The sequence below is a fragment of the Roseixanthobacter liquoris genome, from assembly GCF_043195135.2.
Taxonomy (GTDB): Bacteria; Pseudomonadota; Alphaproteobacteria; order Rhizobiales; family Xanthobacteraceae; genus NCEH01.
On record NZ_CM195537.1, the window covers coordinates 1,727,938 to 1,785,409 of the forward strand.

A 57,472-nucleotide genomic window follows, 5' to 3' on the forward strand; every position below is an offset into this window, starting at 1 on the left:
GGCGTCAAGGCGCTCTATTCCGACGCCAACATGCTCAATGCCGAGGAGATCGGCGGCATGGTGAAGCTCGCCGAGACCGAATTCGGCGCCTGCGACATCCTGGTCAACAATGCCGGCATCCAGCACGTGGCGCCGATCGAGGAATTCCCGATCGAGACCTGGAACACGATCATCGCGATCAATCTCACCGCCGCCTTCATCGCCACCCGCGCCGCCATCCCCGGCATGAAGGCGAAGAAGTGGGGCCGCATCATCAATACCGCGTCGGCCCACGCGCTGGTCGGCTCGCCCTTCAAGTCGGCCTATGTGGCGGCCAAGCACGGCATCGCCGGCCTGACCAAGGTCACCGCGCTGGAAACCGCCACCTTCGGCATCACCTGCAACGCCATCTGCCCGGGCTATGTGTGGACCCCGCTGGTGGAGAAGCAGATCCCCGATACCGCCAAGGCGCGCGGCATGACGGAAGAGCAGGTGAAGCGCGACGTGCTGCTCGCCGCCCAGCCCACCAAGGAATTCGTGACCGTGGAAGAAGTCGCCGCGCTCGCCGTGTTCCTTGCGTCCGACAATGCCCGCTCCATCACCGGCTCCATGCAGCAGATCGACGGCGGCTGGGTCGCCGAGTGATCGCGCCGCCGCCGGGGGCCGCACGATGAGCTTGCGCGGCGGTTCCAAGGTCGCCGGGTCCAAGGCCGCCGGGTCCAAGGTCGGCGGGCCCGACGCATCCGACACCCTGCCTCCGGGGGAAACACCCCCCGGCGGCACGGCTGGCGGGGCCGAGGGCGCGAAGGACGAGGGCGCAAAAGCCAAGGGCACCAAGGCCAAGGGCGCGGGCAAGGCGGGGGCGAAATCCTCCGCCAAGGGCGCGGGGGCGAAGCCCTCTGGCGTCAAGCAGATCTCCCTCGCGCTCCAGGGGGGCGGCGCCCATGGCGCCTTCACCTGGGGTGTGGTGGATCGCCTGCTCCAGGAAGACCGGCTGGTCATCTCCGGCATTTCCGGCACCAGCGCCGGGGCGATGAACGCGGTGGTGCTCGCTTCCGGCCTCGCCAAGGGCGACCGCGAGCAGGCGCGCGGCGCGCTGACCCAGTTCTGGCGCGACGTCTCCCGCGACGGGCGCATGTCGCCGATCCAGCGCTCGGCGTTCGACCGGCTGATGGGCAACTGGTCGCTGGCCAAGAATCCGGCCTATCTCGCCATGGAAGTCGCGAGCCGGTTCTTTTCTCCTTATGATTTCAACCCGCTGAACATCAATCCGCTGCGCGAAATCATCGACGACCATGTGGATTTCGAGGCGATCCGCGCCTCGGACGTGAAGGTGTTCATCTCCGCCACCAATGTGCACACCGGGCGCGCGCGCATCTTCGGCCATACGGAGATGACCGCCGACGCGGTGATGGCCTCGGCCTGCCTGCCGTTCCTGTTCCAGGCGGTGGAAATCGACGGCGTGCCCTATTGGGACGGCGGCTACATGGGCAATCCGCCGCTGTTTCCGCTCTATGAGAAGGTGGACGCGGACGACATCGTTCTGGTGCAGATCAATCCCGTGGTGCGCGAGCAGACGCCCCGCACCGCGGCGGAAATCCAGAACCGCATCAACGAGATCACCTTCAACGCCTCGCTGCTCGCCCAATTGCGCGCCATCGACCACGCCACCCAATTGATCGAGCAGGGGCTGTTGACGCGCTGGACGCTGGGCGGGTCGGGCTACCGGCGGGTGCGGCTGCACCGCATCGGCTCCGATCAATTGGTGGATTTCGACCTCTCCTCCAAGCTCAACGCCGAATGGGCGTTCCTGCAGCACCTGCGGGACGTGGGGCGCCAGGCGGCGGAGGATTTTCTCGCCGCCCATTTCGACGACCTCGGCAAGCGCTCCACCCTGGACCTGCGGCTGGAACTGGCGGATTAGGACGATTGCCGCGCTACGCGGCGCGGCTTCCCGCCCTCAGCCGGGATCGCGGAACCGGTTGGTGATGGGATAGCGGCGGTCGCGGCCGAAATTGCGCACCGTGACCTTCACGCCCGGCGCGGCCTGCCGGCGCTTGTATTCGGCAAGGTTCAGCATGCGGTCCACGCGCTTCACCAGCGCCTCCTCGAACCCTTCCGCGACCAATTGCGCCACCGAGGTTTCCGATTCCACCAGCCGCGCGAGGATGGCGTCGAGCACCTCGTAGGGCGGCAGCGAATCCTGGTCCTTCTGGTTTTCCCGCAGTTCGGCGGTGGGCGGCTTGTCGATCAGGCGCGGGGCGATCACCTCGCCGTCCGGGCCGAGCGCGCCCACCGGCTTCCAGCGGTTGCGCAGGTGGGACAGGCGGAACACCTCGGTCTTGTACAGATCCTTGATGGGATTGTAGCCGCCGTTCATGTCGCCATAGAGCGTGGCGTAGCCGGTGGACATTTCCGACTTGTTGCCCGTGGTCACCACCATGGGGCCGAATTTGTTGGAGATCGACATCAGCAGCGTGCCGCGCACGCGCGACTGGAGGTTCTCCTCCGTCACATCCTTCTCGCGGCCGGCGAACAGGGGCGCGAGCACGCCTTCCAGCGCCTCCACCGCCGGGGCGATGGGCACGATGTCGTAGCGGATGCCGAGCTTTTCAGCCACCTCGGCCGCATCGGCGAAGCTGTCGGCCGAGGTGTAGCGGTAGGGCAGCATGATGCAATGGACCTTGTCCGGCCCGAGCGCATCCACCGCCATGGCGGCGCAGATGGCGCTGTCCACGCCGCCCGAGAGGCCCAGCACCACGCCGGGAAAGCCGTTCTTGGTCACATAATCCCGCAGCCCGAGCACGCAGGCGGCGTAATCCGCCTCGTCGCCCTCGATCCGGTCGGCGCGCGGCGCCTCGGTGCAGCGCCAGCCATTGGCGAAGCGCTCCCACACCGTGAGGCGCACCCGTTCCTGGAAGCCGGGAAACTGCATGGCCAGCGTGCGGTCGGCATTGAGCGCGAACGAGGCGCCGTCGAACACCAATTCGTCCTGCCCGCCCACCTGGTTCACATAGAGCAGCGGCAGCCCGCTCTCCACCACGCGCGCGACGGCGATGTTGGCGCGCTCGTCATAGACCGAGCGGCGATAGGGCGAGCCGTTGGGCACGATGAGGATTTCCGCGCCGGTCTCGGCGAGGCATTCCACCACGTCCGGGCCCCAGATGTCCTCGCACACCGGCACGCCGAGCCGCACGCCCTTGAATGGGATCGGGCCGGGCAGGGGGCCGGGCACGAACACGCGCTTCTCGTCGAACACGCCGTAATTGGGCAAATCCACCTTGTAGCGGATCGCGGCGATGCGCCCGCCCTCCAGCAGCAGCACGGCATTGTGGAGCCGGCCATTGTCCACCCAGGGCGCGCCCACCAGCAGCGCGGGCCCCTCGGCGCTTTCGGCGGCGAGCGCCTCGATTGCCTGGCGGCAGGCCTGCTGGAATGCCGGCTTCAGCACCAGATCCTCGGGCGGATAGCCGCACAGGAACAATTCGCTGAACACCACGAGGTCGGCGCCCTGCGCCTTGGCCTCGTCGCGCACCGCGCGGATGCGCGCGGCATTGCCCGCGACATCGCCGACCACGGGATTGAGCTGGGCGGCCGCGATCAGCAGCCGGTCTGCGGGGGCGGAGGAAGCAGGTTCGATCATGGCATCGCAGGTTTAGCCGCCGGCGCGCGCGGGCGGAAGGGGTGAAGCTTCACGAGGCGGGGGGAAAGCCGTGCGTCTGCCGCAACCCCTCGGCGAGCGCGATGCCCGCGGACACGGCCACATTGAGCGAGCGCAGGCCGGGACGCAGGGGAATGAGCAGGCGCGCATCGGCGCTCTCGTGCACCTCGTGCGGCACGCCGGCCGACTCGCGCCCGAACAGCAATATATCTTGTGGGGAGAATGCGAACTCAACGTAAGGCATTGCGCCGCGCGTAGTGAAAAGCACCAGCCGCCGGCCCTCCGCGCGCCGCCAGTCCTCGAACGCCGCGAAGGAATCGTGCCGCACAAAATCCGCATGCTCGACATAATCCAGGCCCGCCCTTCGGAAGGCGGCGGCGCTGATGGGAAAGCCCGCGGGCTCGATGAAATGCACGGGAATACCGAGGCAGGCGCCGGTGCGCAGGCAGGTTCCCGCGTTCTGCGCGATATCCGGGCAATAAAGGGCGAGGATCATGTCGGCGCAGTCTCCGCGGTGCAAATATGGCTATATCGTGCCAGTGTTCGGGCAGAAGCAGGACCGCGTGCCGCATGGCGGTGATCTGGACAAGGGCAAAAGAGGGTGCAATTAGAGGCACTCGAAGGTGGCTCTTTGCGTAAGCGGAGCTGTCACATTCGACCTCGCGTCGCGCGCGGCCCGGTTCGGGATTCCCGTGCAACGATTATCCCGCAGGAACTGCGCACCGCGATGGTCTGATCGGACAGACGAGTGAGGACAAGCGCCGTGGCACATACGGAGACGTCGGGAACCAACCGCCGGGACTTCCTTTATATCGCGACCGGCGCTGTCGGCGCGGTGGGCGTCGCCGGCATGATCTGGCCGTTCGTCTCCCAGCTGCAGCCGGATGCGTCCGTGCTCGCGCTCTCCACCACCGAGGTGGACCTGTCGCCGATCCAGGAAGGCCAGATCGTGACCTTCATGTGGCGCGGCAAGCCGATCTTCGTATTCAACCGGCTCGCGAAGGACGTGGAACTCGCCCGCGCCGTGCCGCTCAACCAGCTGATCGACCCGCAGCCCGACCAGGACCGCGTGAAGGCCGGCCACGACAAATGGCTCGTGGTGATCGGCATCTGCACCCATCTCGGCTGCGTCCCGCTCGGCCACCAGGGCAATTATGACGGCTGGTTCTGCCCCTGCCACGGCTCGCAATATGATTCCTCGGGCCGCGTGCGCGTCGGGCCGGCGCCGCTGAATCTGGCGGTGCCGCCGTACAATTTCGTTTCTGACTCCAAGATCGTGATTGGCTGACGCGCGGTCGTCGCCCGCTCAAAAAAGGTTGGACCCATGGAAGGACATTCCACCTACCAGCCCCAGGGAAAGATCGCGCGCTGGTTCGAGAGCCGGTTGCCGATCATGGGGCTCCTGCATTCTTCGGCGGTGTCGTATCCGACCCCGAAGAATCTGAACTATTGGTACACGTTCGGCGCCATCCTCACGATGATGCTGGGGGTGCAGATCCTGTCCGGCGTCGTGCTGGCGATGCACTACACGGCCTATGCGCCGATCTCCTTCGCCCGCGTCGAGCACATCATGCGCGACGTGAGCTTCGGCTGGCTGCTGCGATACATCCACGCCAACGGCGCCTCGATGTTCTTCATCGCGGTCTATATCCACATCTTCCGCGGCCTCTATTACGGCTCCTACAAGGCGCCGCGCGAGGTGCTGTGGATCCTCGGCGTGATCATCTACCTGCTGATGATGGCCACCGCCTTCATGGGCTATGTGCTGCCCTGGGGCCAGATGTCCTATTGGGGCGCCACCGTCATCACCAACCTGTTCTCGGCCATCCCGGTGGTCGGCACGGTGATCGTGGAATGGCTGTGGGGCGGCTATTCGGTCGGCGACCCGACCCTCAACCGCTTCTTCGCGCTGCATTATCTGCTGCCCTTCATGATCGCGGGCGTCGTCATCCTGCACATCTGGGCGCTGCACCACGTGGGGCAGAACAATCCCGACGGCGTGGAAGTGAAGAGCGTCGCCAAGGACACCGTGCCTTTCACCCCGTACGCGACGGTGAAGGACATCTTCGGCATGGTGGTGTTCCTGCTGTTCTTCTCCTACTTCATCTTCTACATCCCGAACTACATGGGCCATCCGGACAATTACATTCCGGCCAACCCGCTCTCCACCCCCGCGCACATCGTGCCGGAATGGTACTTCCTGCCCTTCTACGCGATCCTGCGCTCGATCCCGGACAAGCTCGGCGGCGTGCTCGCCATGTTCAGCGCCATCGCGGTGCTGGCCTTCCTGCCCTGGCTTGACACCTCCAAGGTGCGCTCGGCCCGCTATCGTCCCCTCTACCGCCAGTTCTTCTGGATCTTCGCGGTGGTGGCGGTGGGCCTCGGCTATCTCGGCTCGCAGCCTGCGGAAGGCGGTTTCGTCATCGCCTCGCGCATCCTGACGGCCTATTACTTCATTCACTTCCTCATCATCCTGCCTCTGCTCGGCCTGTTCGAGCGCCCGAAGCCGCTGCCGGCCTCCATCGCGGACGCCGTCCTGGCGCGCAATGGCGCCACGGTGGTTGCGGGCGCGGCCGCCCCGCAGACCAAGGGCTGAGCGAGCACGCGGAGAGAGAGATGATCAAGCGCAGTATCCTCTTCGGTGCCGTCGCGGCGGCCCTCCTGCTCGGTGCGCCGGCACGGGCCGCCGAAGGCGGGCACGACGACCTTCCCCACCGGGAATCCTGGTCGTTCGCCGGCCCCTTCGGCAGTTTCGACCAGGGGCAGCTCCAGCGTGGCTTCAAGGTGTTCCGCGAAGTCTGCGCCAGCTGCCACTCGGCCAATTTCTTCTATTTCCGCAACCTGGCCCAGCCCGGCGGCCCCGGCTTCAGCGAGGCCCAGGCCAAGGCGGTGGCGAGCGAATATCAGATCACCGACGGGCCGAACGACCAGGGCGAGATGTTCCAGCGCCCCGGCCGCCTCTCGGACCATTGGCCGGCGCCGTTCCCGAACGATCCGGCCGCCCGCGTCGCCAATGGCGGCGCCCTGCCGCCGGACTTCTCGGTGCTCGCCAAGGCGCGCGCCAGCCACGTCGGCTTCCCGGGCTTCATCCTGGACGCCTTCACCCAGTATCAGGAAGGCGGCGTTGACTATATCCACGCGCTGCTGAACGGCTATGTGGACCCGCCGGAAGGCATGAAGGTGCAGCCGGGCCTGCACTACAACAAATATTTCCCCGGCCACCAGATCGCCATGCCGAAGCCGCTCAGCGACGGACAGGTGGAATACACCGACGGCACGCCCGCGACGCTGGACAATTATTCCCGCGACGTGTCGGCTTTCATGATGTGGATGGCCGAGCCCCATCTCGACGCGCGCAAGCGCATCGGCTTCCAGGTCATGATCTTCCTGATCGTGCTGTCCGGCCTGCTGTATTTCACCAAGAAGAAGGTCTGGAAGGACGTGGCGCACTGAGCGCCGGTTCCGTGCCAGGAGATCCGAAGGGCCCCTTGCGGGGCCCTTTTCTTTTCGCGGGTCGGTTCGGTCCGGGCGGTTCGGTTCGGTCTTGGCGGATCGGTTCGGCCTTGGCGGGTCGGTACGGTCCTGGCGGGGCCCTCCGGCGCCGCGCGGTCGCGCCGAGATCACGGCGCCGGGTCGCCTGCTCATGGATTGGGCTGCCCATATGATGGGCGGTTTTCAGGCCGGGCGCCCGCCCGGCGGCCGGTGGACGGGGGAAGCGGCGGCGCGGCAAGTTCGCCGAAATTCATCGCGTGAACTTCATCCGAAATCGCGCTGTCGTCCGCCGGACAGGCGCGGAGAAGCGTCACGAAACCGCATTTCGTCCGCGCTAAGCCATTGTTTCACGTGAAACATTTTGTCCCGCGCCGGGCCGGGACGCGCTGTTCCGGCGTCCTTTTTTTCACGCCTGGGCGCTGAACACCCGGTAGCGGCGCGGCACCAGCCCGACCTGAGAGCCGATCTCCAGCCCCTCGCCAAACGGCACCGCCGCTTCCACGACCACATGCCCGCTCGGCACCGCGATCTGGATATCGGCCCGGCGGATCGGCCCGAACGTGCGCACGGCCAGCACCTTGCCGAAGAACGGCGCCTGCGCGGGATCGGCGAGATCCACCTCGTGCGGCCGGGCCAGCACCCGCGCCGGACCCTCGCCGGCCCCCTGGGACTCGAGGGCGATGGCGCGCTCGCCGAGAAACAGCCTGCCGCCCCGCACATCCGCCGGCAGGGACAGGCTTTCGCCAATAAAATCATGAACGAAGGCGGTGGCCGGGGCCTCATAGACCTCGCCCGGCGTGCCGATCTGCTCGATCTTCCCCTTGCCCATCACCACCACCCGGTCGGCGAGTTCCAGCGCCTCCTCCTGGTCGTGGGTGACGAGCACGGAGGTGACCGGAAGCTCCTCGTGCAGATGCCGCAGCCAGCGGCGCAATTCCTTGCGGACCTTGGCGTCCAGCGCCCCGAACGGCTCATCCAGCAGCAGCGTGCGGGGCGAGATGGCGAGCGCGCGCGCGAGCGCCACCCTCTGGCGCTGGCCGCCGGAGAGCTGGGCGGGATAGCGGTCCGCCAGCCAGTCGATCTGCACCAGGGCAAGCAATTCGCTCACCTTGGCGCGGATGGCGGCGTCGGGAAGCTTGTCGGCCCCCTTGCGCACCCGCAGCCCGAACGCGACATTCTCGAACACGCTCATATGGCGGAACAAGGCATAGTGCTGGAACACGAAGCCCACATTGCGCTCGCCCACCGAGCGGTTGAGCGCGTCCGCGCCATCGAAGCGGATTTCCCCGCTGTCGGGCCATTCCAGCCCGGCGATGATGCGCAGCAGCGTCGTCTTGCCCGAGCCGGAGGGTCCGAGCAGCGCCACCAGCTCGCCGGTGGGAATGTGCAGGTTCACATGGTCCAGCGCCGTGAAGGCCTTGTAGGTCTTGGTGATATTGACGACGTCGATGCTCATCGGGGGTCCTCTTCCGCGAGCCGGCTTTCCAATATGGTCTTGGCGATCAGCGTGACCAGGGCCAGCAGGGCGAGCAGCGAGGCGACCGCGAACGAGGCGCCGAACTGATACTCGTTGTACAAGATCTCGATGTGCAGCGGCATGGTGTTGGTGAGCCCGCGCACATGGCCGGACACCACCGACACCGCCCCGAACTCGCCCATGGCGCGGGCGTTGCAGAGCAGCACGCCGTAGAGCAGCGCCCATTTCACATTGGGCAGCGTGACGCGAAAGAAGGTGGAGAGGCCCGAGGCGCCGAGCGAGATGGCCGCCTCCTCCTCCGCCGTACCCTGCTCCTGCATCAGCGGAATCAATTCGCGCGCCACGAACGGGAAGGTGACGAAGATGGTGGCGAGCACGATGCCCGGCAGCGCGAAGATGATCTTCACGTCCCAGGCCTGGAGATAGGCCGCGAACAGGCCCTGGCTGCCGAACAGCAGCACATAGATCAGGCCCGCCACCACGGGGGAAACCGAGAACGGCAGGTCGATCAGGGTGATCAGCAAGCTCTTGCCGGTGAAGTCGAATTTCGCAATGGCCCAGGAGGCCACGAGGCCGAAGATCACGTTCGCCGTCACCGAGATCGCCGCCACCAGAAGGGTCAGGCGGATGGCGGCGAGCGCATCGGGATCGCTCAGCGCCGCCACATAGGCCGCAAAGCCACGCTTGAACGCCTCCACGAACACCAGCAGCAGGGGCAAGCCGATGAACAGGCCGAGAAAGGCCAGGGCGATCAGGGTGAGGGCGATACGCACCGCCGCGGGCTCGGTGCGGGCCGGGCGGTGGCCGTTCTGGGCGCGCGCCTGCTTCGCCAGCGTGGGCGGCCCGTCGGAGGCGAGCGGCTGGGCCAGGGCGGCCGGCTCCAGGAGGCTCAATGTTCCCTCCCGCCGCGCGATTCCGCCCAATGCTGCAAGCGGTTGATGATGAACAGAAGGACGAACGAGGCGAGCAGCATCACGCTGGCGATGGCGGTGGCATCGGCATAGCGGAACTCCTCCAGCCGGATCACGATCAGCAGCGGGGCGATTTCCGAGACGCCCGGCAGATTGCCGGCGATGAAGATGACGGAGCCGTATTCCCCGACCGCGCGGGCGAACGCCATGGCGAAGCCGGTCAGCAAAGCCGGCCAGATGCTGGGCAGGACCACCCGCCAGATGGTCTGCGACCGCGTCGCGCCGAGGCTGGCGGCGGCATCCTCCAGCTCGGCGTCGAGATCGGCCAGCACCGGTTGCACCGTTCGCACCACGAACGGCAGCCCGATGAAGACCAGGGCGACGAGAATGCCCAGCGGGGTGAAGGAGACCTTTATGCCCAAGGGCGCCAACAGGCTGCCGATCCAACCGTTTTCGGCATAGAGCGTGGTCAGCGCGATGCCGGCCACCGCCGTGGGCAAGGCGAAGGGGATGTCGATGACGGCATCCACCACCCGCTTGAAGGGAAAATCATAGCGCACCAGCACCCACACCACGAGACCGCCGAACACGAGATTGATGGCGGCGGCGGCCAGCGACAGGCCAAACGAAATCTGCAACGCATGCAGCGTGCGCGCATTGCTCATGATGACGACGAGCCGGTCGAAGCTCAGTTCGCTGGTCTTGAGGAACAAGGCGGACAGCGGCAGCAGCACGATCAGGCACAGCCACGTCAGCGTGAGCCCGAAGCCCGGAATGACGCTGGGCTTGCGGAAAGTGAGCCGTGATGCGGTGGCAGTGGCCATCGTGGTCTTTCGGTCAGGTCCCTGGTGCCCCCGATCCTGATCCCAAGCGGACGCCGGGGAAAGGGGGGAGGAGAAGGCGGAACCGGCCCGCGCGCCACAACGGCCGCGGGCCGGTTGCTCCCACCCCCGAGGTCAGGGGCGGGAGATAATCGGTCCAGATCAATTGCTGTAGATCTGGTCGAAGACGCCGCCGTCGGAGAAGTGCGTCTTCTGCGCCTTCGCCCAGCCGCCGAACACCTGGTCGATGGTGAACAGCTCGACGGCGGCGAACTTGCCCTTATACTTGGCCGCGACAGCGGGATCGCGGGGGCGATAATAGTTCTTCGCCGCGAGTTCCTGGCCTTCCGGCGAATAGAGATACTTCAGATAGTCCTCGGCGACCTTGCGGGTGCCGCGCTTGTCCACGACTTTGTCCACCACCGCGACCGGCGGCTCCGCCAGGATGGAGAGCGAGGGGGTGATGATGTCGAACTTGTCCGGCCCCAGTTCGTTGATGGAGAGATAGGCTTCGTTCTCCCAGGCGATCAGCACGTCGCCGATACCGCGCTCGACGAAGGTGACCGTGGACCCGCGCGCGCCGGTATCCAGCACCGGGGCGTTCTTGAACAGGGCCGCGACGAACTCCTTGGCCTTAGCCTCATCGCCGCCATTGTGCTTGAGGGCATAGCCCCAGGCCGCGAGATAATTCCAGCGCGCGCCGCCCGAGGTCTTCGGGTTCGGCGTCACCACCTTGATGCCGGGCTTGATCAGGTCGTTCCAATCCTTGATGCCCTTGGGATTGCCCTTGCGCACCAGGAAAACGATGGTCGAGGTGTAGGGCGCCGCATTGTCCGGCAGCCGCTTCTGCCAATCGGCGGCGATCAGGCCGCGCTCGGCGATGGCGTCGATGTCATACGCCAGGGCGAGGGTGACGACGTCGGCTTCCAGGCCGTCGATCACCGAGCGGGCCTGCTTGCCGGAGCCGCCGTGCGACTGGCGCACCGTCAGCGTGTCGCCGGGATTGTCCTTGGCCAGCTTGGCCGCGAACGCCTTGTTGAATTCCACATAGAATTCGCGCGTCGGGTCGTAGGAGACGTTCAGCAGCGTCACCTCGGCAGCCAGGGCCGGCCCGGCGGCGAGGGAAACGGCCAAGGTGGCCGCCGCGGCAAGGCGGGGAAATGAGAAGCGAGCGGACATGGTTCCTCCGGCTGGCACATCCCCGCCACGCCGGAAAGCATGGCAGCCGGGACGGGGGATCGTTCGGATTTAAGAACGATGTCACCGCTTCGTCGGTCGGTCAATATTTTACTACATAAAATCGATAGAAATTTATACTACAGCCCTAGGCCGTCCTTCTGAGGTGGATTCCGCACTCGGTCTTGGCCGCGCCCCGCCAGCGGCCGGCGCGCGCATCCTCCCCCGGCGCGACGCGGCTGGTGCAGGGCATGCAGCCGACGGAGGCGAAGCCGAACGTCTTCAGCGGATGCTCGGGGAGGCCATGGGCATGGATCCAGCCGGCGATCTCCGCGGGGCCGAGCGCCGCGAGCGGGTTGAACTTGATGTGCCGACCGTCCGCTTCCACCACCGGGATGCGCAGGCGGGTTGCCGCCTGATAGCGCTTGCGCCCGTTGAGCCAGGCATCGAAGGGCGCGAGCGCGCGTGCCAGCGGCTCCACCTTGCGCAGGGCGCAGCAGGCGTCCGTATCCGACGCCCAGAGGTCATCCGCCGCGTCCCGCGCCATGCGCGCCGCCGGGTCGGGATGGGAGGTCAGAACCTGCGTCAGGCCCAGGCGGTCGATGAGCTGGTCGCGATAGGCCAGCGTCTCGGGGAAGAGGTGGCCGGTATCCAGGAAGACCACCGGCATGTGGCGATCGACCTGAGCGACCATGTGAAGCAACACCACCGATTCCGCACCGAACGATGAGACGGTGGCGACGCGGCCGGCGAATGCCTCCTGCGCGGCGGCGATGATCGCCAGCGGGTCGGCATCCTCCAGCCGGGTGTCCAGGAGGGCCGCCCGGCGCGCGAGGGTGGCTTCGGGTTCCGGCAGCGGTGATTGCGTGTTCATGGCAGATCCTCAGCCCTGCCGCGCGGCGGCAAGGCGGGCCCGCAAGGCGGTGGGACGTCCATCGGCTGTGGGCTGGTAGAAAACGGAATAGGTTTTCAGCGCTTCTTCCAGGGCGCCCGCGTCGCCGGGCTTGGAAATCTCGAACGCATTGAAGCCGCAGCGCACCATCATCAGCAGCTGGTCGCGCAGCACATTGCCGGCGGCGCGCAGTTCGCCGGCAAAGCCGAGCCGCTCGCGCAGCAGCCGCGCCTGGGTATAGGCGCGGCCATCGCGGAACTTCGGAAAAGTCAGCACGATCAAGGCGATCTGGTGCAGGTGCGGTTCGAGCGCGCGCACATCGGCGTCGTTCGGGACGAGGACACCCACGGGCGCGTTCCGGCCGGCGAGCGTCTCGCGCTCGGCAAGGAAGCGGGCGAGCGGAATCAGCACCGGGCCGGACGGCAGCGGCGCGTCCTCCTCGACGCGGACATAGGGATCGGCGACGGCGACGCCATTCTTAACCAGCGACATAGGCGCGCTCCTTGAAGGGCTCGATGCCGAGGCGCTGAACCACGGAGATGAAGCTCTCGGATTTGTCGTGGCGCAGCGCGAGATAGGTATCGACGATGCGTTCCACCACATCGACCACCTCGGTCTCGGAGACCGCGGGTCCCAGCAGCTCGCCCAGGCGCGCCTTGTGATTGGCCTTTCCGCCCAAGGTGATCTGGTAGAATTCCTGGTCCTTCTTCTCCACCCCGAGAATGCCGATATGCCCCACATGGTGGTGGCCGCAGGCGTTGATGCAGCCGGAGATGTTGATGTGCATGCGTCCCACGTCGGCGATGCGGTCATTGTCCGCGAACCGCTCGGTGATGCGCTGGGCCAGCGGGATCGAGCGGGTGTTGGCGAGCGCGCAATAATCCAGGCCCGGGCAGGCGATGATATCGGTCACCAGGCCGACATTGGGGGTCGCGAGTCCCTGGGCGGAAAGCTGCTGCCACAAGGCGTAGAGGTCCTTCTGCCGCACGTGGGGCAGGGTCAGGTTCTGCTCGTGGGCGACGCGGATCTCGCCATAGCCGTAACGCTCTGAAAGATCAGCGATGGCGTCCATCTGCTCGGCGGTGGCATCGCCCGGCGGCTTGCCGACGGGCTTGAGCGAGATGGTGACGATGGCATGGCCCGCCACCCTGTGGACATTGACCGAATTCGCGTGCCAGCGGGCAAATTCGCGGTCCTTCGCCAGGGATTCGGCGAGTTCCGGCGACTGTTCGGGCAGACTTTCGAAATCCGGGGTCTGGAAATGATCGCGGATGGTGTCGATGGCCGCCTCGTCGAGGGCGAGGGCGCCGTCCTTGATCTGCGCCCACTCCTCTTCCACGCGGCGGGTGAATTCCTCGGTACCGATTTCGTGCACCTGGATCTTGATGCGCGCCTTGTAGATATTGTCGCGCCGCCCGCCGGAATTATAGGTGCGCAGGATCGCTTCCAGATAGGAGAGCAGGTCGCGCTTGGGCAGGAACTCGCGGATCGTCTTGCCGATGAAGGGGGTGCGGCCGAGCCCGCCGCCGACGATCACCTCGAAGCCGGTTTCCCCGTCCTTCTTGTGCAGGCGCAGGCCGATGTCGTGCACGCGGATGGCGGCGCGGTCGTGCTTGGCGGCGGTGATGGCGATCTTGAACTTGCGCGGCAGATAGGTGAATTCGGGATGCAGCGTCGACCACTGGCGGATGATCTCCGCATAGAGGCGCGGGTCCTCGATTTCCTCCGGGGTGGCGCCGGCCCATTGGTCGGTGGTGGTGTTGCGGATGCAATTGCCCGAGGTCTGGAGCCCGTGCATGCCGGCCTTGGCGAGGTCGTCCATGGCGTCCGGCAGTTCGGACAGCTTGATCCAGTTGAACTGGATGTTCTGCCGGGTGGTGAAATGCCCGTAGCCCTTGTCGTAGCGGCGCGCCACATGGGCCAGCGCGCGCATCTGCGGGGCCGAAAGGGTGCCGTAGGGAATCGCAATCCGCAGCATATAGGCGTGCAATTGGAGGTAGACGCCATTCATCAGCCGCAGCGGCTTGAACTCTTCCTCGTTCAGCTCGCCGCTGAGGCGACGCTCGACCTGGTCGCGGAACTCGCGGACCCGCTCCTGGAGGAAAGTACGGTCGAACTCATCATAGACATACATCGTGTGGATCCGGTGCGGTGCGCTCAGGCGGCGCGGTCCTGGGAGACTGTGGGGCCGTAGACGCGGATGCGCTCGCGCAGGTTGACCGGCGCGGGCTTCCCGTCCGCACCGATCGCCGCGGCGGCGGCGTAGGCGCCCACCGCGCGGTTCTCATCGCCATGGGCCGTGTTCAGCAGGGCCAGGGCCTGCTCGGACGTGGTGGCCACCGCCGCGTCGGCGATCCGCTCGGACCACTCATGGGTCGGCGTCAGCCAGACGGAGACACCATCCGAAAGGCGGTTGGCGGTGACGACCGTCGGGCCGTGGATCTTCAGCTTCTGCTGTAGCGGGGAGGTCATGGTCCCTGTCCGGTCGTCCTTGGCGATGCGCGGGAGTGCGCGGAAATACAACGAATAACCGTATAATAATGAGTTTATCGCTTGATCACGTTGTAAAATAGGTCTGTTCACGGCGCAATCAAGAATTCTCACATTGCATCCATGTGAGAATGATCGATTTTACGATATCATGATTTCGTGCGTGATGCAGCGCAGCACGGCCTGCTTCAGGCGCGGGCGGCGGCCCGCTTGGCGCGGGTCGCGCACGGCATGGGGGATGGCGCCGCCGCGGTGGCGGTCTCGGTGCCGGCCGCTTCCTGGGCCTGCGTCGCGGCGGCCTTTGCCGCCTCCCGGGCGCCCTCGCGCATCAGCAGGTCCAGCAGGCCGGGAAACCTCTGGTCCAGCTCGGTGCGGCGCAGGTTGCTCAGGCGGCCGTTGCCGCGATCCACCTGGAAGATCAGCCCGGCCTCGCGCAGCACGCGAAAGTGATGGGTGCGGGTCGCCTTCGCCACCGGCATGCCGAACGTGCCGCACGCGCGCGGCGTCTCGCCCTCCTCCTGGAGAAGGGTGAGGATCACCTTGCGCCGCAACGGATCCGCCAGGGCTGCAAAGATCTTGCCCAGTTCCATGTCTTCGGGGGCGGGATGGCCTTCGGCGTCGGGCACGCTTTCTCCTTCACTCGGACCTTTGCTCGGACCCTCGCGCCCTGCGGACCTTTCGGGGCGTTGGGGCGCTGCAAGCTTGCGGACCTGCGACGGGTCCGGCCGGGCGGCGCACCGGCCCGCGACACTCGGTCGTCCCATCGTAGGTACGACTTGCATCGTACCTAAACCCGGTCTAGGTACGATGCGAAGCGTACCTCATATGAGGCGCGGAGCAAAGGGCATGAACATGACGCAAGCGCGTGAGGTCAAGATCGCCGCGTTCGGGCCGGCGGATGTGATGGTCGTCGAGACGCGGGACCTCCCGGCGCCCGGCCCCAGCGAAGTGCAGGTGCGCCAGAGCGCCGTCGGCTTCAATTATATCGACGTCTATCAGCGCAGCGGCTTCTATCCGATCCCCTTGCCCACGGGCCTCGGCCACGAGGCCGCCGGCACGGTGGAGGCGGTCGGGGCCGCGGTCACGGACTTCAAGGTCGGCGACCATGTGGCCTATATGAATGCCGGCCTCGGCGCCTATGCCGACCTGCGCAACGTGCCCGCCGACCGGCTGGTGAAGATCCCCCGCGGCATCAGCGACGAGCAGGCGGCGGCGGTGCTCTTCAAGGGCGTCACGGCGCAATATCTGGTCAAGAAGACCTATGCCGTGCAGCCGGGCGACGTGGTGCTGATCCACGCGGCCGCCGGCGGGGTGGGGCAGATCCTCGCCAATTGGACCAAGGCGCTCGGCGCCTTTGTGGTGGGCACCGCCGGTTCCCCGGAAAAGGTCGCCACGGCGATCGCGGCCGGCTGCGACGTGGCGGTGGATTATTCCAAGCCCGACTGGGTGGAGAAGGTGCTGGAGGCGACCGGCGGCCGCAAGGCGCGCGTGGTCTATGATTCGGTCGGCAAGGACACCCTGCTGAAGTCGCTGGACCTGACGGCCCCGTTCGGCCTCGTCGTCTCCTATGGCGCCGCCTCGGGCAAGGCGCCGGCCATCGAGCCGGAATTGCTGGGCAAGAAGGGCTGCCTGTTCCTGACCCGTCCCTCGGTATTCCCCCACAATGCCGATGCGGCGAGCTTCCGGGCGAATGCGGCGGATCTCTTCGATGCGGTCGCAAAGGGTGCGGTGAAGATCACCATCGGCGCCCGCTTCCCGCTCGCCGACGTGGTGAAGGCGCACGAGGCCGCCGAGGCCCGCGCCACCCAGGGCGCCATCCTGCTGATCCCCTGAGCCTCCATTCGCAAGCGCCCGCGCCCCGAAGGCGCGGGATGCGCCTCAGCCCTTCCATCTGGAACCCCTCCATGAGCCAGCTTTTCACGCCGATCACCCTCGGCAACCTCACCCTTGAGAACCGCATCGTCGTCGCGCCCATGTGCCAGTATTCGGCCAAGGACGGCGCGGCCACCGACTGGCACTTGATCCATCTCGGCAACCTCGCCCTTTCCGGCGCCGGCCTGCTGATTCTGGAAGCCACCGCCGTCGAGCCCGACGGCCGGATTTCCCCCGACGATCTCGGCCTGTGGTCGGACGAGACCGAGGCCGCGCTCGCCGACGTGGTGGCCCGCGTGCGGGCGCAGGCGCCCATGCCGCTGGGCATCCAGCTCGGCCATGCCGGGCGCAAGGCCTCCGTGAACGTGCCCTGGGCCGGGGGCGCCGCGATTTCCGCTTCGGCGGGGGGCTGGCGCACGCACGCCCCCTCCGCCGTGCCCTTCAATCCGGCGGACGAAGCCCCCATCGCGCTCGATGAAGCGGGTCTCGCGCGGGTGAAGGCGGCCTTCGTCGCAGCGGCGCGGCGGGCGGATCGCATCGGCTTCGAGCTGATCGAGATCCACAATGCCCACGGCTATCTGCTGCACCAGTTCCTGTCTCCGCTCTCCAACCAGCGCACCGATGCCTATGGCGGCAGTCTGGAGAACCGCATGCGCTTCCCCCTGGAGGTGTTCGAGGCGGTGCGCGCGGCGTGGCCGAAGGAGAAGCCCATCAGCGTGCGCGTCTCGGCCACCGACTGGGTCGAGGGCGGCTGGGACCTGGAGAGCACCATCGTTTTCGCAAACGAGCTGAAGGCGCGCGGCTGCGAGCTGATCCATGTCTCCACGGGCGGCCTCTCGCCGAAGCAGCAGATCCCGGTGAAGCCCGGCTATCAGGTGGAATTCGCCGACGGCGTGCGCAAGGCGACCGGGCTTCAGACCATCGCCGTCGGCCTCATCACCGAGCCGCAGCAGGCGGAAGACATCCTCACAGCGGGGCAGGCGGACATGATAGGGCTCGCGCGCGGCATCCTCTACGATCCGCGCTGGCCCTGGCATGCCGCCGCCGCCCTGGGCGGACAGGTGCGGGCGGCAAACCAGTTCCTGCGCTGCCAGCCCTCCGGCCTGCGGGCGCTGTTTCGCTGAGCGGCGCGTCCTAAAGCAGCCGCGCGGCGCTGTCCCGCGCGGCGTGGTATTCGGCGATCAGCCGGCGGCACAATTCCGCCGCCGGCGGCGCATCCAGCACTGCGCCGACGCCCTGGCCGGCGGACCAGATGTTCTTCCAGGCCCGCGCCTCATGCTCCAGGTCGAGCTTCTTGCCTTCAGGCAGATTGTCCGGATCGAACCCGGCGGCCTTGATGCTCGGGCGCAGGAAATTGGCGTTGATGCCGGAAATCGCGGAGGTGTAGACCACGTCCGCCGCATGGGCCTGTGCGATCATCTCCTTGTAGCCCGCCGGTGCGGCGCTCTCGCGCGTGGCGATGAAGCGCGTGCCGAGATAGGCGAGGTCCGCGCCCATGATCCGCGCGGCCGCCACATGGGCGCCGGTGGACATGGCGCCGGACAGGATGATCGTGCCGTCGAACACCGCGCGGATCTCCGGGATCAAGGCGAACGGGCTCAAGGTGCCGGCATGGCCCCCCGCGCCCGCGGCGACGGCGATGATGCCGTCCACCCCCGCCTGCGCCGCCTTTTCGGCGTGGCGGCGGCTGATGACATCGTGAAACACCAGTCCGCCGTAGGAATGGACCGCCGCCACCACCTCGGGCACCGCCCCGAGCGAGGTGATGACCAGCGGCACCTTTTTCTGCACCGTCATCGCGATGTCCGCCTGGAGGCGCTCGTTGCTGCGATGGACGATGAGGTTGACGCCAAAAGGCGCCGCCTCCGCTTCCCCTGCAAGGCGGCCCTCCACCTCGTCGATCCAGTCGCGATAGGCTTCGGTCGAGCGCTGGTTCAGCGCCGGGAAGGTGCCGAGCAGGCCGGAGCGACAGGTCTCCACCACCAGGTCGGGATTGGAGACCAGGAACATGGGCGCGGCGATGATCGGCGCCTTGAGGCGGCCTTCGAGGGCGGCGGGCAGGGGCATGGGCGGTCCTTCCAAAGCGACCTCTTCCGCACCTGCGGCGCGGTGATGTCGCGGTTCGTTGATCGCGCGGCTCGCGCTTGCCAGGGCGGGGCGAGCCGGCCGCGGCGCGGGCAGTGTGTGTCACCCTTTCCAATGGGGCAAGGGGTTGACCTATGCGTTGACCTCGGCGCGACCCCGGTGCAGCCTGCGTCCCAAGCCGCCCCGACGCGGCAGCGACAGGGAGAGACGACGTGTCCGAGACCGAAACCATCCTGCTGAGCATCGCCGACGGCATCGCCCGCATCCGCTTCAACCGGCCCCAGGTGCTCAACGCCCTGAACGAACCCATGATCCTCGCCTTCCGCGACGCCGCCGTGAAGATTGCGGCCGACGCGAGCGTGCGCGCTGTGGTGATGTCGGGCGAGGGGCGGGCGTTCCTGGCGGGCGGGGATGTGGGGCGGTTCCATGCGGCGGGAGCTTCCGCGCCGGATGTGGTCACGGATTTGATCGTGCCGTTCCATGAGGCCATCACCGCGCTCAACGGCCTCGCCGCGCCGGTGATCGCCTCGGTGAAGGGGGCGGTTGCGGGCGGCGGCCTCAGCGTCGCCATGGCGGCGGATCTGGTGATCGCGGCCGATGATGCCCGTTTCACCATGGCCTACAGCCGCATCGGCACCAGCACCGACGGTTCGGCCAGCTGGAGCCTGCCGCGCGCCGTGGGCCTGCGCAAGGCTTTGGAACTGGCGCTGCTGTCGGACGTGATCGATGCGCCCGAGGCGCTGCGCATCGGCCTCATCAACAAGGTGGTGCCGCTCGCCGAGCTGGAGGCGCAGACCGACGCGCTGGCGGCGCGGCTCGCCGCCGGCGCGACCGAGGCCCTCGGGCGGATCAAGGCGCTGATGCGCGGCGCGTTCAACACCACGCTTGCCGAGCAATTGGAGGCGGAACGCGCCGCCTTCGTCGCCTGCGCCGGGACCCGCGACTTTGCCGAAGGCGCCGCCGCCTTCGTGGAAAAGCGCGCGCCCGTGTTCATCGGGCGCTGAACGGTCGGGCGCGGACGTATAATAACAAGAAAAATATGTTATATTGACTTATATTCCAGAATGCGGATAGATAAATCTATCACGCAGATGGAATATGTTGAATGACCGCTTCCGCCCCTCGCTCCGCTCCGGCGTCGCGCGCCCGATCCTGGCGGGACTGGGCGCTGTTCGGCGTGGCGTACGCGATCATTGTGGCGCTGCTGCTGGGCGCTCCCTCCGGCGTGCAGCAGCGCACCGCCGAGGCGGGCGTCGCGTCGCAGCAGGCCGCCGCGCCGCAAGCCGCTCTGCGGAGCGCCGTCGTCCGCTGAGGCGGAGCGCGCACTTTTTCTTGAAACTTGAAGGACCCTAGTCGCCGCCGCACCCTTGCGCCGCGGAGCGCGAGGAAAGCGGCCGGCGGCCGCGCGCGGTGCGGTACGTTCGGCTTTTGGGCGAAGGCTCTCTCGGCAAGGCGCTCGGCTCTCGCCGGCGCTGCGGCCTCAGCGGGTCAGGACGATCGGCTGGTTGTTGTCGGCGATCACGCCCACAAAGCGATTGGCGCCGGAGGGCTGGAGCCGGGCGGTGATCTTGCCCACGTGATTCTGGAGCACGATGTCCGCGCCCATCACGTCCCACCCCTTGGTCATGAAGATTTCGCTGGGGCAGGAAATATCGGCCTGGGCGGCAAGCCCGCTCGCGCCGCGCACCGTGGAAAGCGTCACCGGGCAGCTGTGCTGGCCGCCGTCCCAGGCGAACGTCCAGGCGCCCGCCAATTGTTCCTGCTCGTTGCTCGCGGCATAGGCGGTGCCGCCCGGATTCACCGGCGGCGGGGTGAGCGGAACGCTGCTGGCGTTGGCGACGGCCGTGGGCGTGACCGCCGAGGCGGCAGTGGTCGCATTGGCGCCCGAGGGGCGGCCGAGCGAACCGGTGGCAGAGCTTGTCGCCGGGGCCGCCATGGGAGCGCTCTCGACGGAGGCGGTCGGCGCGGACAGAACCCGGTTGGAGTCGACGGCGCTCGTCTTCGTTCCGAAGCCATCCAGCTCGGTGCTGCACCCCCCAAGGGCCAGCGCTGAGGCGAAGACCGCCGAAGCGGACAAGAACTTCATCAAATCTCTCTCCGGACCTGACCGCAACTTAGCGACACCCGTTTTCCGACGCCACCGTCCAGCTTGCGCAAAAAGCGTTAACGCCGGCTCAAAACGGGCTGCTTCGGGCTCCCCCGGAGGCGGAGACCGTAAGCCGGAACAATTTATCGAGAACATGGCAAGAGCATGACCCAGGGGCGCCGCGACAAGATGCCGTGGCCCTGACGCATGCCTCGCGCACCCGCCCATGTCGCGCGCCTGCTTGATTATGCGGCCCCCTTCTTTCTCTATGTGCAACCAAATCGCGCGGAGTGATCCATGTACCAGATGCTCGACCCCAAGACGCTGACCGTCCTCATCACCGGTGGAACGTCGGGCATCGGCGCCGCCACCGCCCGGCGGTTTCTGGCGGCCGGCAGCAAGGTCATCGTCACCGGCCGCCGCGCCGATCGCCTGGCGGCCCTCGCTGCCGAGTTCGGCGATGCCATCCACACGCTGGAACTCGACGTGCGCGACTGGGAGGCCACGCAAGCGGCCTTCGCCGCGCTGCCCGAGCCGTTCGCCCATTACAACGTGGTCTGCGCCAATGCCGGTCTCGCCATGGGCCTCGAACCGGCCCAGGCGGCGAATATGAGCGACTGGGAAGAGATGGTGGCCACCAATATCAACGGCCTGCTCTATACCGTCCGCGCCACGCTGCCGGCGATGGTGGCGCGCGGCGAGGGGCATGTGGTGTTCACCGGTTCCATCGCCGGTGATTATGCCTATCCGGGCGGCAACACCTATGGCGCCACGAAGGCCTTCGTGAAGCAGTTCGCCCTGAATGTGTGGGCCGACGTGGCCGGCACCGGCGTGCGCATCACCAACGTGGAGCCGGGCCTGACGGAGACCGAGTTCTCCATCGTCCGCTTCAAGGGCGACGAGGACCGCGCCGGCAAGCTGTACGAAGGCGTGAAGCACATGACCGGCGAGGACATCGCCGAGCAGATCTTCTTCTGCTGCACCGTGCCGCGCAACGTGAACATCAACCGCATCCAGGCGATGGCCGCCGACCAGGGCTTCGGCCCGCTCTCCATCAAGCGCAAATGAACTGCGCCCGCACGAGCCTCGCGCCCGCGCCGGCGGACGGGGGAGGGGCGGCGCGGTGAGCCTGCCCAACATCATCACGCTGGCCCGCATCCTTCTGGTGCCGATCCTCGTGTGGTCCATCGCCGCCGGCGAGCTGGAACTGGCCTTCTGGCTGTTCGTGCTCGCCGGCGCTTCGGACGCCGTGGACGGGTTCCTGGCCAAGCGGTTTCACATGCAGACCGAGCTTGGCGCCTATCTCGACCCGCTGGCCGACAAGGCGCTGCTGATCTCGATCTATGTCTCGCTCGCGGTGGTGGGGCTGATCCCGCGCTGGGTGGCCATCGCGGTGGTGACGCGGGACGTCATGATCATCGGTGCGATCCTGCTCTCGGTGCTGCTGGCCCGGCCGGTGACGATCCGTCCGCTGGTGGTGTCCAAGGTGAATACGGCGGTGCAGATCGCGTTCGCCGCCTTGGTGCTCGCGACCGCCGGGCTTGGCCTTCATCCCGGTCGGGCGTTCGAGGTGGGGCTGGTGGCGGTAGGGCTCTTGACGGCGCTTTCGGCGGCTGCGTATCTCGCGGAATGGATGCGCCACATGGCGCGCTGACCGCCGAGAGCGGCGCACCGGCGCGGGGTCCGGGAGGAGCGATGGCCATTCAGCTTCAGCTTCGCTTCTGGATCGGCGCGCTGTTGGCCGTCATCATCGGATTGTGGCTGCTGCGCGGCATCTTGTTACCTTTTGTCGCAGGCATGGCCCTGGCTTATTTCCTGAACCCGGTGGTCGCGCGCGTGGCGCGCATCGGGCTTGGCCGCACGCCGGCGAGCCTCGCCCTCGTAGGCATCCTGGTCCTGGTGGTGGTGCTGCTCCTGCTGGTGGTGCTGCCGCTGCTCTCCAGCCAGTTGTTCGAATTCATCACCAATCTTCCCGCCTATGTGACGCGCCTGCAAAACCTGGTCACCCAGGAAAACCGGGAATGGCTCAACCGCTTCTTCGGCGATCGCCTGCCGGACGTGCAGCGCTCGCTCGCGGACCTGATGTCCCAGGGCGTGAGCTATCTGCTCGGTCTGCTGACCTCCCTGTGGTCCGGCGGGCAGGCGCTGCTTTCGGTGTTCGCGCTGGTGGTGGTGACGCCTGTGGTGGTGTTCTACGTGCTGTGCGACTGGGACCACATGCTGATGACGGTGGACAGCTGGATTCCCGTCCACCAGCGCCCCATCATCCGCCGGCTCGGCCGGGAAATGGACATGGCGGTGGCCGGCTTCGTGCGCGGGCAGGCGCTGGTGTGCCTGATCCTCGGCACCTTCTATGCGGTGGCGCTGACCATGGCGGGGCTGAATTTCGGCCTGCTGATCGGCATCGTCTCCGGCTTCATCACCTTCATTCCCTATGTCGGCTCGCTCACCGGGCTGATCCTCGCCATGGGCGTCGCTATCGTTCAGTTCTTCCCGGACTGGACCATGATCGGCACCATCCTGAGCATCTTCCTGGTGGGCCAGACCGTGGAGGGCTACATCCTGTCCCCGAAGCTGGTGGGCGACAGCATCGGCGTCCACCCGGTCTGGCTGATGTTCGCCCTGTTCGCCTTCGGCTATCTGTTCGGCTTCGTGGGCCTGCTGCTGGCGGTGCCGCTGACCGCGGCATCCGGCGTGCTGGTGCGCTTCGCCTTCAGCCAGTATTTCCACAGCCCGCTTTATACCGGAGACGACGCCGACACCTCGTCCAGCGAGACGGTGTAAGCCCATGGCCGGGCGCGATCCCACGGTTCGCCAGTTGCCGCTCGATCTGCCCAGCCGGCCGGCCCTGCTGCGCGAGGATTTCCTCGCCGCCCCCGGCAATGCCGCCGCCCTGGCGCTGGTGGATTCCTTTCCCGACTGGCCGGCCCGCGTGGTGACGCTGGTCGGCCCCCCGGGGGCCGGCAAGAGCCATCTCGGGGCGATTTTCGCCCGCAAGGCCGGCGCCCTGACCCTTCCGGCGGCGGCGCTTTCCAGCGCCGGCGTGCCGCAGGCGCTGGCCAACGGCGCATTGCTGCTGGAAGACCTCGCCGCAGGTGATGTCGACGAGGCGGCGCTGTTCCATCTGCTGAACCTGGCGCGCGAGCAGAACGCCTTCGTGCTGATGACCGCGCGCACGCCGCCCTCGGCTTTCTCCCTCGCGACCGCCGATCTCGCCTCGCGCCTGCGGGCGGTGCCCGGCGTGGAGATCGCGCCGGCGGACGATGCCTTGCTGGGCGCGGTGCTGGTGAAGCTGTTCGCCGACCGGCAGATCGCCGTGGACGAAGCGACGGTGCAATATCTGCTGCTGCGCATGGAGCGCACGGTGGAGGGCGCGCAGGCCCTGGTCGCGGCCATCGACCGGGCGGCGCTGGCGGCGCGCCGGCCGGTGACGCGGGCGCTCGCCGCCCAGGTGCTGCGCGCGGAAAAAGACTTGCGCGGAGAAAGTACAAGCGACTTCGGCGACGAGGACGACGCCGAGCCGCCATCGTCATAGAGTGGTCATGCAAGACGGCCATGTTCCGCCGGAAAATGGGGGTCTATCGATGAACGCGAATGACACCGTCGCCTTGGCCTTGGTCGAGGATTTTGAACCGGAGGCCAGTGTGGATACCGTTCTCGAGCTCGCGGGCTCCCCGCAGCGCTTCATCAACCGGGAGGTCTCCTGGCTCCACTTCAACCGTCGCGTGCTGGAAGAAGCCTCCAACAAGAATCACCCGCTGTTGGAGCAGCTGCGCTTCCTCTCCATCTCGGCGAACAATCTCGACGAATTCTTCATGGTGCGCGTGGCCGGCCTGAAGGAGCAGATCCGCGAAGGCGTCACCGCCCTCAGCCCCGATGGCCTCACCCCCGCCGAGCAGCTCGCCACCATCATGGACGGCGCCGGCAACCTGATTTTCGACCAGCAGGCCCGCTGGCGTGAACTGCGCGTGGAGCTGGCCGGCGTCGGCATCGTGCTGGTGGACGGCGCGGATGTCACCGCCGCCGACATCGAGCGCCTGGAAGCCCACTTCCTGCACCATGTGTTCCCGGTGCTGACGCCGCTCGCCATCGATCCGGCCCATCCCTTCCCCTTCATTCCCAATCTCGGCTTCTCGCTGGCGCTGCAGCTGGTGCGGCAGAACGACGGGCGCGGGATGAATGCGCTGATCCGCATTCCCGCCAAGGTCGAGCGCTTCATCCGCCTCGCCGACGGCGAGGGCGGAAGCCTGCGCTTCATCACCCTCGAGCAGATGATCGGCCTGTTCATCGCCCGCCTGTTCCCCGGCTATGCGGTGAAGGGCCAGGGCGTGTTCCGCGTGATCCGCGACAGCGACCTCGACATCGAGGAAGAGGCCGAGGATCTGGTGCGCCTGTTCGAGAGCGCCCTGAAGCAGCGCCGCTACGGCTCGGTCATCCGCATGGAAGCGGATTCGGCCATGCCCGACGAACTGCGCAATTTCGTTGCCCGCGAACTGAACGTGAAGGACGAGGAGATCTTCGTCGTCACCGGCGTGCTGGCGCTGAACGAATTCTCCCAGCTGGTCTCGGTGGACCGGCCGGACCTGAAGTTTCCGCCCTACAATGCGCGATTTCCCGAGCGCATCCGAGACCATGGCGGAGACTGCTTTCTGGCAATTCGCGAGAAGGACATTCTGGTTCACCACCCTTATGAATCCTTTGATGTGGTGGTTCAGTTCCTTCGCCAGGCCGCCCGCGACCCCAACGTCGTCGCCATCAAGCAGACCCTCTACCGCACCTCCTCCGACAGCCCGATCGTGAAGGCGCTGGCGGAAGCGGCCGAGGCCGGCAAGTCGGTCACCGCGCTGGTGGAGCTGAAGGCCCGCTTCGACGAGGAAGCCAATATCCGCTGGGCGCGCGACCTGGAGCGCGCCGGCGTGCAGGTGGTGTTCGGCTTCATCGACCTGAAGACCCACGGCAAGCTGTCCATGGTGGTGCGCCGCGAAGGCGGTGCGCTCGCGACCTATTGCCATGTGGGCACCGGCAATTATCACCCCATCACGGCGCGCATCTACACCGACCTGTCGTTCTTCACCGCCGACCCGGTGATCGCGCAGGACGTGGCGCGCATCTTCAATTTCATCACCGGCTATGCGACGCCGGGCGAGCTGGACGTGATGGCGGTTTCCCCCACCACGCTGAAGCCGCGCATCCTCCAGAACATCGCCGAGGAGATCGAGCACGCCCGTGCCGGCCGCCCGGCGGCCATCTGGCTGAAGTGCAACTCTCTGGTGGACCCGGAGATCATCGACGCGCTCTACGCCGCCAGCAATGCCGGCGTGAAGGTGGATTGCATCATCCGCGGCATCTGCTGCCTGCGGCCCGGCATTCCCGGCCTGTCGGAGAACATCCAGGTCAAGTCCATCGTCGGCCGGTTCCTGGAACACAGCCGCATCTATTGCTTCGGCAACGGCCATGCGCTGCCGCACCCGAACGCGATTGTCTATATCTCCTCCGCCGATCTGATGACCCGCAACCTCGACCGTCGCGTCGAGACGCTGTGCCCCATCATGAACCCCACCGTGCATGAGCAGGTGCTGGATCAGATCATGGTGGCCAATCTTATCGACAACGAACAGAGCTGGCGGGTGTTGCCCAACGGCTCTTCCGAACGCATAGTCCCGGCGCCGGGCGAAGAATCGTTCAACGCCCATCGTTATTTCATGACCAATCCGAGCTTGTCGGGACGTGGAAAGTCTCTCAAAGATTCTTCGCCGCGCAGCCTCTACGTCCGCCGCTAAGGGCGGCGGGCCCGCGCCGCACACGAGCGACCACATGGCGGTGGCGGCACCCGTTGCCGTCATCGACATCGGGTCCAACTCCGTGCGGCTCGTGGTGTATGAGGCGCTCAATCGCGCGCCGACACCCATCTTCAACGAGAAGGCGCTCTGCGGTCTCGGTCGGGAAGTGCTGTCCACCGGACGGCTCGCCCAAGACGCGGTGGAGCGCGCCCTCTCCGCGCTGAAGCGCTTCCGCGCCCTGTGCGACGCCATGGGGGTGGGGGTGGTCTATGCCCTCGCCACCGCCGCCGCGCGCGACGCGGAGAATGGCCCCGCCTTCATCGGCGAGTGCGAGGCCATCTGCCGGACGCATGTGGAGATCCTCTCCGGCCGCAGGGAGGCGGAGCTGGCGGCGTTCGGCATCGTCTCCGGCGTCCATGGTCCGGACGGGGTGGTGGGCGATCTCGGCGGCGGCTCGTTGGAACTGGTGGATGTGAAGCGCCTCAAGGTCGGCGCCGGCATCACCCTGCCGCTCGGCGTGCTGGCACTTCAGGATCGCTCCGGCAAATCCTTGCGCAAATCCGAGAAGATCGTCCGCGACGCCGTGCGCGAGGTCCCGGTCCTCACCGGCCTTGCCGGGCGCACCTTTTATGCGGTCGGCGGCACATGGCGCGCCTTGGCTCGCCTGCACATGTTCCAGAAGGGCTATCCGCTGCACGTCATGCACGGCTATGTGCTGCCCGCGAAGGAAGCGATCGACTTCACGCGCATCGTTCATCGCGCCGATGCCGAGGCCCTCTCCCATATCGACGCGATCTCGGACGCGCGCCGCTCCCTGCTCGCCTATGGCGCGCTGGTGCTGGAAAACGTGGTGCGCGAGGGGCGGCCCTCTGAGGTCGTGATTTCCGCCCTCGGGGTCCGCGAAGGCTTGCTTTATTCCCTGCTCGATCCCGAGCAGCGCAAGGAAGATCCGCTCCTTGCCGCCGCCCGCGAGTTGAATGAATTGCGCTCGCGCTCGCCGCAGCATGGCGAGGAATTGGTGCAGTGGACGGATTCCTTCTTTGAATCCTCCCGCGCGCTGGAAGAAAGCGCCGATGAGCGGCGCCTGCGGCAGGCCGCCTGCCTGCTGGCGGATATCGGCTGGCGGGCCCACCCCGATTATCGCGGCGAGCAGAGCCTCAACATCATCGCGCATGCTGCCTTCGTGGGCGTGGACCATCCCGGCCGGGCCTATATCGCGCTCGCGGTCTATTTCCGGCACATGGGCCTGTCCGAGGACGAATACGCCCCGCGCATCCTGGAGCTGGTCTCCACCGGCATGCTGGACCGCGCCCGCATCCTCGGGGCCTGCATGCGGGTGGCCTATCTGCTCTCCGCGGCCATGCCGGGGATCCTCCCGCGCACGGAGCTGGAGGTGCGCGGCGAAACCGTGGTGCTGAACGTGCCGCACGATCTCGCCGATCTGATCAACGACCGTGTCCACAGCCGCCTGCGCCAGCTCAGCAAGCTCATCGGCCGCGAGCCGGTGGTGGTCACGGTCTGAGGCGCCGGCGCGCCGTCCCGGGTCGGCGCGGCTGTGTCCCGCCCGCCCCGGGCCGCTGGGCGGACGGGCGCTGGGCGGACAGCATGGCGAATTTATCGTTTCGTTCGATTTGGAAACCGTGTAATTGCATGCGACGGCAGTGTCGCTGCGGAAAACGATTGATTTTACTCTTACCTGGGTCCGGGGTCGAATGGTCGATGTACAAGAAATTTATCGGGCGAGATTTCTTGAGACCGGCCTGAACAAGCGCTCCGAGGTGTGGCGTATTCTCTGCCGCGAATTCTTTGATCCGATGATCGGCGCGCAGAAGGATGTCCTGGATCTCGCCTGCGGATATGGCGAATTCATCAATAACATCTCCGCCCGATCGAAAACGGCGATCGATATCAATCCCGATGCGCCGACGTATCTGAACGCCGATGTGCGTTTTGTCATGACGCCGGCGACCGACCTTGCCCCGATCGAAAGCAACAGTCTCGATGTTGCTTTTACGTCCAATTTTCTCGAACATTTGCCCAACAAGGAAGCCTGCGACCAGGTGATCGGTGAAATCCTGCGCGTGCTGCGCCCCGGGGGGCGGTTCGTGATCATGGGCCCGAATATTCGCTATGCCTATCGCGAATACTGGGACTTCTACGACCACTATCTTCCCCTGTCCCATCTCTCGCTGGAAGAAGGGCTGAAGAAGAGCGGGTTCGATGTCGTGCGCAACGTGCCCCGCTTCCTTCCCTATACGATGAAATCCAGCTTGCCGACGGCGGGCTTCCTGATCTCCGCCTATCTGAAAATGCCGCTGGCCTGGCGCATTTTCGGCAAGCAATTCCTGGTGGTGGGGCAGAAGCCGGCGCGCTGAGCCGGCGACCGGCCCTGCAAGGGACCCTTCCTTCCCCGCGCAAGACGCGCCCGCGCGCCAGAGTCCGGAGCGCAAGCGTCCCGAGCGCAAGCGCTCCCCACGCAACAGGACCCGCGCAAAAATAAAGCGGTGCGGCGGCCCGGTTCAGTCCGCTTCGACGGCGGCGCGCTCGACAGCCACCACGCGGCCGCGATCCACCGCCAGGGCCAGCCGCCCGGCTTTCAGGGCCAGGGCGCGATTGCCGAACAATTCGCGCCGCCATCCGGTCATGGCGGGGACATCGGCCTCGTCACTCACCGCGATGCGCTCCAGATCGTCCGTGGTGGCGATCACCTTGGCGGCCACCGCGTGCTGCTCGGCGGTCATGCGCAGCAGCACTTTCAGCAGTTCCACCGTTGCCGATGCGCCGTTGGGCAAGGGCTTGTCGCGCTCGATGCGCGGCAGCGTCTTCGGATCGCGGGCAAGCCCCTTGCGCACGGCCTCCAGGACGGCCTCCCCATAGCGCGAGCGCTCGAACCCCTTTGGCAGGGAGCGCAGCTCGGCCAGTTTCTCGGGCGTCTGCGGCTGCTGGAGGGCGATCTCGCCGATCACGTCGTCCTTGATGATGCGGCCGCGCGGCTGGTCGCGGGCCTGCGCCTCGCGCTCGCGCCATGCCGCCAGTTCCACCAGAACCGCCAGTTCGCGCGGCTTGCGCACGCGGGACTTCAAACGTTCCCAGGCATTCTCCGGCTCCTGGCGATAGGTCGCCGGCGAGGTGAGCACCTTCATCTCCTCGCCCACCCATTCGCTGCGCCCGCGCGCCTGGAGGTCTTGCAACAGCTTGATATAGATGTCGCGCAGATGGGTCACATCGGCGATGGCATAAACCAATTGCGCCTGGCTGAGGGGGCGGCGCGACCAGTCCGTGAAGCGCGAGGATTTGTCGATGGCGTGGCCGCACAGCCGCTGCACCAGCTGGTCGTAGGAAATGCTGTCGCCATAGCCGAGCACCATGGCCGCCACCTGGGTATCGAACACCGGGTGGGGAATGATGCCGGCCAGGTGCCAGACGATTTCGATATCCTGGCGCCCGGCGTGAAATACCTTCATCACCCGCTCGTTCGCCATCAGCGCGAAGAAGGGCGACAGGTCGATGCCATCGGCGAGGGCGTCGATGATGATGGCCTCGTCCGGCGTGGCAGCCTGGATGACGCACAATTTCGGCCAGAACGTCGTCTCGCGCAGAAACTCTGTGTCGACGGTGACGAAATCGTGGCGGGCCAGGCGCTCACAGGCCGCTGCGAGCGCCTCGGTTGAGGTGATCGGATCCATGTGACAAACCATAACGGAAGGCATGTGGGCGGCGAAAGACCCTCAGGCGCATCGAGGTCAAACCTTTGCCTCTTTTGCCATGCGCAGGGCATCTTCCGCCGTGCCCGGATGCCCGAGAAAATAGCCCTGAACATAGGTGCAGCGTTCTGCCCGCAGGATTTCCAGCTGCTCCGCCCGCTCCACGCCCTCGACGGTGGTGGAGACGGAGATCGCGTCCGCCAGACCCTGCATGGCGCGAATAATGGGGAGGGAATGGGTGTCCTGCCCCAATCCGTTGACGAAGGTGCGGTCGATTTTGATTCGGTCGATGGGCAGCGTGCGCAGATAGCCGAGCGAGGAATAGCCGGTGCCGAAATCGTCGATGGCGATCAGGATGCCGCGGCTGCGGAAGTTCTGGAGAATCTCGCGCACGCTGGCGCCTTCCTGGAGCAGCGTGGTTTCCGTGAGCTCCAGTTCCAGCCGGCGGGGGGAGAGGCCCGAGCGCCGCAGGGCGCCGTTCACCTGCGCCTCGACCTCCCCGGTGCGGAACTGGATGGGCGAGAGATTGACCGAGATGGTCAGCGGCGCCGGCCAGGTGGCGGCGGCGAGGCAGGCCTGTTCGAGCACCCAAGCGCCGATGGGCACGATGAGGCCGGTGTCCTCGGCGGCGGGAATGAAGGTGGCCGGCGCGACGATGCCGCGGCTCGGATGCCGCCAGCGCAGCAGCGCCTCGAACCCGGCGAGGGCTCCGCTCTGGCAGGCGAAGATGGGCTGGTAGCACAGGAAGAACTGCTGCTCGCGCCACGCCTCGTCCAGATCCAGCTGGAGCGTGCGGCGGGCGACGGCGGCATGTTCCATCTCCCGCTCGAACAGGCGGCAGAGGCCGCGGCCGTCGTTCTTGGCGCGGTAGAGCGCGAGATCCGCGTTTTTCAGCAGTTCCACGCCCAGGCGCGCATCCAGAGGCGCCAGCGCGATGCCGATGCTGCCGCCGGCGATGACCCGATGGTGGTTCAAGGTGAACGGCTCGCGGATGGCGGCGATGACCTGCTCGGCGAGGATCCGCGCCTCCACGGCGCCGCCGCCCCGCTGGAGGATGCCGAATTCGTCCCCGCCGATGCGCGCCAGCATGTCGCCGGGGGCGAGATAGTCTTCGATCCGCCGCGCGACCGCGCATAGCAGATCATCGCCAATGGCATGGCCCAGCGTGTCGTTCACGGATTTGAAATAGTCGAGATCGAGAAACAGCAGGGCAAAGCCGTGCGTGTCCGTGTCCTCGCCCAGCAGCGTGTCGAGCTGCTCCAGGAAACGCAGGCGGTTCGGCAGGGCGGTCAGTTCGTCCTGGCGCGCGGTGCGATAGGCGTTCTGGGCGAATTCCTGCTGCGCCCGCAGATGGCGCACGGCTGTGATGACGGCCACCGTGATGGCGAGGCAGATCAACCCCGAGGCCACGAGGATCGGCAGGATCTGCGCCCGCACCGAGCGGGCCACGTCATCGGACGTGTCGCTGACCATGATGGACAGCGGGAAATGGGCCAAGCTCTGGAACGCCGTCAGCCGTTCCTGCCGGTCGACCAGGCCCGGCGGGACCAGCCGTTCTTGCGAACCCGACGCGTTCTCCGTGGCGATCAGATGGCGCATCAGCGCGCGCTGCGCGGTCTGGTCGATGTTGTCGGCCACGGGCGGATAGCTGGCGAGCACCATGCCGTCCTGCCGGCACAGCGCGATGAAGCCGCCGGACCCGAGATCGATGCCTCCGTAAAACTTCTCGAAATAGCTGCGCCGCATGGCGGCGAGCACCAGGCCGAGAAAGCTGCCGTCCGGCGCGGAGAAGCGGTGGGCGAGATAGATGGTCGGGGTTCCGGTGCCCCGGTTGAGCACCGGCGCGCTGACGAACTGGGTGCTGGAAAGCCCCGTCGTGAGGGCGCTGAAATAGTCGCGATCCGCCACATTCACATCGGGGATGGGCCAGTAGCGCGAGAAATTCAGCAGCTTGCCCTTGGTGCCGATGATGGTGATGGCGTCGATCTGCGGCAAGCCATTGATGCGCTGCTTGATGATCTCGTGCATCTCATAGGTCGAGGCCGCGCCCACGAGACTGTCCGGGTCGATCGCCCCGAGCACGTTCAGCCGCTCCACCAGGCTGCGCTGGATCTGCTCGGCGCCCTGAAAGGCGCGGTCCGTCTGCTCCGCCAGCGTAAGGGCGAGGTTCTCCAGCTCGCGATGGCGATCACCGAGGGCGCGATCCCGCAGATAGATAGACAGCACGATGGTCGCGGCGAGAACGCTGACGATAAACGCACCGCCCAATCCCACCGCCCAACGTGCGGCATCCCACGAACGCACGCGTTCCGTCGTGCCCTTCGGGTTCGCTACATCCGGTAAACTGACGGTTGCTTCCATCATGTCTCAATCGCGACGCATTGCACGCCACATTTCACGTTATACGCGTTGATAGGGCGCCGACAGGGGCCGCATATTGTGCGCAGCAGCAAATCCCGCCGGGACCCCGGGGGATTCTGGCGCGGCCTTGACAAGCAGGGGCGCCCATGCACCTTCCGGCGGCCCGCTTCGCCCGTCCTTTGCGGCAGCGCGTTTGTCCCAAGGTTGTCCGAAAGGCCGCTCGTCATGTCCCCCGCCATGCATCGCTACCGCACGCACACCTGCGGTGCGCTCACCGACGCCCTGGTGGGCGAAAGCGTCCGGCTTTCCGGCTGGTGCCACCGCATCCGCGACCATGGCGGCGTACTTTTCATTGATCTGCGAGACCATTACGGCCTGACCCAGGTGGTGATCGATCCCGACAGCCCGGCCTTCCAGGCGGCGGAAAAGGTGCGTGCGGAATGGGTCGTGCGCATCGACGGCAAGGTCCGCCTGCGCCCCGAGGGCACCGAGAATGCCGACCTGCCCACCGGCAAGGTGGAAGTCTACGCAGTCGCGCTCGAAGTGCTCGGCGCCGCCGCGGAATTGCCGCTGCCCGTTTTCGGCGACCAGGATTATCCCGAAGACATTCGACTAAAGTATCGCTTCCTCGATTTGCGGCGCGAAAAACTTCACAATAATATTATGTTGCGCGGCCGCGTCATCGATGGTTTGCGGCAGCGGATGAAGCAGTCCGGCTTCTTTGAATTCCAGACGCCGATCCTGACCGCCTCCTCGCCGGAGGGCGCGCGCGACTTCCTGGTGCCCTCGCGCATCCACCCCGGCAAGTTCTACGCGCTGCCCCAGGCGCCGCAGCAGTACAAGCAGCTGATCATGATGAGCGGCTTCGACCGCTATTTCCAGATCGCGCCCTGCTTCCGCGACGAGGACCCGCGCGCCGACCGCCTGCCGGGCGAGTTCTATCAGCTCGACCTGGAAATGAGCTTCATCGAGCAGGAAGACGTGTTCGCGGCCATGGAGCCGGTGATCACGAGCGTGTTCGAGGAATTCGCCAAGGGCAAGCCGGTCACGCAGAACTGGCCGCGCATTCCCTATGCGGAATCCCTGCGCAAATACGGCACCGACAAGCCGGACCTGCGCAATCCGCTGGTGATGCAGGATGTCTCCGAGCATTTCCGTGGCTCGAACTTCAAGGTGTTCGCGCGCATGCTCGAAGACCCGAAGAACCAGGTGTGGGCGATCCCCGGTCCCACCGGCGGTAGCCGCGCCTTCTGCGACCGCATGAATAGCTGGGCCCAGGGCGAGGGCCAGCCGGGCCTCGGCTATATCATGTGGCGGGAAGGCGGCGAGGGCGCCGGCCCGCTCGCCAACAATATCGGTCCCGAGCGCACCGAGGCGATCCGCGCGGCGCTCGGCCTTCAGGCGGGCGACGCCGCCTTCTTCGTCGCCGGCGACCCGTCGAAATTCTACAAGTTCGCAGGCCTTGCCCGCACCAAGGTGGGCGAGGAACTGAACCTCGTGGATACCGAGCGGTTCGAGCTGGCCTGGATCGTCGATTTCCCATTCTACGAATGGTCCGACGAGGAGAAGAAGATCGACTTCTCCCACAATCCCTTCTCCATGCCCCAGGGCGGCCTCGAGGCGCTCCAGGGCCAGGATCCGCTGACCATCAAGGCGTTCCAGTACGACATCGCCTGCAACGGTTATGAGATCGCCTCCGGCGGCATCCGCAACCATCGCCCCGAGGCGATGCTGAAGGCGTTCGAGATCGCCGGCTATGACGAGGCGACGGTGGTGGAGCGGTTCGGCGGCATGTATCGCGCGTTCCAATATGGCGCGCCGCCCCATGGCGGCATGGCGGCGGGCATCGACCGCATCGTGATGCTTTTGTGCGGCGCCTCGAACCTGCGCGAGATTTCGCTGTTCCCCATGAACCAGCGCGCCGAGGACCTGCTGATGGGCTCGCCCGCCGAGGTGACGCCCAAGCAGCTCAAGGAATTGCACATCCGCCTCAACCTGCCGCAGAAATAGGCGCGGCCGGACGGTCTCGAAGCAAAGCGAACGCCCTCCCTGCGAAGGGCGTTCGTGTTTCAGGGGCCGGCGACGAGGTCCAGCGAGAGCTGGCGCGCAAGGGCGAGGGGATCGTCGGCCTGGGCGAGGTCCGCCAGCTTCACGTCGCCCGTGGGCGTCAGCGTGAGGGTGAGGGTTTTCGGCGTCTTGAGGAATTGCACCAGCGCCGCACCGATGCGCTCGGCGTTGGGAAAATCGGCGCTGGCGGCGCGCGCCTGCTCCTCCACGGCGGCGATCAGCGCGGCGCGCATCTGCTCGATATCGCCGTTGGTCAGATCGACATAGGCGCGCAACGCCAGCTCGGCCGCCCCGAGATTGACGAGCACGAGCTTCACGGGCCCGAGCCCCGCCTGGTCGATGGCGCCGAGCGCCGCGTCCGCATTCTCGAAAGCAGCCGGCGGGATCTGGGTGAGGCGGGCGTCCAGCGAGACGCTGAACGCGTCGTCCACCTGCGCGCTCGCAGGGCCGATCACGATCGCCTGCGCGCCCTGGTCGTAGGCCGCATCGAGCTTGAAGCCGAGCGTGGCGGTGGTCATCCCGGCCGCGACCAGCAGATTGAACGGGGCGCCATCGGCTTCCGAGATCGGCCCGGTGATTTCCCGCGCCCGCAGCTTGAAACGGGTGGGGACGGCGCCGATGAACTGGTCCCAGGACACGGCGAATTGTCCGACGGAGACGGTGCCGCCGAGTTCCGGTTCCGGCACCGTGAGATCCGCAAACTCAAACCCGTCGAGGACGTGGAACAGCGCCAGCAGGGATTCCACCGAGGGATCGGCGCCCTCGCGCACCGCCTTCGCCGCCAGATCCATGATGGCCGCGAGCGAAAGCCCGTTCACCGCCGCGTTGCCGAGGGTGACGACGGAGGCATCGGCGCCGTGCTCGACGAGCCCATCGAGCTGCATGCGCTTGAGCTTGCCGGCGGCGTAGCCGGTCATGGCGAAATTGCCGATCTCCACCTTGCCGGTGGCTTCGGAGAGGGACGCATTGCTCATGGAAATGGTGGTGAAGCTGACCCCCTTGAGAATGTCGGAGGTCAGCGAGATCAGCCGCGCCGAATCCTCCGTCGAGAGGGTATGGCCGGGCTGAGTCAGGGCGTTGAGCGCGTCGAGCCGCGCAAGGTTCAGCAGGGCAGGGTCGAGGGCGATCCCTTCCGCGAGGAGGTCGCTCACCATCACGGTCGCGCCGCCGTCCTGGGTCAGTGAATAGCTGCCCGCGGAAACGCGGCCGTAGAGCGGCATGTAGCCGGCGCCCGCCGCCTGGCCCGGGGGTTGGGTCAGGGCGAGCAGCGGCGCGGTGTCGATGGCGGTGGCCTCCACCTCCTCCAGGGTCCCGACGATGCCCTGGGCGGAGTCCTTGAGTCCGATCTGCGCGCGTATGCCAATGCGGTCGAGGTGGGCATGGGCAATCCGGCCCTGGTCGATGCCCTCCGCGAGGAAGGCGCCGTAATCCACATCGACGCTCTGCGCGTCGGCACCGGGCGTCTGCGGGGTTGCGGCCACGGCAGAGAGCCGCACCCGTGCCGTGGCGTGCGGCAGGCGGATGCGGTCGGCGTGCATGGCGGCGAAATGCTGGAGCGTGGCGCGCAGCGTCGCCGCGCTGGTGGCGGCGACCGGCGGCAGGACGAACGCCGCCGGGCCGGAATAGCCGGCGATTTCCACGAGCGGGGTCTCATAAGTGGTCTCGCCGTCGACGATGCGGGTGCGCACCTCCACCCCGTGCAGCATCACCGAATCGGCGGTGAAGCGGCCGCCGGAGGGCGGGGTGATGCCGTCGGCGGTGAGGCGCGCGATTCTGACGGTGCTGTTGCCGTCCGCGACGGTGATGGTGATGTCGGCGACGCTCAAGGCGCGGCGCGGCAGGTCGAACGTGACCTCGCCATGGCTCGCCTGCATGCTGGATTGGCGCAGGCCCGCGAAAATCTTCTCAACTTCCCCGCGTGCCTTTACCCCGCTCCAGAAGCTGAGGCCGAAATAGCCGCCAATCCCGAGAACGACCAGCGCCAGGGCGGCGAAGAGGGCCTTTTTCATGGGTGCACCTTTTTCAGTCTGCGGTTGCGGCCAGATGGGCGCGGCGACTTCGTGCGCTGCCGAAAAACGTAGCGCTTACCCGTGACATCCCTGCTGCCGAGGGCTACCGTGCCGCCGGTTTCGAAACAAGCGATGTTTAAGAAGGGTCGGGAAGGGAATGGCGTCTAACATCTCAGATGATCTGCGCTCGGGGGCTCTCATTTATCATCGCCTGCCCCGGCCCGGAAAACTCGAAATTCAGGCCACCAAGCCCCTGGGCAACCAGCGCGATCTCGCGCTCGCCTATTCGCCGGGCGTTGCTGCCGCCTGCATGGCCATCAAGGCCGATCCGCTCCAGGCGGCCGAGCTGACCATTCGCCAGAATCTGGTGGGCGTGGTGTCGAACGGCACCGCCGTGCTCGGCCTCGGCAATATCGGCCCGCTGGCGTCCAAGCCGGTGATGGAAGGCAAGGCGGTTCTGTTCAAGAAGTTCGCCGGCATCGATGTGTTCGACATCGAAATCGCCGCGAGCGAGGTGGACCATATCGTCGAGACCGTGGCGGCCCTGGAGCCGACCTTCGGCGGCATCAACCTTGAGGACATCAAGGCGCCGGAATGCTTCGAGGTGGAAAAGCGCCTGCGCGAGCGCATGAAGATCCCGGTCTTCCATGACGACCAGCATGGCACCGCCATCATCGTCGGCGCGGCGGTGCGCAATGCCTTGGAAATCGGCAACCGGAAGATCGAGGATCTCAAGATCGTCACTTCGGGTGCGGGCGCGGCGGCCATCGCCTGCCTCAACCTGCTGGTGACGCTCGGTGCCAAGCGCGAGAACATCTGGGTCTGCGACATCGAGGGCGTGGTCTATGAAGGCCGCGAGACCCTCATGGATCCCTATAAGGCGGTCTATGCGCAGAAAACCGAGGCTCGCTCGCTGGGCGAGGTCATCGACGGCGCGCACATTTTCCTCGGCCTCTCCGCCGGCGGCGTGCTGACCCAGGACATGGTCAAGCGCATGGCGGATCGCCCGCTGATCCTCGCGCTCGCCAATCCGAACCCGGAAATCATGCCGGAAGAAGCCCGCGCCGCGCGCCCCGATGCCATGATCTGCACCGGCCGGTCGGACTTTCCGAACCAGGTCAACAACGTCCTGTGCTTCCCCTATATCTTCCGCGGCGCGCTCGACGTCGGCGCCACCGACATCAACGCCGAAATGAAGATGGCGGCGGTGGAAGCCATCGCGGCGCTTGCCCGCGAAACCCCGTCCGACGTGGTCGCCCGCGCCTATGGCGGCGAGACCCGGTCCTTCGGGGCGGATTCGATCATTCCCTCGCCGTTCGATCCCCGCCTCATCCTGCGCATCGCGCCGGCGGTGGCGCGCGCGGCCATGGAAACCGGCATCGCCACCCGGCCGATCACGGATTTCGAAGTCTATGCCGACAAGCTGGACCAGTTCGTGTTCCGCTCCGGCTTCATCATGCGCCCGCTGTTCACCCGCGCGAAGCTGGACAAGAAGCGCGTGATCTATGCCGAGGGCGAGGACGAACGCGTGCTGCGCGCCGCCCAGGCGGTGGTGGAAGAAGGCATCGCCCGGCCGATCCTGGTGGCGCGCCCGAGCGTGCTCGAAACCCGCCTGCAGCGCTTCGGCCTGTCGATCCGCCCGGGCACCGATTTCGACCTGATCAATCCCGAGGATGATCCGCGCTATCGCGACTATGTGCGCACCTATGTGGAGATCGCCGGCCGCAAGGGCGTGACCCCCGATGCCGCCCGCACCCTGGTGCGGACCGACAATACGGTGATCGCCGCCCTCGCCGTGCAGCGGGGCGAGGCGGATGCCATGCTCTGCGGCATCGAGGGCCGCTTCAATCGCCGGCTGCGCCATGTGCGGGATATCATCGGCCTCGCGCCGGGCGTGCACGAACTGGCCGCGCTCTCGCTGCTGATCACGCCCAAGGGCAATTTCTTCATCTGCGACACGCAGATCCAGAACGAGCCCACGGCCGCCGATCTCGCGGAGATGACCATCCTCGCGGCCGCCCACGTGCGGCGCTTCGGCCTTGAGCCGCGCATCGCGCTGCTGTCCCACTCCAATTTCGGTTCGCACGAAACCTCATGCGCCAAGCGCGTGCGCGGTGCGCTCGAACTGATCCTGCAACGGGACCCCTCGCTGGAAGTGGACGGCGAGATGCAGGCCGATGCGGCGCTGCTGGAGGATGTGCGCGAGCACGTGTTCCCGGGTTCGCGCCTGTCGGGCGCCGCCAATGTGCTGGTGATGCCCGATCTCGACGCCGCCGACATCGCCTACAACATGATCAAGGTGCTGGGCGATGCGCTGCCCGTGGGGCCGATCCTGATGGGCACCGCCAAGCCGGCGCATATTCTTGGCCCGTCGGTGACGGCGCGCGGCATCGTCAACATGACTGCGGTCGCCGTGGTTGAAGCCCAGGGCGCGCTATGAGCTTTGCGTCTCTTCGATTGGAAATGAAAAGGCCCGGGAGCATCTCCCGGGCCTTTTTCGTTGTGGTTCTTGTTGCGTGTGCGTCTCGCGCCCCGCGCCGGGCCTGAACGCTCAGCCGTCCCAGCGACGCGGGCGATAGAAGGTGTGCACGCCGATGCGATCCAGCTTGCGCATCTCCCGCACCCAGCTCGGCCGCACCCAATAGGCGTGATAGTGGGTTGCCCGGCCCACGCTTGAAAGCCAGAGCTTGCCGTCCAGCATGTCGGAGGCGATCTGCTTCGCCTGCACCCACATGTCGGGCTCGCGGATCACGTCCTTCACATCGTCGCAGGCGAAGGTGAACTGGCAGGCCAGATGGCGGTGGGCGTTCTGATAGACGGTCTTGCAGACGTCGTTGGGATAATAGCCCGAGAACACCCGGTTCATCACCACCTGGGCGACTGCGATCTGCCCGCGCTTGGGTTCGCCCCGGCTCTCGAAATAGATCGCTTCGGCGAGGCATTTCTCCGCCCGCGCGCGGGCCGGGCCGGCGAGCGCGAGGCGCGTCGCGGGGCTCGCGTCGCCGCTCATGAGGCCGCTCACGATGCCGCTGGCCTCATCGTCCTGCGGGGGCACCGGCGGCATGGGCGGCAGGGCCGAAGCGCTCGGCGGCAGCGCGGCATATTCGAAGGGCAGGGGCGGAAAGAGCCCCCCGCTCTGGCCGAACACCACCCGCATGTCGTGCACGATCGGCTTGTCGTTTGAGGCTCGCATGCCTTGCGCGGTGCCCTCGCTGGCGTCGAGGGAAAGGCCGGCCGTATCGGGGGCTTCCAGCTCGGCATCGTCCTGTGCGGTGCCGGGCGGCGGTGGCTCGCCGAAGATCAGGGCCTGCGGCGCCTCGGTGGAGGTGTCGTACGCGCTCATGTCGGGGCCGAAGGTGGAGGGGACGTCCTCGTCGGCGGCGATGCTCTCTTCGTCCAGGCCCGGCAGGCTCAGCACCTGGTCGAGCGCGAGTTCGAGATAGGCGCCGTCGGAATTGGGCGAGGGGCCGAACACCGCGGGGGTGTCGGCTTCCTCGTCCCGGTCCGCGAGCAGCACCGCGGGATCGCTGGGCGGAAGCGCGCCGCCGAGCACCAGCGGCGGGGGATAGGCATAGGTGCTGTCGCTGTTGGCGGGCACCGAGGCGGTCGAGGCTTCCGCGACCCGCACCGTCGCCTGCGGGGCGCCGGGGTCGATCGCGGCGGGCGCAAGCAGCGGCTCCCATTCCAGCGTCGCCACCCGCAGCGCCCGCACCGGGGCCGAAAGCAGGCCGCCCGGCGCGCGCTCCGCAGCCGCGCGGGACAGGAAGATGTCGGACGGCAGCATCTGCGGGCGCGCGGCGGTTGCGACAAGACACCCGGCCGCAGCCAGAATGCACGCCGGCAGACGCACGCCGAAATACCGAACCATGGGATCGCCCTCACAGGAAGCCAGCGAACGAACGCCGACGCCTGGAGAGAAAAATCACTTATCAACCTTACGAGCGGGTTAAGCGCGCCGCAAATGCCGCCTCGCGGCTGAACGGGCCCGCCGTCGCAACCGTCATCTTGCGGGCGAGGGCGAGCCCCTCGGTGCCGAATCGCAGGCGAATCGCCTCTTCCACCCAGCGCTGTTCCTGCTCCGCCCGCTGCGCCGCGAGCCGCCCGTCCACGGCCAGATGCGCCTGATGGGCGGCGAGCGCCGCGTCGAACGCCTCCAGCCCTTCGCCGCTGGCGGCGGAAAGGCGGATGACCGGCACCGTCCATTGCGTCGGCAAACCGCCGAGCGAGAGCGCGCCGCTGACATCGGCCGCCGCGCGCCGGGCGATGTCGGCCATGTCGGCCTTGGTGACGACGATGATGTCGGGCAATTCCATCACCCCCGCCTTCATGAACTGAAGACTGTCGCCCGAAGCCGGCTGGATGCACAGCACCACGCTGTCCGCCACGAGCCCGATATCGGCCTCCGACTGGCCGACGCCGACGGTCTCGACGATCACGAGATCGAACACGGCGCGCATCAGCACCACCGCCGCCACCGCATCGTCCGAGAGGCCGCCGAGCCGGTCGCGTGCCGCCATGGAGCGCACGAACACGCCGCGATCCTCCGGGTCGGTCTGGATGCGCGCCCGATCGCCCAGCAGCGCACCGCCGGTGCGGCGCGAGGATGGATCGACGGCCAGCACCGCCACCGTGCGTCCCGCCGCGCGGGCCCGGCGCACCAGGGCGTTGGTGAGCGTCGATTTGCCCACCCCCGGCGGTCCGGTCAGGCCCAGCACGAGCGCCTTCGGTTCACGCGCGGCGCGATCCAGCAAAGCCGCCAGCGACGGCTTGCCGCGTGCGGTTTCCACCGCCGCGAGCGCCATCGCCATCGCGCGCTTTCCGCCGGCGCGCAGGGTGTCCAATTCGGGAATCTGGGGACTGTGGGCAGACATGCGGGGAAGTCTAAAGCATGGTTCCGGCCGTCTGGAACGGGGCGGCGAAATAAAAAGGCGCCGGCTTGCGCCGACGCCTTTCCACTGATCGGACACGTGCGGGGGAACGACCCGATCAATAGCTCCGTCATCGCCACCTCAGGAGACACGCACCGGAAATCCCAGGGCTTGTCCCACCCATCGTCATGCAACGCGTGGGTGCATGAGGTGGCACGATTTGTTGGTTCGACCATACCAAGCTCAACATGAACGAGAGATGAGCGGGGCGCTCAGATCGAGTTCATTAGAGGTATTCATGTAAAGATATCGACTTTGGCCCCGCGATGCTGCGCCCCGTGCCTTGCGTCAGCCTGTTGTTTTCATTCAAAGACGAACGCGCCTCCTTTCCTCTTCGGAGCCGGAGGAGGCCGCGCCCGTCGCACGCGCCTCTTCGCAGGATGGTTCGAATGTCCCTACAATCGGAACGGGTATTGAACGTGGCTGGCCTGTTGAATTTGTTCGGCATTTTCCTGCGCCTGGGCCTCACCTCGTTCGGCGGCCCGATCGCCCATCTCGGCTATTTCCGCGAGGAGTTCGTGGTGCGCCGCGCCTGGCTGACGGACCGCGCCTATGCCGACCTGGTGGCGCTCTGCCAGTTCCTGCCGGGACCAGCCTCGAGCCAGGTCGGCATGGCGGTGGGGCTGATGCGCGCGGGCCTGCCGGGCCTGTGTGTCGCCTTCATCGGCTTCACCTTGCCGTCCGCTGTGCTCATGGTGGCGTTCGCCATGGTGCTGGACGGGGCGGGCGGCCTCGGCGGCGCCGGCTGGGTGGCGGGCCTGAAGGCGGCGGCGGTCGCGGTCGTGTGCCATGCGGTGCTGGGCATGGCGCGCAGCCTGTGCCCGGAAAGGCGCACCACCTCCATCGCCCTTTGCGCCGCCATCCTGGCGGTCTGCCTGCCCGGCAGCGGCGGGCAATTGCTGGCCATCGCGCTCGGGGCGCTCGCCGGTTATTGCGTGCTCCAATCGGTGGCCGGCGCGGGCGGCGATCCCTTTCCCCCGCTCGGCATTTCGCGGCGCACGGCGGTCGGTGCCCTGCTGCTGTTCGCCGCCGGGCTGCTGCTGCTGCCCCTTGCCGCGCAGCTGTCCCGATCGGGCGGCTGGGATCTGGCGGAGCGCTTTTTTCGCGTCGGATCGCTGGTGTTCGGCGGCGGCCACGTGGTGCTGCCGCTGCTGGACGCGGAGACGGTCGGCACCGGGCTGGTGTCGAAGGACGCGTTCCTCGCCGGCTATGGCGCAGCGCAGGCCATGCCGGGCCCGCTGTTCACCTTTGCCGCGTTCCTCGGGGCGGTGGCGCAGCGCCCGCCCTCGGGCCTCGCGGGTGCAAGCATCGCGCTGCTCGCCATCTTCGCCCCCTCCGCTTTGCTGGTGGTGGGCGCGGTGCCGTTCTGGGAGAAGCTACGCGCCGCGCCGGCGGCCCGGCGCCTGCTCGCCGGGGTGAATGCGGCGGTGGTCGGCCTGCTGGGTGCGGCCTTGTGGAGCGTGGTGCTGCCGGAGGGGGTCACCGGGCCCTATAGCTTTGCCCTGGCTGCCGCGTGCTATCTCGGCCTCGCCGTGTGGCAGGTTCCGGCCTGGGCCGTGGTGGCGCTGGCCGCGGCCGCCGGTGCCGTCGTCCTGTAAAGAGGCGTCGGTCGCGGCCCGTCGCGCGGAGCCCCTTGCGCCGAACCTCGGGCTTCGCCACCTTCATGTTTTTCCAGGACCGATCTCATGAGCGAAACCAATCCCTTCGGCGGCCGCATCACCCATCTCACACCCGCCGAGGTCAAGGCCGGCATGGAGGATGGCCGCATCCTTCTGGTGGATGTGCGCGAACCCGACGAGACGCGCGCCGAGCGTATCCCCAATGCCGTGCTGATGCCGCTTTCCACCTTCGACCCGTCCGCTTTGCCGGACGCGCAGGGCAAGCAGATCGTATTTTCCTGCCGCTCCGGGCAGCGCTCGCAACGGGCGGCAGCCCTCGTCCAGGCGTCGGGCGTGCCGCTGGAAGAGCACATGCAGGGCGGAATTCTCGGCTGGAAGCAGGCGGGTTTCCCCACCGAGCAGGGCTGAACGGACCGGCACCGCCTTCGCAGGCCGAAGGGGCGTCAGAATGCGCCCATCACCGGCTGGGCGCGGGCAAAGCGAAGCGAGACCCGCGTGCCCCGCGCGCGCGTCTCGAACGCGAGCTCCGCGCCGAGCTTGTTGGACATGGCGCGCACGATGCGGTTGCCCAGCCCGTTCGACTGGGCCGCGATGTCGGGCGAAATGCCCGCGCCGTCGTCCTCGACGGCGAGCAGGATCTGATCCCCGGCGCAGCGCAATTCCACCCTGACCGGGCCGGAGCCGCCGGGATAGGCGTATTTCGAGGCATTGATCACCAGCTCGGTCACGATCACGCCGATGGCGACCGCGCGATCGGGGTCGATCTCGATCGGGTCCGCCTCGATGGAGAGGGTGACGCCGAATTCGGCGTGCTTCGCGGACACCTGGAGATCGTCCAGCAGGGCGGAGAGATATTGGTCGGCCGCAACCGTCGTGACCTGGTCCGAGGTGTAGAGGCGCCGATGCACCTGGGCCACCGCCGCGACCCGCCCGCGCGCCGCGTTCAGCGCCTCCTGCACTTCCACATTCTCCGTGGCGCCGGCCTGGACATGGAGCAGGGAAACGATGATCTGCAGGGAATTGCCGACCCGGTGGTTCATTTCCCGCAGCAGCAGCGCGCGTTCGGCGGCAAGCGCCTCGAAACGGTCACGCGCGGCGCGGATTTCGGCTTCGGCCGCCTCGTGGGCCTTGCGCATCTTCACCGCGTCGAGCGCTGCCGCGATGGCCGAGCGCAGCAGTTCGATGAAGTCGCCCTGGATCTCCTTCACCACATAATCGGTGGCGCCCGCCTTCAGGGCGGCGACGGCGATGCGGCTCTCCTGGGTGCCGGTGACATAGACCACGGGGGGAGGATCGGGCAGCGCGCGGATGGCGGCGAGGGTCTCAAGGCCATCCTGTCCGGGCATGTAATGATCGAGCGCGACCACGTGGATACCGCCCTCGGCCAGCCGCGCGAGGCCATCGGTGCCCGAGGTCGCGGTTTCCACGGCATAGCCGAGCCGCCCCAGCTGGCGCTGCACGAGGCGGCCGAGGCCGGGATCGTCATCCACATAGAGCACCCGAACGGCGTCCGCCCGCGCGGCGGCTTCGCGCGCGTGCCTTGAAACCTCGTCAGGCTGCGCCGCTTCGGGCATCACTTGGCCTTCGGCACCTGGATCACGGAAAAGAACAGGCCCAACTGACGGATCGCGTTCGCGAAATTCTCGTAATTGACCGGCTTGGTCACATAGACGTTGGCGCCAAGATCATAGCAGCGCTGGATTTCCACCCGGTCGTCCGTGGTGGTGAGCACGACCACGGGCGACAGCCGCAGATGCTCGTTCTCCTTGATGCGCTTGAGGATATCTACCCCGGTCATGTCCGGCAGGTTGAGATCGAGAAGCACCAGCAGGGCGCGACCGGCATTCTGGGCGGCGGTGCCGTCGGCTCCGAAAAGGAAATTGACCGCGCTCGTCCCGTCGGTGAAGGGCAAAATCTCGTTCAGCACACCGGCACGGCGGATATTCTTCTCGATCAGGCGGGCATGCCCTTCGTCATCCTCGATCATGATGATGGTGACGTGTTCAGTCATGCTTATCCTCTTCGGCGTTCCGTACGAGCCGACGCGGAAGCGTGACTTTGAAAGTCGTGCCCCGCCCCAGTTCCGAATCCATGATAATCGCTCCGCCCATTCGTCGCACCAAGGTGCGCACATGAGCAAGGCCAATGCCTTCCCCCGGCCGATCCTGAGGACCCGAGCGGCGGAACAGTTCGAACACGCGGACCTTGTCGCGCGGATCGATGCCGCGCCCGTTGTCGCTCACCAGATACGTGATGTAGCCGGGAGTCTCGCTGGCGGAAATCTCGATGCGCCCAGGTACGTCGGTGCGCAGATACTTTACCGCATTATCGATCAGATTGGTGAAAATCTGCTCCAGCGCCAGCCGGTCGCTGACGATCGGCGGCAGCGGCCCGACCTTGAGGACCGCGTCGCGCTCCAGCAATTGGTGCGCCATGGTGGCGCCGATATTCTCCACCAGCGGCGCCACCTCCACGGCGACGGGGTGGAACTCGGCGCGCCCTTGCCGCGACAGGTCGAGGATCGCCTTGATCAGCCGGTCCATCTTCGTGATGGAGGCCTTGATGAAGCCGAACGCCTCCTCGAAGTCGCGCCCCAGCTCGGCATCGCGCGCCGCGTCCGGATCGTTCGCCTTTTCGCGCAAGGCGGCGAGGCGATCGAACAGATCGGTGCGCAGCGCTTCCAGTTCGCTGGTGAAGCCCATGATGTTCACCAGCGGCGAGCGCAGGTCGTGGCTGACGATATAAGCGAAGCTCTGAATCTCGTTATTGGCTTCCTGGAGGTCGGCGGTGCGCTCCAGCACGCGCCGCTCCAGGCTCTGATTCGCATGGGCGACTTCTTTGTGCGCATCGCGCAGGGCCGTGGTGTTGCGCTGGACCAGGTGCATGGAGAGGCCGGCAAGGCCGATGATCGTGACCACGCCGACCAGATTGACCAGCAGCAGCCACAGGCTGGTCTGGTTGGACGATGTGGTGCGCTGGGCGAGCAGCCGCTCTTCCTGGTCCTTCATGGCGTCGATCTGGGCGGTGATCTCGCGCATGAGCGTCTCGCCGCGATCGGTGCGTACGATCTTGAGGGCGCCGGCCACATCGCCGGACTTGTAGAGGTCCACGGTCTGCCGCAGTTCCGCGAGCTTCTGGGAAACGTTCGGTTCCAGGGCGGCGAGCGCCTGCTGGCGATCCGGATTGTCGGCCGTGGTGGCGCGGGCCTGCAGCAGCGTGGGCACGACCTGCGTGAGGGTCTCCTCGAAGAAATCCAGATAGCTGGCATCGCCGGTCAGCAAATAGCCGCGCTGCGCGCTCTCCGCGCGTCGCACCATGATCTGCACCTGGGAGAGCATGTTCTCCACCCGGAGCGTATGGCTGACCTGGGCGGCATCCTCCTTTGCCCGGTTCACCAGCCAGATGGAGGCGGCGCTGATCGCGATGAGGACCACGAACCCCAGGGCCAGGACGGCCGACTGGCTGAAACCGCGGGACCGGCGCAGAGGTTCAAGAAGGGGCAGGGGCGTCAAAGACCGGGTCTCCGTGCGAGTGGGCGGCTGCCACACACGGCGGCATGTGCGCGGCGATGAAGGGGGCGTGCGTCTTCCCGGCCCGGGTGGGGCCTTAAGAATAGCGCGGCTGTCGCTCTGAAAACAACGTTCGGCCAAGGAAGTTGCAGGCAGGTCGAAAATAAAAGCCGAGCCATAGCTTGTAGGTTCCGCGCCGACGCGCTTGGATAAGCGCGCGATCTCATGGCAAGTTGGAGTATCATGCAGCGTTCAGGAGCCGGCACCCTTTCTCAAGATGCCACCGGGGCCGCCACGCTTGGCGAAGCCGACGCTTATGTTGAAGCCCACGGGGTGCCCGACATCGTCGAAGTGCTCTTGCCGGATACCAGCGGCGTGCTGCGCGGCAAATGGCTCCCGGGTCATGCGCTGTCCAAGGTCTGGGACAGCGGCGTGCCGATTCCCCTCTCCATCTTCGGGCTGGACGTGTGGGGCTGCGAGGTCGCGGAGACCGGCATTCATCTGGAAACCGGCGACAAGGACGGGCTGTGCTGGCCCGTGCCCGGCACGCTGAAGCCGGTGCCCTGGTCGCCGCGCGCCGCCGCCCAGGTGCTGATCACCATGCACGAGCCCGACGGCACGCCCTGGATTCTCGATCCGCGCCAGCAATTGGCGAAGCTGGTGGACCGGCTCGCCGCGCTGGGCCTGACGCCGTGCGTCGCGTTCGAGCTGGAATTCTATCTGCTCAAGCCCGGCGCGGACGGGGCTCCGCCGGAGCCGGTGTTTCCCGCCACCGGGCAGGCGCGCCAGAACATGTATGCCATGTCGGACCTCGATGCCTTCGCCCCCGTGCTGCACGACATGCGCGCGGCGGCGGAAGCGCAGGACCTGCCCACCGACACGGTGATCTCGGAAGCCGCGCCGGGCCAGTTCGAGGTCAATCTCTACCACCGTGCCGACGCGTTGAAGGCGGCGGACGACGCCATTCTGCTGCGCCGCGCCATCGAGGGCGTGGCCCGCAAGCACGGGCTGCGCGCCACCTTCATGGCCAAGCCGCTGGCGGATTTCGCCGGCAACGGCATGCATGTGCACGTGAGCCTGCAAGATCGCGACGGCCGCAACGTCTTCGCCCGCGAGGGCGGGGAGGGGGACCGGTTGCTGCGGCACGGCGCCGGCGGGCTGCTCTCCACCATGGCGGACGCGACGCTCTTGTTCGTGCCAAGCTATAACGGCTATCGGCGCCTCGTACCGGGCTCCTACGCTCCCACTGGCATCACCTGGGGATATGACAACCGCTCGGTGGCGGTGCGCGTGCCCAACGGCCCGCCCCAGGCGCGGCGCCTGGAACACCGCATCGCCGGGGCCGAGGCGCATCCGCATCTTGTTCTCGCGGGCATCCTCGCGGGCATCCTGGAGGGAATCGAAGCGCAGATCGAGCCGCCGGAACCGCTCATCGGCAATGCCTATGATTATGACGTGCCGCGCCTCTCCCCCTCCATGGCCGAGGCGGTGCAGCGGTTTGCCGCTTCCGATTTCATCGCCCGCGCGTTCGGCGAGGAATATCGCCGGGTCTATGCGGTGATGAAGCAGGCCGAGCTGGACGCCTTCACGCGGGTCATATTGCCACTGGAATACGAGACCTATCTATAAGCGGTGCCCCTTCATCTGGTATTTTGGTAGCTGTTGACGATGCCGAGTTCCCCGCCTAGCGTCCATCGCGGATACGCTGGGCCTGGGGGAGCGTCTCGTGCAGTTTCCGGACGTGCGGTGGAGGGGCCTGTTCGCCTCTGTTCGCCTGACGATTGCTATTCTTGTCGCGAGCACAGGTTTCGCCGCCGCGCAGACCGGTTGGACGCTGTATGACGGTTACCGCACGTCCTACAGCGTGCCTTATGCCAATGATCTCAGCCAGGCCTTGGCCAATGCCGCCGCCGGCAAACCCGGACAGTCGCTCACGGTCGCCATGTCCATCAATGGCGGCCCCGCCTTCTATCCGACGCTTGACACCGGCTCGACCGGCATTGCGGTCGGAACCCAGGACTTCATCAACAAGAACCAGCCGATTCCGGCTTCGAACGGCACTTTGGGCTGGGTCTTTTACAACAGCACGGACGTGCTGCTGACCGGCTATTTCACCAATGCCACGGTTTCGTTCACCGGCACCAAATCGGAGGGCTATTGGTTACCCCAGGCCGCGACGGTCACCACGGACACGATGCCCATTCTGGTCGTGACCCACAGCCAGTGCCTCAATCCCGATAGCGCGAACGGCTGCCCTCCGGGGAGTGTCACGGTCGCGAACCCCAATTCCGTGACCGCCACCCCGAACTGCACCACCGGCGTCAATTGCGCCGGTGCGCTGATGATGGGGGTCGGTTTCGATCGCAATACGATGGGCGCGGGAACCATCGACGTGTCGAACACGACCCAAGCAATCAAGGTCCTGAACGGCGAGCCCACCACGTCCTCGATCTACAATCCGTTCCTCAACATAACGGGCATGAATGATGGCACGGTCCGCCGCGGCTACATCATCACCCCCACCGAGGTGGAACTCGGCTTAACAGCAGGCAATACCTCCACCGCGGCCTTCGCCTATGGCCAATTGGCCCTGGCGAACCCCTCCGCGGCCGGCGGCCCCAACAATTGGCAGGCGGTGCAGGCGCAGGTGACGATCCAGGTGCCGGGCAGCAGCACCGTATCCGGCACCGGCACACTGCTTATGGATACCGGCGTGACCGACGCCTTCGTCGAAGTGCCCGGAGCGCCGGATGGCGTGGCGCCGGCGAACACCACGGTTGGGATCTCCTTTGTCGGCGGCAGCGCCACCTACACCATCACCGCGGGCGACACCGGCAATCCCCAAGTGCCGGGCGTGATCAATCTGTACAATCCCGCCAGCCAGTTCGTGAATTCGAGCCTGCACACCTATGCCGGCTTCAATGTGCTCTATGACGCCGACGGCGGTTTCATCGGCATTGCCGCCAATAATTTCAGCACGCAGACCAATGCGAGCGTGAAGCAAATCATCGCCGCCCAGGGCACTCTCAATCTCTCCCAGGCTTTCGCCACTGATTTGCCGGTGCTGCTGATGGGGCCGAGCACCGTCTCGACCACCGGCGTGGCCACCTTCAACGCCCCGATCTCTGGCTTCACTGGCAGCGAGGTTCTCACCCTCGCCGGCGGTACCATCTATCTGAACGGCAACATCACGCACGTCGGATCGCTGGCGGTGACCGGCGGCATCACGGTGTTGAACGACGGCGGGACGGGCGCGGTCTATTCCGGTTCTTTGAGTATCGCGAAGGACGCCGGTTTCTTGTCCTATACGGTGCTCGATAGCAGCGGCACCGGCACCGGCGGCTATAGTGTCGGCAAAGGCGCCACGCTCACCAATGCCGGTTCATTCTCGGCAACCACGGCGTCGCAGGGTAAGAGTCCCGGCTCTGTTTCGGGATCCGGCACGATTTCTGCCAGCGGCACTGGTGCGCCCCAGACCCCGGTCACGCGCTACCAGTCGTTGAGTGACCAAGACTACACCCTTCAGCAGGGCCTGTTGGTGAACAACGGCACCATCATCAATACCGGCATCATCAATGCCGACATCATCAATAACGGCACCTTTAATAACAACGGCACGCTGAACGGCACCGTGATCGTGACCGGCACCCATTCCGGCAGCGGCACGGTGACGAACCTGCTCGCCCAGAGTGGGTCCACCGTCTCCCCCGGCAATTCCATCGGCAAGATCCTGGTGGCCAACAACGCTGCCTTTGCCTCTGGCTCCACGCTGCTGATGGAGCTCGGCGCCAACGGCATCTCGGATCAGATCCTGGTGGGCGGGGCCGTGATTTCCGATGGCGCGCAGATCCACCTCAAGCCGGGCGCCGGTTTCGTGCCGCAATATGGCGCCAGCTATACGCTCATCAGCGCCGCGAGCATTTCCGGCAGCTTCGTCTTAGCCGCAGATCCCGAGTTTGGGACCGCCGGCGCGCTCTATCCCTTCCTCGGCGCGGGCTTCTCGGTGTCGAACGGCGATCTCGTGGCAACCCTCGGGCGCAGCGCGGTGTCGTTCGCCACTTTCGCGCAGACGCCCAACCAGGCGGCCACCGCGTTTGCCGCCGACAGCCTTCAGGCCTCTTCGCCCCTCATGCCTACGCTCGCCATGCTGAGCGCCGGCGCGGCGCCCGCCGCCTTGACCGCCCTGTCCGGCGAAGTGCATGCCACGGCCCAGAGCGTGCTCCAGGCCCAATCGAGCTATGTGCGGGACGCGATTTCCGGCCGCCTGCGGCAGGCGACATCCGGGACCGTCGTCGGCGACGCGCCCACCACGGCCGCGCTCGGTTCGCTCGGTGCCACCTTATGGGCCCAGGCCTATGGCGGGTGGGGCGACAATGACGGCAATGCCAACGCCTCGGGCTATTCCAGCTCCATCGGCGGCTTCCTGATCGGGCTCGACGGCGCGTGGGCCGACTGGCGCATCGGCCTCGCGGCGGGCTTCGGCCAGAGCACGTTCGACCTCGACACCGTGCCCTCCAACGGGTCCAGCGACACGTACGACCTCGCGCTCTATGCCGGCCGCAGCTTCGGCGCGAGCGCGGCGGGAGCCTGGGCAGTGCGCCTCGGCGCGGCCTATTCCTGGCATGACATTTCCACCAGCCGCTCGGTGGTGCTGCCGGGCTTCGCCCAGGGCTACAGCGCCGGCTATGCCGGGCGTACCGGCCAATTGTTCGGCGAACTCGGCTACGACTTTGCGCTGCCCGCCCTTGGGAAGGCGTCGGTGCTGGAGCCGTTCGCCGGCTTCTCCTACGTCGCCCAGTCGACCGACGGCTTCACGGAAAGCCTGGGTGCGGCCATGCTCTCGGGGCTGGATGCCAGCTTCGACACCTTCAGCACCGTGCTCGGCGTGCGCGGCTCCACCGAGCTTCGGCTCGGAGCCGCCCCGGCCCTCACCTTGACGGGGACGCTCGGCTGGCAGCATGCGTTCGACGATCTGGCGCCCACCACGACCATGACGTTCACCGGGTCGTCGGTGCCCTTCACCGTCGCTGGCGCGCCGCTGGCCGAAGACGCGCTGGTGGTCGGCGCCGGGCTGAGCGCCAAGCTCGGCGCAACCGTGGACCTCGGCATCTCCTACAACGGCCAGATCGGCTCGAATGTCACCGAGAATGCGGTGAAGGGGAATTTCACCTGGCGCTTCTAGAGGGCGCTTTTCGTGCGGGACGGCGGGGCTGTCCGCACATGGCCGCAGCGGCTGGTTTTGCGGCAGATCAAAGCGGGGAGGACGGGACGGCTTAGCTTCCGTTGCAGGAAGGGAAACGTGCCATGCCTGCTGATGTCGCCGTCGTTATTTCCGCAATCGTTGCCGCCTTCGTCCTGTTCGCAGCCGTGCTCGCGTGGGCGGATGCCTATACCGGCAAGGCGAAGTCCTGACCGGCGGGCCTTGCCGATTTTGGCGGACCGGTCGGCAAAGGCGTCGAAGGGGAACAAAAAATGCCCGGCGTGCTGCCGGGCCTTTTTTCGTGGGTTGGCGGCGGGCGCGCGCCCGGCTCAATTGTCCAGGAACGAGCGCAGCTTGCGCGAGCGGCTGGGGTGCTTGAGCTTGCGCAGGGCCTTCGCCTCGATCTGGCGGATGCGTTCGCGCGTGACGCTGAACTGCTGGCCCACCTCTTCCAGGGTGTGATCGGTGTTCATGCCGATGCCAAAGCGCATGCGCAGCACGCGTTCCTCGCGCGGGGTGAGCGAGGCGAGCACGCGGGTGGTGGTTTCCCGAAGATTCGACTGGATCGCCGCGTCGATGGGCAGGATCGCGTTCTTGTCCTCGATGAAATCGCCGAGATGGCTGTCCTCCTCGTCGCCGATGGGCGTTTCGAGGGAGATCGGCTCCTTGGCGATCTTCAGGACCTTGCGGACCTTTTCCAGCGGCATGCCGAGCTTCTCGGCCAGCTCTTCCGGGGTCGGCTCGCGGCCGATCTCGTGCAGCATCTGGCGCGAGGTGCGCACGATCTTGTTGATCGTCTCGATCATGTGCACCGGGATGCGGATGGTGCGCGCCTGGTCGGCGATCGAACGGGTGATCGCCTGGCGAATCCACCAGGTGGCATAGGTCGAGAACTTATAGCCGCGCCGATACTCGAACTTGTCGACCGCCTTCATGAGGCCGATATTGCCTTCCTGGATCAGGTCCAGGAATTGCAGGCCGCGGTTCGTGTATTTCTTGGCGATGGAGATGACGAGGCGCAGGTTCGCTTCGACCATTTCCTTCTTGGCCTGGCGGGCTTCCTTCTCGCCCTTCTGGACCATCTGCACGATCTTGCGGAATTCCGCGATCTCGAGCGCCGTCTCGGTGGCGAGCGCGTGGATCTCCCCGCGCAGGTCCTTGATGCCGTCCTTCTCGTGGGCGACGAAGCCCTTCCAGCCCTTCGAGCCGAGCTTGGAGACCCGCAGCACCCATTTCGGGTCCAGCTCATAGCCCTGATACTGCTTGAGGAAGTCCTCGCGCAGCACGCCATAGCTCTCGGCGAGGCGCAGCAGGCGGCCTTCGAGGCCGACAAGGCGCTTGTTGATCTCGTAGAGCTGCTCCACCAGGGCGTCGATGCGCGCCTGGTTGAGGGAGAGCGACTTCACGTCGAGGACCAGCTCTTCCTTGAGCTTCTTGGCCTTGCGCTCCTGGGCGGGGGACAAGGTCTCGTTGTTGAGCCGGGATTCGACGTTCTGGTCCTGCAGGCGCCGCAGCTTCTTGTAGCTGTCGGCGATGCGGTCGAAGGTCTCCACGACCTTCGGCTTGATCTCGGTCTCCATGGCGGCGAGCGACAGGGAATTCTCCATGTCGTCCTCGTCGTCGCCGGGGGAGGCGCCGTCGCCCAGCAGGCCGTCCTCGCCGGCCTCCGGGGCAAGCGCGGTCTCGCCTTCCATGACCGCCGGCGGCACGTTCTTGCCTTCCGGGCCGGCATAGGTGGCTTCGAGATCGATGATGTCGCGCAGCAGCACGCGGCCTTCGGTCAGCTCATCGCGCCAGATGATGATGGCCTGGAAGGTCAGCGGGCTCTCGCACAGGCCGGCGATCATCGCCTCGCGGCCGGCCTCGATGCGCTTGGCGATGGCGATTTCGCCCTCGCGCGACAGCAGCTCCACCGTGCCCATCTCGCGCAGATACATGCGCACGGGATCGTCCGTGCGTTCCGCCGGCTCGGACTTGCTCTCCGAGCGGGCGACGGCACGCGGGGCCGCCTCGGTCAGCTCGCCGCCTTCGACCTCTTCCGGCTCGTCGGCGGCTTCGGCTTCTTCCGCCTGCTCTTCCTCGGCAGCCTCTTCCGCCTCGACGACATTGATTCCCATGTCGTTGAGCATCGCGAGCGTGTCCTCGATCTGCTCGGAGGTCACTTCCTCGGACGGCATCACTTCGTTGAGCTGCTCATAGGTCACATAGCCGCGGCGCTTGGCGTTCTTGATCATTTTCCGAACGGCCGCGTCCGACAGGTCGAGCAACGGCCCGTCGGGGCTGTCGTTCTCCTTCTCCGGCGCTTCGGTCGCTTCGGTCGCCTGCTTCGCCATGGACATCTCCTGACAAGTCGCCGCGTGTGTTCCACGGCGAAACGGCGACGCAATCCCGCAAGGATTTCGCCGCCTACCCTTAACATCGCGTGGGCGACCCTAGGGCCGTCCCGTTAAATCAGCCTGAACCGGACCGCCTGTGAAAGCGGAAGGTTCCATTTGCGCAGCGCACCACACTGCGGCAAGAAAGGGCCACGCTTGGTGAATCACACCGACCGTGCAGAGCCGCGTCCGGACGACGCGCCGAACCCCTCGACCAGGGCTTCGGTTCCCTCCACGGCCGAGAGACGTTCCCGCACATCGCGCAGCCATGCGAAATTGGCTTCGCTCGGGTCGTCTCCCAGAGAGCGTTCAGCCTCCCTCAATTCTCTAGATAACGCGTAAGCCTTGCGATGCAAGGCCGTACACTGGCTCCACCAGAGCCTCACATCCTCGTGCCCGGTATCAGGATAAGCTGGCCAGTCCATTCTGGGGTTGGCGACGGCTTTGGCGCGCCGGATGAGTGCCTCGACGCCCATTTTCTCCAGCTCATGGGCAAGGCTCAGCGAATCACCGGCCTTGCCCTCCATATGGGCATCGAGCAGGGCGCGCCGCAGGGTGTCCGCATCGGCGTTGGCGAACGGCAGTTCGGCGATTTCCTCGCCATTCTCGTCCATCAGCCAGGGATGGTTGAGCAGGCAGAACAAAAGCAACGCCTCGCCCCGCGGCAGGGAGGAGAGAGGGCCGCGAATGAGCGAGGTGCGGGACAATTCCCCGCCGCCGCGCACCACGAGGGGCTCCTCGCGCGGCTTGAACCGCGCGCCGCGCATATCCGGGTTGCGTGCCCGGCCGGCCGCGACGAAACCCCGTGCTTCCCGCGGCGGAGAGAGCAGGCGCTTCAGCCGCTCGTTCAAATCCTGGCGATAATGCCGGCGCACATTCTCGTCGGCGATGGTGGAGACCACCTCGCCGATGCGGGCCTCGAGCGCGGCGCGGCGCTCGGGGGTCTCCAGATTGGCGCCTTCCAGCTCGCGCGCCCAAAGCATGGAGGCGAGCGGCTCGGCGCGGGCCAGCACCGCCTCCATCGCTTCGCGGCCGCTGCGGCGGATGAGATCGTCCGGGTCCTGGCCCTCGGGGAGCATGCCGAAGGAGAGGCTGCGGCCGGGCTTGAGATGGGGCAGGGCGAGATCGATGGCGCGGAACGCCGCGCGCCGCCCGGCCTTGTCGCCGTCGAACAGCAGCACCGGTTCCTCGGCCATGCGCCAGAGCAATTGCAACTGGTCCTCGGTGAGCGCGGTGCCGAGCGGGGCGACGGTGCCCTCGAACCCCGCCTCCACCATGGCGATCACGTCCACATAGCCTTCCACCGCGATCACCCGCGCGCCCTTATGGACGGCCGCGCGCGCGGAAAAACCGTTGTAGAGCAACGATCCCTTATGGAAGAGGACGGTCTCCGGCGAGTTGAGATATTTCGCCGCCACGTCCTTTTCCAGCGCCCGCCCGCCGAACGCCACCACCCGCCCCTTGAGGTCGGTGATGGGAAACATCACCCGGTCGCGGAAGCGGTCATAGGGGACGGGAATATCGTCGCCGGAGATCAGCAGGCCGGTTTCCACCATGTCGGCGACGCTCACGCCCGCCTTGCCGAGCGCTTCCTTCAGCGCATAGCGCTCGGGCGCGGCATAGCCGAGGTGGAAGCGCTTCTGGGTGGTGGGGCCAAGATCCCGGTCGGCGAGATAGCCGCGCGCCTTCGCCCCGGCGCGGGCCTGGAGATTATCCTCGAAATAACGGGCGGCGAGCGCCATCACGTCGTGCAGGGAGCGGCGGCGCTCTTCCTTCGCGGCAGCTTCCGGCGTCACCTGCGGCAGGGCGAGGCCGGCCATGGAGGCGAGCCGCTCGACCGCCTCGGCGAACGGCAGGCCCTCGGTCTCCATCAGGAAGTCGAACACGTCGCCATGCTTCCCGGACGAGAAGCAATGGTAGAAGCCCTTCTGGTCATTGACGAAAAATGAGGGCGTCTTTTCCGCGTTGAAGGGCGAGAGGCCGGCGAACTCGCGCCCCTGCTTCTTCAGCTTGACGCGTCGCCCCACCACTTCCGACACGGGAAGCCGTGCGCGGATCTCATCGAGGAATGAGGGCGGAAAGCGCATGGGCCTGCTTAGCACGATAAAGCTGATCTTGACAAATTACGTTTGTATATACAGATTGGCTATCGGCGTCGTTTAATGCGCCGAAGGAAGGAGATCGCAAATGTGAAAACATCCTTAAAAGCGGGGGCCTTGAACAATGTCCGACGTCTGTTTCGAATGGGACGAGGCGAAGAACGAAAAGAACGTTGCCAAGCACGGCATTGGCTTTGCCCAAGCCGCCGTGGTTCTGGCTGCAAATCGGCGATTGACCTTTCTTTCGGCACAGTCGGGAGAGGAACGATATGTCAGCATCATCGAAATTAGCGGCAGACTCTTCGCGGTCATCCATCTCCAGCGAGGGCAAGCAATCCGCATTATCTCCGTCCGGCGCGCGCGGAAAAGCGAAGAAAAGCAATATCGTGCGTTATACCCCTGAAGAAGTCGCGAAGTTGCCTGTCGAGGTCGATTGGGACCGCATCAATGCGATGACCGATGATGAGATCGAGGCCGCTGCGCGCTCCGATTCAGATTGGGAAGGCTTGCTGGATATCGATTGGTCGAAGGCGGAGATGGTTATACCCGTCAAGAAAATGGCGATCTCCATCCGTCTTGATGAGGATGTGTTGGCTTTCTTTAAGGCGGGGGGAGAAGGATATCAGAGGCGTATCAATGCCGTCTTGAAGTCTTATGTCAACCAAGCCAAGGCCGCGGGCCGCCGGCGCAGCGCCACCTCCAAGAAAGTAACGCCGGCTGGCTAACCATCCCCGCTGTCCACAGGCGCTGCGCTCCTTTGCGCAAGCCCCCGCGATTGTGCCGGGCGCGATCGCTCACGCCGCCGTCAGCGCGTCCTTCACCCAGGCGGAGGCCTTGCCGAAGTCGATAGCGCCGGCGTGGCGCTCCTTCAACACGGCC

48 protein-coding genes (2 of these 48 running past the window's edge) are annotated in these 57,472 nt (G+C 66.5%); 24 read left to right on the forward strand and 24 right to left on the reverse strand.

From position 1 onward, the window contains the following. Both V5F84_RS07660 and V5F84_RS07665 read left to right on the forward strand, forming a co-directional pair. Positions 1 to 624, forward strand: the 3' portion of a protein-coding gene (locus tag V5F84_RS07660; protein WP_394044194.1) for a 3-hydroxybutyrate dehydrogenase. The gene continues 159 nt to the left of window position 1, outside the view; only the last 624 of its 783 coding nucleotides appear in the window; its start codon lies beyond the left edge, outside the window; the stop codon is at positions 622 to 624. A 25-nt stretch (positions 625 to 649) separates the two neighbouring features. After that, positions 650 to 1,903, forward strand: a complete 1,254-nt coding sequence (locus V5F84_RS07665; protein WP_394044193.1) for a patatin-like phospholipase family protein — start codon at positions 650 to 652, stop codon at positions 1,901 to 1,903. Between the two features lie 36 nt (positions 1,904 to 1,939). Here V5F84_RS07665 and V5F84_RS07670 read toward each other — a convergent pair whose 3' ends face one another. Beyond that, a complete protein-coding gene (locus V5F84_RS07670) occupies positions 1,940 to 3,622 on the reverse strand; it encodes an NAD+ synthase (protein ID WP_394044192.1) in 1,683 nt (560 codons plus the stop codon). 49 nt (positions 3,623 to 3,671) lie between these two features. Further along, complete coding sequence (locus V5F84_RS07675) at positions 3,672 to 4,136, reverse strand: tRNA (cytidine(34)-2'-O)-methyltransferase (protein ID WP_394044191.1); 465 nt, start codon at positions 4,134 to 4,136, stop codon at positions 3,672 to 3,674. Positions 4,137 to 4,403: 267 nt separating this feature from the next. On the opposite strand from V5F84_RS07675, the gene petA reads away from it, so the two are divergent. Genes petA through V5F84_RS07690 form a run of 3 tightly spaced genes read left to right on the forward strand, consistent with a single transcriptional unit; the run spans position 4,404 to position 7,093 of the window. After that, on the forward strand, positions 4,404 to 4,928 hold the full coding sequence (gene petA, locus V5F84_RS07680; protein WP_394044190.1) for a ubiquinol-cytochrome c reductase iron-sulfur subunit: 525 nt from the start codon (positions 4,404 to 4,406) through the stop codon (positions 4,926 to 4,928). 36 nt (positions 4,929 to 4,964) lie between these two features. After that, positions 4,965 to 6,236 carry a cytochrome b gene (locus tag V5F84_RS07685; protein ID WP_394044189.1) on the forward strand — a complete coding sequence of 424 codons (1,272 nt, stop codon included), beginning with the start codon at positions 4,965 to 4,967 and terminating at the stop codon, positions 6,234 to 6,236. Between the two features lie 20 nt (positions 6,237 to 6,256). Further along, entirely contained in the window at positions 6,257 to 7,093 is an 837-nt protein-coding gene (locus V5F84_RS07690; protein WP_394044188.1) for a cytochrome c1, read from the forward strand. Between the two features lie 445 nt (positions 7,094 to 7,538). Here the strand turns inward: V5F84_RS07690 and V5F84_RS07695 are convergent, their stop codons facing one another. From V5F84_RS07695 to V5F84_RS07735, 9 genes are all read right to left on the reverse strand, one after another. Continuing rightward, entirely contained in the window at positions 7,539 to 8,588 is a 1,050-nt protein-coding gene (locus V5F84_RS07695) for a sulfate/molybdate ABC transporter ATP-binding protein (protein ID WP_394044187.1), read from the reverse strand. Then, positions 8,585 to 9,493, reverse strand: a complete 909-nt coding sequence (cysW, locus tag V5F84_RS07700) for a sulfate ABC transporter permease subunit CysW (RefSeq protein WP_394044202.1) — start codon at positions 9,491 to 9,493, stop codon at positions 8,585 to 8,587. Before cysW ends, V5F84_RS07695 begins: the two co-directional genes overlap by 4 nt. A 5-nt stretch (positions 9,494 to 9,498) precedes the next feature. After that, positions 9,499 to 10,344 (reverse strand): sulfate ABC transporter permease subunit CysT, encoded by an 846-nt coding sequence (gene cysT / locus V5F84_RS07705; RefSeq protein WP_394044186.1) that lies wholly within the window; start codon positions 10,342 to 10,344, stop codon positions 9,499 to 9,501. 159 nt (positions 10,345 to 10,503) lie between these two features. Next, the gene (locus V5F84_RS07710; RefSeq protein WP_394044185.1) at positions 10,504 to 11,520 is read right to left on the reverse strand and encodes a sulfate ABC transporter substrate-binding protein; all 1,017 of its coding nucleotides are present in this window, start codon (positions 11,518 to 11,520) and stop codon (positions 10,504 to 10,506) included. Between the two features lie 145 nt (positions 11,521 to 11,665). Then, on the reverse strand, positions 11,666 to 12,391 hold the full coding sequence (locus V5F84_RS07715; protein ID WP_394044184.1) for a phosphoadenylyl-sulfate reductase: 726 nt from the start codon (positions 12,389 to 12,391) through the stop codon (positions 11,666 to 11,668). Positions 12,392 to 12,400: 9 nt separating this feature from the next. Then, entirely contained in the window at positions 12,401 to 12,901 is a 501-nt protein-coding gene (locus V5F84_RS07720) for a DUF934 domain-containing protein (RefSeq protein WP_394044183.1), read from the reverse strand. Further along, positions 12,888 to 14,543, reverse strand: coding sequence for a nitrite/sulfite reductase (locus V5F84_RS07725; protein ID WP_394044182.1), 1,656 nt, complete (start codon positions 14,541 to 14,543; stop codon positions 12,888 to 12,890). Before V5F84_RS07725 ends, V5F84_RS07720 begins: the two co-directional genes overlap by 14 nt. A gap of 23 nt (positions 14,544 to 14,566) precedes the next feature. Continuing rightward, positions 14,567 to 14,881, reverse strand: coding sequence for a DUF2849 domain-containing protein (locus V5F84_RS07730; RefSeq protein WP_394044181.1), 315 nt, complete (start codon positions 14,879 to 14,881; stop codon positions 14,567 to 14,569). Between the two features lie 206 nt (positions 14,882 to 15,087). After that, entirely contained in the window at positions 15,088 to 15,525 is a 438-nt protein-coding gene (locus V5F84_RS07735; protein WP_394044180.1) for an ArsR/SmtB family transcription factor, read from the reverse strand. Between the two features lie 226 nt (positions 15,526 to 15,751). Here V5F84_RS07735 and V5F84_RS07740 point away from each other — a divergent pair, with 226 nt between their 5' ends. Next, positions 15,752 to 16,732 (forward strand): quinone oxidoreductase family protein, encoded by a 981-nt coding sequence (locus tag V5F84_RS07740; protein ID WP_394044201.1) that lies wholly within the window; start codon positions 15,752 to 15,754, stop codon positions 16,730 to 16,732. Positions 16,733 to 16,803: 71 nt separating this feature from the next. Then, positions 16,804 to 17,895 (forward strand): NADH:flavin oxidoreductase/NADH oxidase, encoded by a 1,092-nt coding sequence (locus V5F84_RS07745; RefSeq protein WP_394044179.1) that lies wholly within the window; start codon positions 16,804 to 16,806, stop codon positions 17,893 to 17,895. 10 nt (positions 17,896 to 17,905) lie between these two features. Here V5F84_RS07745 and V5F84_RS07750 read toward each other — a convergent pair whose 3' ends face one another. After that, positions 17,906 to 18,838, reverse strand: a complete 933-nt coding sequence (locus V5F84_RS07750) for an NAD(P)H-dependent flavin oxidoreductase (protein ID WP_394044178.1) — start codon at positions 18,836 to 18,838, stop codon at positions 17,906 to 17,908. Between the two features lie 230 nt (positions 18,839 to 19,068). Here V5F84_RS07750 and V5F84_RS07755 point away from each other — a divergent pair, with 230 nt between their 5' ends. Together V5F84_RS07755 and V5F84_RS07760 are read left to right on the forward strand one after the other, a co-directional pair. Further along, complete coding sequence (locus V5F84_RS07755) at positions 19,069 to 19,860, forward strand: enoyl-CoA hydratase/isomerase family protein (RefSeq protein ID WP_394044177.1); 792 nt, start codon at positions 19,069 to 19,071, stop codon at positions 19,858 to 19,860. Positions 19,861 to 19,961: 101 nt separating this feature from the next. Beyond that, positions 19,962 to 20,168 carry a hypothetical protein gene (locus tag V5F84_RS07760; protein ID WP_394044176.1) on the forward strand — a complete coding sequence of 69 codons (207 nt, stop codon included), beginning with the start codon at positions 19,962 to 19,964 and terminating at the stop codon, positions 20,166 to 20,168. Between the two features lie 168 nt (positions 20,169 to 20,336). On the opposite strand, the gene V5F84_RS07765 is transcribed toward V5F84_RS07760, so the two are convergent. Then, positions 20,337 to 20,942, reverse strand: coding sequence for an AprI/Inh family metalloprotease inhibitor (locus V5F84_RS07765; RefSeq protein ID WP_394044175.1), 606 nt, complete (start codon positions 20,940 to 20,942; stop codon positions 20,337 to 20,339). A 297-nt stretch (positions 20,943 to 21,239) separates the two neighbouring features. On the opposite strand from V5F84_RS07765, the gene V5F84_RS07770 reads away from it, so the two are divergent. The 7 genes from V5F84_RS07770 to V5F84_RS07800 all read left to right on the forward strand — a co-directional run bounded on the left by V5F84_RS07770 (position 21,240) and on the right by V5F84_RS07800 (position 29,097). Beyond that, complete coding sequence (locus tag V5F84_RS07770) at positions 21,240 to 22,010, forward strand: SDR family NAD(P)-dependent oxidoreductase (RefSeq protein ID WP_394044174.1); 771 nt, start codon at positions 21,240 to 21,242, stop codon at positions 22,008 to 22,010. A 55-nt stretch (positions 22,011 to 22,065) separates the two neighbouring features. Then, the gene (locus V5F84_RS07775) at positions 22,066 to 22,596 is read left to right on the forward strand and encodes a CDP-alcohol phosphatidyltransferase family protein (protein WP_394044173.1); all 531 of its coding nucleotides are present in this window, start codon (positions 22,066 to 22,068) and stop codon (positions 22,594 to 22,596) included. A gap of 41 nt (positions 22,597 to 22,637) precedes the next feature. Continuing rightward, a complete protein-coding gene (locus tag V5F84_RS07780) occupies positions 22,638 to 23,726 on the forward strand; it encodes an AI-2E family transporter (protein ID WP_394044172.1) in 1,089 nt (362 codons plus the stop codon). Positions 23,727 to 23,730: 4 nt separating this feature from the next. After that, positions 23,731 to 24,477: a P-loop NTPase family protein gene (locus V5F84_RS07785; RefSeq protein WP_394044171.1), complete on the forward strand. Its 747-nt coding sequence runs from the start codon at positions 23,731 to 23,733 to the stop codon at positions 24,475 to 24,477. 49 nt (positions 24,478 to 24,526) lie between these two features. Further along, entirely contained in the window at positions 24,527 to 26,722 is a 2,196-nt protein-coding gene (locus tag V5F84_RS07790; protein ID WP_394044170.1) for an RNA degradosome polyphosphate kinase, read from the forward strand. Positions 26,723 to 26,756: 34 nt separating this feature from the next. Further along, positions 26,757 to 28,244, forward strand: a complete 1,488-nt coding sequence (gene ppx / locus V5F84_RS07795) for an exopolyphosphatase (protein WP_394044169.1) — start codon at positions 26,757 to 26,759, stop codon at positions 28,242 to 28,244. A gap of 124 nt (positions 28,245 to 28,368) precedes the next feature. Next, complete coding sequence (locus tag V5F84_RS07800) at positions 28,369 to 29,097, forward strand: class I SAM-dependent methyltransferase (RefSeq protein ID WP_394044168.1); 729 nt, start codon at positions 28,369 to 28,371, stop codon at positions 29,095 to 29,097. 144 nt (positions 29,098 to 29,241) lie between these two features. On the opposite strand, the gene rnd is transcribed toward V5F84_RS07800, so the two are convergent. Then, entirely contained in the window at positions 29,242 to 30,408 is a 1,167-nt protein-coding gene (gene rnd, locus V5F84_RS07805) for a ribonuclease D (RefSeq protein ID WP_394044167.1), read from the reverse strand. Between the two features lie 57 nt (positions 30,409 to 30,465). Beyond that, a complete protein-coding gene (locus V5F84_RS07810) occupies positions 30,466 to 32,694 on the reverse strand; it encodes a bifunctional diguanylate cyclase/phosphodiesterase (RefSeq protein ID WP_394044166.1) in 2,229 nt (742 codons plus the stop codon). 330 nt (positions 32,695 to 33,024) lie between these two features. On the opposite strand from V5F84_RS07810, the gene aspS reads away from it, so the two are divergent. Further along, a complete protein-coding gene (aspS, locus tag V5F84_RS07815) occupies positions 33,025 to 34,797 on the forward strand; it encodes an aspartate--tRNA ligase (RefSeq protein ID WP_394044200.1) in 1,773 nt (590 codons plus the stop codon). Positions 34,798 to 34,856: 59 nt separating this feature from the next. On the opposite strand, the gene V5F84_RS07820 is transcribed toward aspS, so the two are convergent. Further along, positions 34,857 to 36,863, reverse strand: a complete 2,007-nt coding sequence (locus V5F84_RS07820) for an aq_1923 C-terminal domain (RefSeq protein WP_394044165.1) — start codon at positions 36,861 to 36,863, stop codon at positions 34,857 to 34,859. 157 nt (positions 36,864 to 37,020) lie between these two features. Here V5F84_RS07820 and V5F84_RS07825 point away from each other — a divergent pair, with 157 nt between their 5' ends. Next, positions 37,021 to 39,303, forward strand: a complete 2,283-nt coding sequence (locus tag V5F84_RS07825; RefSeq protein WP_394044164.1) for an NADP-dependent malic enzyme — start codon at positions 37,021 to 37,023, stop codon at positions 39,301 to 39,303. Positions 39,304 to 39,414: 111 nt separating this feature from the next. On the opposite strand, the gene V5F84_RS07830 is transcribed toward V5F84_RS07825, so the two are convergent. Together V5F84_RS07830 and V5F84_RS07835 are read right to left on the reverse strand one after the other, a co-directional pair. After that, positions 39,415 to 40,731, reverse strand: a complete 1,317-nt coding sequence (locus V5F84_RS07830) for a cell wall hydrolase (protein ID WP_394044163.1) — start codon at positions 40,729 to 40,731, stop codon at positions 39,415 to 39,417. 67 nt (positions 40,732 to 40,798) lie between these two features. Further along, the gene (locus V5F84_RS07835) at positions 40,799 to 41,734 is read right to left on the reverse strand and encodes an ArgK/MeaB family GTPase (protein ID WP_394044162.1); all 936 of its coding nucleotides are present in this window, start codon (positions 41,732 to 41,734) and stop codon (positions 40,799 to 40,801) included. A 446-nt stretch (positions 41,735 to 42,180) separates the two neighbouring features. On the opposite strand from V5F84_RS07835, the gene chrA reads away from it, so the two are divergent. Continuing rightward, positions 42,181 to 43,389 carry a chromate efflux transporter gene (chrA, locus tag V5F84_RS07840; RefSeq protein ID WP_394044161.1) on the forward strand — a complete coding sequence of 403 codons (1,209 nt, stop codon included), beginning with the start codon at positions 42,181 to 42,183 and terminating at the stop codon, positions 43,387 to 43,389. Positions 43,390 to 43,476: 87 nt separating this feature from the next. Continuing rightward, entirely contained in the window at positions 43,477 to 43,818 is a 342-nt protein-coding gene (locus V5F84_RS07845; protein WP_394044160.1) for a rhodanese-like domain-containing protein, read from the forward strand. A gap of 35 nt (positions 43,819 to 43,853) precedes the next feature. On the opposite strand, the gene V5F84_RS07850 is transcribed toward V5F84_RS07845, so the two are convergent. From V5F84_RS07850 to V5F84_RS07860, 3 genes are read right to left on the reverse strand one after another with little or no spacing between them, the layout of a single operon-like run. Continuing rightward, positions 43,854 to 44,984, reverse strand: a complete 1,131-nt coding sequence (locus V5F84_RS07850; RefSeq protein ID WP_394044159.1) for a response regulator — start codon at positions 44,982 to 44,984, stop codon at positions 43,854 to 43,856. Further along, positions 44,984 to 45,421 (reverse strand): response regulator, encoded by a 438-nt coding sequence (locus V5F84_RS07855; protein ID WP_394044158.1) that lies wholly within the window; start codon positions 45,419 to 45,421, stop codon positions 44,984 to 44,986. The genes V5F84_RS07850 and V5F84_RS07855 overlap by 1 nt, the downstream gene beginning before the upstream one ends. Further along, entirely contained in the window at positions 45,414 to 46,922 is a 1,509-nt protein-coding gene (locus tag V5F84_RS07860) for a sensor histidine kinase (protein WP_394044157.1), read from the reverse strand. Before V5F84_RS07860 ends, V5F84_RS07855 begins: the two co-directional genes overlap by 8 nt. A gap of 240 nt (positions 46,923 to 47,162) precedes the next feature. On the opposite strand from V5F84_RS07860, the gene V5F84_RS07865 reads away from it, so the two are divergent. Next, positions 47,163 to 48,548 (forward strand): glutamine synthetase family protein, encoded by a 1,386-nt coding sequence (locus V5F84_RS07865; protein WP_394044156.1) that lies wholly within the window; start codon positions 47,163 to 47,165, stop codon positions 48,546 to 48,548. Positions 48,549 to 48,645: 97 nt separating this feature from the next. Beyond that, complete coding sequence (locus V5F84_RS07870; RefSeq protein WP_394044155.1) at positions 48,646 to 52,101, forward strand: autotransporter family protein; 3,456 nt, start codon at positions 48,646 to 48,648, stop codon at positions 52,099 to 52,101. A gap of 347 nt (positions 52,102 to 52,448) precedes the next feature. Here V5F84_RS07870 and rpoD read toward each other — a convergent pair whose 3' ends face one another. Both rpoD and dnaG read right to left on the reverse strand, forming a co-directional pair. Next, positions 52,449 to 54,452: an RNA polymerase sigma factor RpoD gene (gene rpoD / locus V5F84_RS07875; protein ID WP_394044154.1), complete on the reverse strand. Its 2,004-nt coding sequence runs from the start codon at positions 54,450 to 54,452 to the stop codon at positions 52,449 to 52,451. A gap of 206 nt (positions 54,453 to 54,658) precedes the next feature. Beyond that, positions 54,659 to 56,581 (reverse strand): DNA primase, encoded by a 1,923-nt coding sequence (gene dnaG, locus V5F84_RS07880; RefSeq protein ID WP_394044153.1) that lies wholly within the window; start codon positions 56,579 to 56,581, stop codon positions 54,659 to 54,661. Positions 56,582 to 56,717: 136 nt separating this feature from the next. On the opposite strand from dnaG, the gene V5F84_RS07885 reads away from it, so the two are divergent. Beyond that, positions 56,718 to 56,996 carry a BrnT family toxin gene (locus tag V5F84_RS07885; RefSeq protein ID WP_394044152.1) on the forward strand — a complete coding sequence of 93 codons (279 nt, stop codon included), beginning with the start codon at positions 56,718 to 56,720 and terminating at the stop codon, positions 56,994 to 56,996. Then, on the forward strand, positions 56,980 to 57,318 hold the full coding sequence (locus tag V5F84_RS07890) for a BrnA antitoxin family protein (protein WP_394044151.1): 339 nt from the start codon (positions 56,980 to 56,982) through the stop codon (positions 57,316 to 57,318). Before V5F84_RS07885 ends, V5F84_RS07890 begins: the two co-directional genes overlap by 17 nt. A 69-nt stretch (positions 57,319 to 57,387) precedes the next feature. Here the strand turns inward: V5F84_RS07890 and V5F84_RS07895 are convergent, their stop codons facing one another. Continuing rightward, positions 57,388 to 57,472, reverse strand: partial view of a GatB/YqeY domain-containing protein gene (locus tag V5F84_RS07895; protein ID WP_394044150.1) — the 3' end only. It continues 374 nt past the right edge of the window; only the last 85 of its 459 coding nucleotides appear in the window; the start codon falls outside the window, past its right edge; the stop codon is at positions 57,388 to 57,390.

Excerpts from the sequence above, each read along its gene's own strand:
- V5F84_RS07665 (WP_394044193.1), top strand. The coding sequence starts at position 650 with ATGAGCTTGCGCGGCGGTTCCAAGGTCGCCGGGTCCAAGGCCGCCGGG.
- V5F84_RS07670 (WP_394044192.1), bottom strand. The coding sequence starts at position 3,622 with ATGATCGAACCTGCTTCCTCCGCCCCCGCAGACCGGCTGCTGATCGCG.
- V5F84_RS07675 (WP_394044191.1), bottom strand. The coding sequence starts at position 4,136 with ATGATCCTCGCCCTTTATTGCCCGGATATCGCGCAGAACGCGGGAACC.
- V5F84_RS07685 (WP_394044189.1), top strand. The coding sequence starts at position 4,965 with ATGGAAGGACATTCCACCTACCAGCCCCAGGGAAAGATCGCGCGCTGG.
- V5F84_RS07690 (WP_394044188.1), top strand. The coding sequence starts at position 6,257 with ATGATCAAGCGCAGTATCCTCTTCGGTGCCGTCGCGGCGGCCCTCCTG.
- V5F84_RS07695 (WP_394044187.1), bottom strand. The coding sequence starts at position 8,588 with ATGAGCATCGACGTCGTCAATATCACCAAGACCTACAAGGCCTTCACG.
- cysT (WP_394044186.1), bottom strand. The coding sequence starts at position 10,344 with ATGGCCACTGCCACCGCATCACGGCTCACTTTCCGCAAGCCCAGCGTC.
- V5F84_RS07710 (WP_394044185.1), bottom strand. The coding sequence starts at position 11,520 with ATGTCCGCTCGCTTCTCATTTCCCCGCCTTGCCGCGGCGGCCACCTTG.
- V5F84_RS07715 (WP_394044184.1), bottom strand. The coding sequence starts at position 12,391 with ATGAACACGCAATCACCGCTGCCGGAACCCGAAGCCACCCTCGCGCGC.
- V5F84_RS07720 (WP_394044183.1), bottom strand. The coding sequence starts at position 12,901 with ATGTCGCTGGTTAAGAATGGCGTCGCCGTCGCCGATCCCTATGTCCGC.
- V5F84_RS07725 (WP_394044182.1), bottom strand. The coding sequence starts at position 14,543 with ATGTATGTCTATGATGAGTTCGACCGTACTTTCCTCCAGGAGCGGGTC.
- V5F84_RS07730 (WP_394044181.1), bottom strand. The coding sequence starts at position 14,881 with ATGACCTCCCCGCTACAGCAGAAGCTGAAGATCCACGGCCCGACGGTC.
- V5F84_RS07740 (WP_394044201.1), top strand. The coding sequence starts at position 15,752 with ATGACGCAAGCGCGTGAGGTCAAGATCGCCGCGTTCGGGCCGGCGGAT.
- V5F84_RS07745 (WP_394044179.1), top strand. The coding sequence starts at position 16,804 with ATGAGCCAGCTTTTCACGCCGATCACCCTCGGCAACCTCACCCTTGAG.
- V5F84_RS07750 (WP_394044178.1), bottom strand. The coding sequence starts at position 18,838 with ATGCCCCTGCCCGCCGCCCTCGAAGGCCGCCTCAAGGCGCCGATCATC.
- V5F84_RS07760 (WP_394044176.1), top strand. The coding sequence starts at position 19,962 with ATGACCGCTTCCGCCCCTCGCTCCGCTCCGGCGTCGCGCGCCCGATCC.
- V5F84_RS07765 (WP_394044175.1), bottom strand. The coding sequence starts at position 20,942 with ATGAAGTTCTTGTCCGCTTCGGCGGTCTTCGCCTCAGCGCTGGCCCTT.
- V5F84_RS07770 (WP_394044174.1), top strand. The coding sequence starts at position 21,240 with ATGTACCAGATGCTCGACCCCAAGACGCTGACCGTCCTCATCACCGGT.
- V5F84_RS07780 (WP_394044172.1), top strand. The coding sequence starts at position 22,638 with ATGGCCATTCAGCTTCAGCTTCGCTTCTGGATCGGCGCGCTGTTGGCC.
- V5F84_RS07785 (WP_394044171.1), top strand. The coding sequence starts at position 23,731 with ATGGCCGGGCGCGATCCCACGGTTCGCCAGTTGCCGCTCGATCTGCCC.
- V5F84_RS07790 (WP_394044170.1), top strand. The coding sequence starts at position 24,527 with ATGAACGCGAATGACACCGTCGCCTTGGCCTTGGTCGAGGATTTTGAA.
- ppx (WP_394044169.1), top strand. The coding sequence starts at position 26,757 with ATGGCGGTGGCGGCACCCGTTGCCGTCATCGACATCGGGTCCAACTCC.
- rnd (WP_394044167.1), bottom strand. The coding sequence starts at position 30,408 with ATGGATCCGATCACCTCAACCGAGGCGCTCGCAGCGGCCTGTGAGCGC.
- aspS (WP_394044200.1), top strand. The coding sequence starts at position 33,025 with ATGCATCGCTACCGCACGCACACCTGCGGTGCGCTCACCGACGCCCTG.
- V5F84_RS07820 (WP_394044165.1), bottom strand. The coding sequence starts at position 36,863 with ATGAAAAAGGCCCTCTTCGCCGCCCTGGCGCTGGTCGTTCTCGGGATT.
- V5F84_RS07825 (WP_394044164.1), top strand. The coding sequence starts at position 37,021 with ATGGCGTCTAACATCTCAGATGATCTGCGCTCGGGGGCTCTCATTTAT.
- V5F84_RS07830 (WP_394044163.1), bottom strand. The coding sequence starts at position 40,731 with ATGGTTCGGTATTTCGGCGTGCGTCTGCCGGCGTGCATTCTGGCTGCG.
- V5F84_RS07835 (WP_394044162.1), bottom strand. The coding sequence starts at position 41,734 with ATGTCTGCCCACAGTCCCCAGATTCCCGAATTGGACACCCTGCGCGCC.
- chrA (WP_394044161.1), top strand. The coding sequence starts at position 42,181 with ATGTCCCTACAATCGGAACGGGTATTGAACGTGGCTGGCCTGTTGAAT.
- V5F84_RS07845 (WP_394044160.1), top strand. The coding sequence starts at position 43,477 with ATGAGCGAAACCAATCCCTTCGGCGGCCGCATCACCCATCTCACACCC.
- V5F84_RS07850 (WP_394044159.1), bottom strand. The coding sequence starts at position 44,984 with ATGCCCGAAGCGGCGCAGCCTGACGAGGTTTCAAGGCACGCGCGCGAA.
- V5F84_RS07855 (WP_394044158.1), bottom strand. The coding sequence starts at position 45,421 with ATGACTGAACACGTCACCATCATCATGATCGAGGATGACGAAGGGCAT.
- V5F84_RS07865 (WP_394044156.1), top strand. The coding sequence starts at position 47,163 with ATGCAGCGTTCAGGAGCCGGCACCCTTTCTCAAGATGCCACCGGGGCC.
- rpoD (WP_394044154.1), bottom strand. The coding sequence starts at position 54,452 with ATGGCGAAGCAGGCGACCGAAGCGACCGAAGCGCCGGAGAAGGAGAAC.
- dnaG (WP_394044153.1), bottom strand. The coding sequence starts at position 56,581 with ATGCGCTTTCCGCCCTCATTCCTCGATGAGATCCGCGCACGGCTTCCC.
- V5F84_RS07885 (WP_394044152.1), top strand. The coding sequence starts at position 56,718 with ATGTCCGACGTCTGTTTCGAATGGGACGAGGCGAAGAACGAAAAGAAC.